The 55,533-nt window shown below is 71.2% G+C and carries 55 protein-coding genes and 1 pseudogene (2 of these 56 running past the window's edge); 26 read left to right on the top strand and 30 right to left on the bottom strand.

The features are described from left to right. A protein-coding gene (locus AB0D93_RS15440; protein ID WP_362119082.1) for an ATP-dependent 6-phosphofructokinase crosses the window boundary here: on the bottom strand, positions 1 to 491 show its 5' end (the start). It extends 535 nt beyond the left edge of the window; 491 of the gene's 1,026 nt are visible here — the first part of the coding sequence; its start codon is at positions 489 to 491; its stop codon lies beyond the left edge, outside the window. A 178-nt stretch (positions 492 to 669) separates the two neighbouring features. Between AB0D93_RS15440 and pta the strand changes: the two genes are divergently transcribed. From pta to pyk, 3 genes are all read left to right on the top strand, one after another. Then, on the top strand, positions 670 to 2,745 hold the full coding sequence (gene pta / locus AB0D93_RS15435) for a phosphate acetyltransferase (RefSeq protein WP_362119079.1): 2,076 nt from the start codon (positions 670 to 672) through the stop codon (positions 2,743 to 2,745). A 23-nt stretch (positions 2,746 to 2,768) separates the two neighbouring features. Beyond that, entirely contained in the window at positions 2,769 to 3,977 is a 1,209-nt protein-coding gene (locus AB0D93_RS15430) for an acetate kinase (protein ID WP_362119076.1), read from the top strand. Between the two features lie 84 nt (positions 3,978 to 4,061). Further along, positions 4,062 to 5,489, top strand: a complete 1,428-nt coding sequence (gene pyk, locus AB0D93_RS15425) for a pyruvate kinase (protein ID WP_362119073.1) — start codon at positions 4,062 to 4,064, stop codon at positions 5,487 to 5,489. Positions 5,490 to 5,586: 97 nt separating this feature from the next. On the opposite strand, the gene AB0D93_RS15420 is transcribed toward pyk, so the two are convergent. The 4 genes from AB0D93_RS15420 to AB0D93_RS15405 all read right to left on the bottom strand — a co-directional run bounded on the left by AB0D93_RS15420 (position 5,587) and on the right by AB0D93_RS15405 (position 9,865). Beyond that, on the bottom strand, positions 5,587 to 6,972 hold the full coding sequence (locus AB0D93_RS15420) for a hypothetical protein (RefSeq protein ID WP_362119070.1): 1,386 nt from the start codon (positions 6,970 to 6,972) through the stop codon (positions 5,587 to 5,589). Beyond that, positions 6,962 to 7,516 (bottom strand): DUF6114 domain-containing protein, encoded by a 555-nt coding sequence (locus tag AB0D93_RS15415; RefSeq protein WP_362119067.1) that lies wholly within the window; start codon positions 7,514 to 7,516, stop codon positions 6,962 to 6,964. Before AB0D93_RS15415 ends, AB0D93_RS15420 begins: the two co-directional genes overlap by 11 nt. A gap of 117 nt (positions 7,517 to 7,633) precedes the next feature. Continuing rightward, entirely contained in the window at positions 7,634 to 8,272 is a 639-nt protein-coding gene (locus AB0D93_RS15410; protein ID WP_362119064.1) for a DUF6230 family protein, read from the bottom strand. A 624-nt stretch (positions 8,273 to 8,896) separates the two neighbouring features. Beyond that, entirely contained in the window at positions 8,897 to 9,865 is a 969-nt protein-coding gene (locus AB0D93_RS15405) for a tetratricopeptide repeat protein (RefSeq protein ID WP_362119061.1), read from the bottom strand. Between the two features lie 211 nt (positions 9,866 to 10,076). On the opposite strand from AB0D93_RS15405, the gene AB0D93_RS15400 reads away from it, so the two are divergent. Further along, positions 10,077 to 10,703 (top strand): TetR/AcrR family transcriptional regulator, encoded by a 627-nt coding sequence (locus AB0D93_RS15400; RefSeq protein ID WP_362119058.1) that lies wholly within the window; start codon positions 10,077 to 10,079, stop codon positions 10,701 to 10,703. 163 nt (positions 10,704 to 10,866) lie between these two features. Here AB0D93_RS15400 and AB0D93_RS15395 read toward each other — a convergent pair whose 3' ends face one another. From AB0D93_RS15395 to AB0D93_RS15380, 4 genes are all read right to left on the bottom strand, one after another. After that, entirely contained in the window at positions 10,867 to 12,567 is a 1,701-nt protein-coding gene (locus AB0D93_RS15395) for a methylmalonyl-CoA mutase family protein (RefSeq protein WP_362119055.1), read from the bottom strand. Between the two features lie 78 nt (positions 12,568 to 12,645). Then, entirely contained in the window at positions 12,646 to 12,984 is a 339-nt protein-coding gene (locus tag AB0D93_RS15390) for a DUF3817 domain-containing protein (protein ID WP_362119052.1), read from the bottom strand. 43 nt (positions 12,985 to 13,027) lie between these two features. Continuing rightward, positions 13,028 to 13,537, bottom strand: coding sequence for a MarR family transcriptional regulator (locus AB0D93_RS15385; protein WP_362119049.1), 510 nt, complete (start codon positions 13,535 to 13,537; stop codon positions 13,028 to 13,030). A gap of 11 nt (positions 13,538 to 13,548) precedes the next feature. Continuing rightward, positions 13,549 to 14,787 carry an MFS transporter gene (locus AB0D93_RS15380; RefSeq protein ID WP_362119046.1) on the bottom strand — a complete coding sequence of 413 codons (1,239 nt, stop codon included), beginning with the start codon at positions 14,785 to 14,787 and terminating at the stop codon, positions 13,549 to 13,551. 74 nt (positions 14,788 to 14,861) lie between these two features. On the opposite strand from AB0D93_RS15380, the gene AB0D93_RS15375 reads away from it, so the two are divergent. Next, the gene (locus tag AB0D93_RS15375) at positions 14,862 to 15,848 is read left to right on the top strand and encodes a DUF5937 family protein (RefSeq protein ID WP_362119043.1); all 987 of its coding nucleotides are present in this window, start codon (positions 14,862 to 14,864) and stop codon (positions 15,846 to 15,848) included. On the opposite strand, the gene AB0D93_RS15370 is transcribed toward AB0D93_RS15375, so the two are convergent. From AB0D93_RS15370 to AB0D93_RS15360, 3 genes are all read right to left on the bottom strand, one after another. Beyond that, positions 15,845 to 16,612 (bottom strand): hypothetical protein, encoded by a 768-nt coding sequence (locus AB0D93_RS15370; RefSeq protein WP_362119040.1) that lies wholly within the window; start codon positions 16,610 to 16,612, stop codon positions 15,845 to 15,847. The genes AB0D93_RS15375 and AB0D93_RS15370 overlap by 4 nt on opposite strands. Before the next feature lie 111 nt (positions 16,613 to 16,723). After that, positions 16,724 to 17,017 carry an MTH1187 family thiamine-binding protein gene (locus AB0D93_RS15365; RefSeq protein ID WP_362119037.1) on the bottom strand — a complete coding sequence of 98 codons (294 nt, stop codon included), beginning with the start codon at positions 17,015 to 17,017 and terminating at the stop codon, positions 16,724 to 16,726. Then, complete coding sequence (locus AB0D93_RS15360; protein ID WP_362119034.1) at positions 17,014 to 17,358, bottom strand: DUF3817 domain-containing protein; 345 nt, start codon at positions 17,356 to 17,358, stop codon at positions 17,014 to 17,016. The genes AB0D93_RS15365 and AB0D93_RS15360 overlap by 4 nt, the downstream gene beginning before the upstream one ends. 160 nt (positions 17,359 to 17,518) lie before the next feature. On the opposite strand from AB0D93_RS15360, the gene AB0D93_RS15355 reads away from it, so the two are divergent. The 4 genes from AB0D93_RS15355 (at position 17,519) to AB0D93_RS15340 (ending at position 20,188) form a co-directional block, all read left to right on the top strand. Continuing rightward, positions 17,519 to 18,151, top strand: a complete 633-nt coding sequence (locus AB0D93_RS15355) for an AIM24 family protein (RefSeq protein WP_351800234.1) — start codon at positions 17,519 to 17,521, stop codon at positions 18,149 to 18,151. A 2-nt stretch (positions 18,152 to 18,153) separates the two neighbouring features. Then, a complete protein-coding gene (locus AB0D93_RS15350) occupies positions 18,154 to 18,804 on the top strand; it encodes an AIM24 family protein (protein WP_362119030.1) in 651 nt (216 codons plus the stop codon). Further along, on the top strand, positions 18,801 to 19,619 hold the full coding sequence (locus tag AB0D93_RS15345; RefSeq protein ID WP_362119027.1) for an AIM24 family protein: 819 nt from the start codon (positions 18,801 to 18,803) through the stop codon (positions 19,617 to 19,619). Before AB0D93_RS15350 ends, AB0D93_RS15345 begins: the two co-directional genes overlap by 4 nt. Before the next feature lie 92 nt (positions 19,620 to 19,711). After that, positions 19,712 to 20,188, top strand: a complete 477-nt coding sequence (locus AB0D93_RS15340) for a MarR family transcriptional regulator (RefSeq protein ID WP_362119024.1) — start codon at positions 19,712 to 19,714, stop codon at positions 20,186 to 20,188. Between the two features lie 432 nt (positions 20,189 to 20,620). Here AB0D93_RS15340 and meaB read toward each other — a convergent pair whose 3' ends face one another. Beyond that, positions 20,621 to 21,577: a methylmalonyl Co-A mutase-associated GTPase MeaB gene (gene meaB, locus AB0D93_RS15335; protein WP_362119020.1), complete on the bottom strand. Its 957-nt coding sequence runs from the start codon at positions 21,575 to 21,577 to the stop codon at positions 20,621 to 20,623. A gap of 39 nt (positions 21,578 to 21,616) precedes the next feature. After that, positions 21,617 to 22,816 (bottom strand): acetyl-CoA C-acetyltransferase, encoded by a 1,200-nt coding sequence (locus AB0D93_RS15330; RefSeq protein ID WP_362119017.1) that lies wholly within the window; start codon positions 22,814 to 22,816, stop codon positions 21,617 to 21,619. A 148-nt stretch (positions 22,817 to 22,964) separates the two neighbouring features. On the opposite strand from AB0D93_RS15330, the gene mce reads away from it, so the two are divergent. From mce to AB0D93_RS15285, 9 genes and pseudogenes are all read left to right on the top strand, one after another. Next, positions 22,965 to 23,405 (top strand): methylmalonyl-CoA epimerase, encoded by a 441-nt coding sequence (gene mce / locus AB0D93_RS15325; protein WP_362119014.1) that lies wholly within the window; start codon positions 22,965 to 22,967, stop codon positions 23,403 to 23,405. A 206-nt stretch (positions 23,406 to 23,611) separates the two neighbouring features. Further along, positions 23,612 to 27,493, top strand: a complete 3,882-nt coding sequence (gene scy / locus AB0D93_RS15320) for a polarized growth protein Scy (RefSeq protein ID WP_362119011.1) — start codon at positions 23,612 to 23,614, stop codon at positions 27,491 to 27,493. A gap of 182 nt (positions 27,494 to 27,675) precedes the next feature. Beyond that, positions 27,676 to 28,611 carry a cellulose-binding protein gene (locus tag AB0D93_RS15315; protein WP_362119008.1) on the top strand — a complete coding sequence of 312 codons (936 nt, stop codon included), beginning with the start codon at positions 27,676 to 27,678 and terminating at the stop codon, positions 28,609 to 28,611. Positions 28,612 to 28,736: 125 nt separating this feature from the next. After that, on the top strand, positions 28,737 to 29,696 hold the full coding sequence (locus AB0D93_RS15310; protein ID WP_362119005.1) for an ATP-binding cassette domain-containing protein: 960 nt from the start codon (positions 28,737 to 28,739) through the stop codon (positions 29,694 to 29,696). Then, a complete protein-coding gene (locus AB0D93_RS15305) occupies positions 29,693 to 30,463 on the top strand; it encodes an ABC transporter permease (RefSeq protein ID WP_362119002.1) in 771 nt (256 codons plus the stop codon). The genes AB0D93_RS15310 and AB0D93_RS15305 overlap by 4 nt, the downstream gene beginning before the upstream one ends. Before the next feature lie 101 nt (positions 30,464 to 30,564). Beyond that, the gene (locus AB0D93_RS15300; protein WP_362118999.1) at positions 30,565 to 31,836 is read left to right on the top strand and encodes an ABC transporter ATP-binding protein; all 1,272 of its coding nucleotides are present in this window, start codon (positions 30,565 to 30,567) and stop codon (positions 31,834 to 31,836) included. Further along, a complete protein-coding gene (locus AB0D93_RS15295; protein ID WP_362118996.1) occupies positions 31,833 to 32,720 on the top strand; it encodes an ABC transporter permease in 888 nt (295 codons plus the stop codon). Before AB0D93_RS15300 ends, AB0D93_RS15295 begins: the two co-directional genes overlap by 4 nt. Before the next feature lie 385 nt (positions 32,721 to 33,105). Continuing rightward, positions 33,106 to 33,327, top strand: coding sequence for a hypothetical protein (locus AB0D93_RS15290; RefSeq protein ID WP_362118993.1), 222 nt, complete (start codon positions 33,106 to 33,108; stop codon positions 33,325 to 33,327). Then, positions 33,288 to 33,590, top strand: a pseudogene (locus AB0D93_RS15285) (RICIN domain-containing protein); the annotation flags it as partial. The gene AB0D93_RS15290 and the pseudogene AB0D93_RS15285, both read left to right, overlap by 40 nt. A gap of 22 nt (positions 33,591 to 33,612) precedes the next feature. On the opposite strand, the gene AB0D93_RS15280 reads toward AB0D93_RS15285, so the two are convergent. Continuing rightward, positions 33,613 to 33,945 (bottom strand): ATP/GTP-binding protein, encoded by a 333-nt coding sequence (locus tag AB0D93_RS15280; RefSeq protein ID WP_362118990.1) that lies wholly within the window; start codon positions 33,943 to 33,945, stop codon positions 33,613 to 33,615. A 222-nt stretch (positions 33,946 to 34,167) separates the two neighbouring features. Here AB0D93_RS15280 and AB0D93_RS15275 point away from each other — a divergent pair, with 222 nt between their 5' ends. Further along, positions 34,168 to 35,196: an LLM class flavin-dependent oxidoreductase gene (locus AB0D93_RS15275; protein ID WP_362118987.1), complete on the top strand. Its 1,029-nt coding sequence runs from the start codon at positions 34,168 to 34,170 to the stop codon at positions 35,194 to 35,196. A gap of 116 nt (positions 35,197 to 35,312) precedes the next feature. On the opposite strand, the gene AB0D93_RS15270 is transcribed toward AB0D93_RS15275, so the two are convergent. Continuing rightward, entirely contained in the window at positions 35,313 to 35,705 is a 393-nt protein-coding gene (locus AB0D93_RS15270) for an SCO5389 family protein (protein WP_059252626.1), read from the bottom strand. Positions 35,706 to 35,981: 276 nt separating this feature from the next. Here AB0D93_RS15270 and nucS point away from each other — a divergent pair, with 276 nt between their 5' ends. Further along, positions 35,982 to 36,653 (top strand): endonuclease NucS, encoded by a 672-nt coding sequence (gene nucS, locus AB0D93_RS15265; protein WP_362118983.1) that lies wholly within the window; start codon positions 35,982 to 35,984, stop codon positions 36,651 to 36,653. A gap of 30 nt (positions 36,654 to 36,683) precedes the next feature. Here the strand turns inward: nucS and AB0D93_RS15260 are convergent, their stop codons facing one another. From AB0D93_RS15260 to AB0D93_RS15245, 4 genes are all read right to left on the bottom strand, one after another. After that, positions 36,684 to 39,119, bottom strand: coding sequence for an ATP-binding protein (locus AB0D93_RS15260; protein WP_362118980.1), 2,436 nt, complete (start codon positions 39,117 to 39,119; stop codon positions 36,684 to 36,686). A 294-nt stretch (positions 39,120 to 39,413) separates the two neighbouring features. Continuing rightward, complete coding sequence (locus tag AB0D93_RS15255; protein WP_100828269.1) at positions 39,414 to 39,737, bottom strand: STAS domain-containing protein; 324 nt, start codon at positions 39,735 to 39,737, stop codon at positions 39,414 to 39,416. Between the two features lie 177 nt (positions 39,738 to 39,914). Then, a complete protein-coding gene (locus AB0D93_RS15250; RefSeq protein ID WP_362118977.1) occupies positions 39,915 to 40,763 on the bottom strand; it encodes a 3-hydroxyacyl-CoA dehydrogenase family protein in 849 nt (282 codons plus the stop codon). A gap of 156 nt (positions 40,764 to 40,919) precedes the next feature. Next, on the bottom strand, positions 40,920 to 41,561 hold the full coding sequence (locus AB0D93_RS15245; protein ID WP_362118974.1) for a TetR/AcrR family transcriptional regulator: 642 nt from the start codon (positions 41,559 to 41,561) through the stop codon (positions 40,920 to 40,922). 96 nt (positions 41,562 to 41,657) lie between these two features. Here AB0D93_RS15245 and AB0D93_RS15240 point away from each other — a divergent pair, with 96 nt between their 5' ends. The 3 genes from AB0D93_RS15240 to AB0D93_RS15230 are packed head-to-tail and all read left to right on the top strand — an operon-like array spanning position 41,658 to position 43,801. Then, a complete protein-coding gene (locus tag AB0D93_RS15240; protein ID WP_362118971.1) occupies positions 41,658 to 42,443 on the top strand; it encodes an ATP-binding cassette domain-containing protein in 786 nt (261 codons plus the stop codon). Positions 42,444 to 42,465: 22 nt separating this feature from the next. Beyond that, positions 42,466 to 43,215: an ABC transporter permease gene (locus AB0D93_RS15235; protein ID WP_362118967.1), complete on the top strand. Its 750-nt coding sequence runs from the start codon at positions 42,466 to 42,468 to the stop codon at positions 43,213 to 43,215. 13 nt (positions 43,216 to 43,228) lie between these two features. Beyond that, entirely contained in the window at positions 43,229 to 43,801 is a 573-nt protein-coding gene (locus AB0D93_RS15230; RefSeq protein WP_362118964.1) for a cob(I)yrinic acid a,c-diamide adenosyltransferase, read from the top strand. Between the two features lie 27 nt (positions 43,802 to 43,828). Here the strand turns inward: AB0D93_RS15230 and AB0D93_RS15225 are convergent, their stop codons facing one another. From AB0D93_RS15225 to AB0D93_RS15205, 5 genes are all read right to left on the bottom strand, one after another. Next, complete coding sequence (locus tag AB0D93_RS15225) at positions 43,829 to 44,050, bottom strand: hypothetical protein (RefSeq protein WP_362118961.1); 222 nt, start codon at positions 44,048 to 44,050, stop codon at positions 43,829 to 43,831. Continuing rightward, a complete protein-coding gene (locus tag AB0D93_RS15220; RefSeq protein WP_362118958.1) occupies positions 44,050 to 44,451 on the bottom strand; it encodes a hypothetical protein in 402 nt (133 codons plus the stop codon). The genes AB0D93_RS15225 and AB0D93_RS15220 overlap by 1 nt, the downstream gene beginning before the upstream one ends. 55 nt (positions 44,452 to 44,506) lie before the next feature. After that, the gene (locus AB0D93_RS15215) at positions 44,507 to 45,970 is read right to left on the bottom strand and encodes a HAMP domain-containing sensor histidine kinase (RefSeq protein WP_362118955.1); all 1,464 of its coding nucleotides are present in this window, start codon (positions 45,968 to 45,970) and stop codon (positions 44,507 to 44,509) included. Next, on the bottom strand, positions 45,967 to 46,671 hold the full coding sequence (locus tag AB0D93_RS15210) for a response regulator transcription factor (protein ID WP_362118952.1): 705 nt from the start codon (positions 46,669 to 46,671) through the stop codon (positions 45,967 to 45,969). Before AB0D93_RS15210 ends, AB0D93_RS15215 begins: the two co-directional genes overlap by 4 nt. A gap of 94 nt (positions 46,672 to 46,765) precedes the next feature. Continuing rightward, positions 46,766 to 47,335 (bottom strand): hypothetical protein, encoded by a 570-nt coding sequence (locus AB0D93_RS15205; RefSeq protein WP_362118949.1) that lies wholly within the window; start codon positions 47,333 to 47,335, stop codon positions 46,766 to 46,768. A 151-nt stretch (positions 47,336 to 47,486) separates the two neighbouring features. Between AB0D93_RS15205 and AB0D93_RS15200 the strand changes: the two genes are divergently transcribed. The 3 genes from AB0D93_RS15200 to AB0D93_RS15190 all read left to right on the top strand — a co-directional run bounded on the left by AB0D93_RS15200 (position 47,487) and on the right by AB0D93_RS15190 (position 51,262). Then, entirely contained in the window at positions 47,487 to 48,659 is a 1,173-nt protein-coding gene (locus tag AB0D93_RS15200) for a histidine kinase (RefSeq protein WP_362118946.1), read from the top strand. After that, positions 48,656 to 49,306, top strand: coding sequence for a response regulator transcription factor (locus AB0D93_RS15195; protein ID WP_362118943.1), 651 nt, complete (start codon positions 48,656 to 48,658; stop codon positions 49,304 to 49,306). Before AB0D93_RS15200 ends, AB0D93_RS15195 begins: the two co-directional genes overlap by 4 nt. Positions 49,307 to 49,441: 135 nt before the next feature. Continuing rightward, positions 49,442 to 51,262 carry a glycoside hydrolase family 18 chitinase gene (locus AB0D93_RS15190; RefSeq protein ID WP_362118940.1) on the top strand — a complete coding sequence of 607 codons (1,821 nt, stop codon included), beginning with the start codon at positions 49,442 to 49,444 and terminating at the stop codon, positions 51,260 to 51,262. Between the two features lie 65 nt (positions 51,263 to 51,327). Here AB0D93_RS15190 and AB0D93_RS15185 read toward each other — a convergent pair whose 3' ends face one another. The 5 genes from AB0D93_RS15185 to atpA all read right to left on the bottom strand — a co-directional run. Next, the gene (locus tag AB0D93_RS15185; protein WP_351215662.1) at positions 51,328 to 51,774 is read right to left on the bottom strand and encodes a DUF2550 domain-containing protein; all 447 of its coding nucleotides are present in this window, start codon (positions 51,772 to 51,774) and stop codon (positions 51,328 to 51,330) included. 148 nt (positions 51,775 to 51,922) lie between these two features. After that, entirely contained in the window at positions 51,923 to 52,297 is a 375-nt protein-coding gene (locus tag AB0D93_RS15180) for a F0F1 ATP synthase subunit epsilon (RefSeq protein WP_361255905.1), read from the bottom strand. A 115-nt stretch (positions 52,298 to 52,412) separates the two neighbouring features. After that, positions 52,413 to 53,849, bottom strand: coding sequence for a F0F1 ATP synthase subunit beta (gene atpD, locus AB0D93_RS15175; RefSeq protein ID WP_362118935.1), 1,437 nt, complete (start codon positions 53,847 to 53,849; stop codon positions 52,413 to 52,415). After that, a complete protein-coding gene (locus AB0D93_RS15170; protein ID WP_362118932.1) occupies positions 53,849 to 54,766 on the bottom strand; it encodes a F0F1 ATP synthase subunit gamma in 918 nt (305 codons plus the stop codon). Before AB0D93_RS15170 ends, atpD begins: the two co-directional genes overlap by 1 nt. Positions 54,767 to 54,787: 21 nt before the next feature. Next, positions 54,788 to 55,533, bottom strand: partial view of a F0F1 ATP synthase subunit alpha gene (gene atpA, locus AB0D93_RS15165; protein ID WP_362118929.1) — the end only. The gene runs 847 nt beyond the window's last position; the window shows 746 of its 1,593 coding nt (coding positions 848-1,593); its start codon lies beyond the right edge, outside the window; it ends in the stop codon at positions 54,788 to 54,790.

The raw sequence follows: 55,533 nt of genomic DNA, 5'->3' as shown, positions 1-55,533 counted from the left end.
ATCACCCGCTGGTGGGACTCGGCGGTCGTCTTCAGGCGGTCCATCGCCTCGGTGGCGACGCCGACCGCCGTGTCGAAGCCGAAGGTGCGGTCGGTGGAGGAGATGTCGTTGTCGATGGTCTTGGGCACGCCGACGACCGGCAGACCCGCATCGGAGAGCATGCGGGCCGCGGTCAGCGTGCCCTCGCCGCCGATCGGGATCAGCGCGTCGATGCCGAACTCCTCGACCATGTCGGCGGCCCCCTCGCAGGCCTCGCGCAGCCGGTCGCGCTCCAGCCGGGAGGAGCCGAGGATGGTGCCGCCGCGGGCCAGGATGCCGCTGACCCCGTCCAGGTCCAAGGTGCGGTAGTGCCGGTCGAGCAGACCCCGGTAGCCGTCCTCGAAGCCGATGACCTCGTCGCCGTACTGCGCCACCGCCCGGTGCACGACCGAACGGATCACGGCGTTCAGGCCGGGGCAGTCGCCGCCTGCGGTGAGAACTCCGATGCGCATCGTGCTGTGTCTCCTGCTCGCTGTCGGTACCGGTGAGCCGCTATCGATTGTTTCACGTCCTCCGGCGCCATGAGGAACTTGACGGGCGCCTTATCCGGCACCGGGGGTATTGTCAAGAGGGTTCTGCTCACCTCGGTGGGCGATTTTTGTGCGACGGACGAGACGGAAAGGTGCGCACGTGACGCGCAGCGTGTACGTGACGGGGATCGACCGCGGTGACGGCCGCCAGGTCGTGGAGCTGGGGGTCATGGAGCTCCTGACGCGGCAGGTCGACCGGGTGGGCGTGTTCCGTCCGCTCGTGCACGACGGCCCCGACCGGCTGTTCGAGCTGCTGCGGGCGCGGTACCGCCTCGCGCAGGACCCGGCGACCGTCTACGGCATGGACTACCACGAGGCGTCCGCGCTCCAGGCCGAGCAGGGCACCGACGAACTGGTCTCCGCGCTGGTCGACCGCTTCCACCTGGTGGCACGCGACTACGACGTCGTGCTCGTCCTCGGCACCGACTTCGCCGACACCCAGCTGCCCGACGAGCTCTCTCTGAACGCCCGCCTCGCCAACGAGTTCGGCGCCTCCGTGATCCCGGTGGTCGGCGGCCGCAGGCAGACCGCCGAGTCCGTGCTCGCCGAGACGCGCAACGCCTACCGGGCCTACGACGGCCTGGGCTGCGACGTGCTGGCGATGGTCACCAACCGGGTGGGCCGCGAGGACCGCGACGAGATCGCCGAGCGGCTCGCGAACCGGCTGCCGGTGCCCTGCTACGTCGTACCCGACGAACCCGCGCTGTCCGCGCCGACCGTCTCCCAGATCGCCCACGCCCTCGACGCGAAGGTCCTGCTCGGCGACGACTCGGGTCTCGCCCGGGACGCGCTGGACTTCGTCTTCGGCGGCGCCATGCTGCCCAACCTCCTCGGCGCCCTGACCCCCGGCTGCATGGTCGTCACCCCGGGCGACCGCGCCGACCTGGTCGTCGGCTCGCTGGCCGCGCACAGCGCCGGGACCCCGCCGATAGCCGGCGTCCTGCTCACCCTGAACGAGGTGCCGAGCCACGAGATCCTCACCCTCGCCGCCCGCCTCGCCCCGGGCACGCCGGTACTCTCGGTGACCGGCAACAGCTTCCCCACCGCCGAGCGGCTCTTCTCCCTGGAGGGCAAAATGACCGCGGCCACTCCGCGCAAGGCGGAGACCGCGCTCGGTCTGTTCGAGCGGTACGCCGACACCGCCGACCTGGCCCGCCGGGTCTCGGCGCCGAGCAGCGGCCGGGTCACCCCGATGATGTTCGAGCACAAGCTGCTGGAGCAGGCGCGCTCCGACAGGCGCCGGGTCGTGCTGCCGGAGGGCACCGAGGAGCGGGTGCTGCACGCGGCCGAGGTGCTGCTGCGCCGGGGCGTGTGCGACCTGACCCTGCTCGGCCCGGTCGACCTGATCCGCAAGAAGGCCGCCGACCTCGGCATCGACCTCGGCGACACCCAGCTGATCGACCCGGCCACCTCCGAACTGCGCGACACCTTCGCCGAGCAGTACGCGCTGCTGCGCGCCCACAAGGGCGTCACCGTCGAACTGGCCTACGACGTCGTCTCGGACGTCAACTACTTCGGCACCCTGATGGTCCAGGAGGGCCTGGCCGACGGCATGGTGTCCGGCTCGGTGCACTCCACGGCGGCCACCATCCGGCCCGCTTTCGAGATCATCAAGACCCGGCCCGAGTCGTCGATCGTCTCGTCCGTCTTCTTCATGTGCCTGGCCGACAAGGTGCTGGTCTACGGCGACTGCGCGGTCAACCCGGACCCGAACGCCGAGCAGCTCGCCGACATCGCCGTCCAGTCCGCCGGTACGGCGGCGCGGTTCGGCGTGGAGCCGAGGATCGCGATGCTGTCGTACTCCACCGGGACCTCCGGCTCGGGCGCCGACGTCGACAAGGTGCGCGAGGCCACCGAGCTGGCCCGCTCGCGCCGGCCGGACCTGAAGATCGAGGGGCCGATCCAGTACGACGCCGCCGTGGAGCCGTCCGTCGCCGCGACCAAGCTGCCCGGATCGGAGGTCGCCGGGCAGGCCAGCGTGCTGATCTTCCCCGACCTCAACACCGGCAACAACACCTACAAGGCCGTGCAGCGCTCGGCCGGCGCGATCGCCGTCGGACCGGTCCTGCAGGGTCTGCGCAAGCCGGTCAACGACCTGTCCCGGGGCGCGCTCGTCCAGGACATCGTGAACACCGTCGCCATCACGGCGATCCAGGCCCAGACGCCCGCCAACTGAGCACAGAGAGCATCGAAACCACCGTGACCGCGTCCCGTGTCCTCGTCCTCAACTCCGGCTCCTCGTCGGTGAAGTACCAGCTCCTCGACATGCGCGACGAGAGCCGGCTCGCCGTCGGCCTGGTGGAGCGCATCGGCGAGCAGACCTCCCGGTTCCAGCACACCTGCCTCACCACCGGCGACACCCGCGAGCACTCCGGGCCGATCGCCGACCACGACGCCGCGCTCAAGGCGGTCGCCGAGGAGCTGACCCGGGACGGCCTCGGCCTCGACTCGCCGGAACTGGCCGCGATCGGACACCGGGTGGTGCACGGCGGGATGTTCTTCACCGAGCCGACCGTGATCGACGACGCGGTGCTCGCCGAGATCGAGCGGCTGATCCCGGTCGCCCCGCTGCACAACCCGGCCAACCTCACCGGCATCCGCACCGCCCGGGCGCTGCGCCCGGACCTGCCCCAGGTCGCCGTCTTCGACACCGCCTTCCACACGACGATGCCGGAGTCGGCGGCGCGCTACGCGATCGACCCGAAGATCGCCGACCGGCACCGCATCCGCCGCTACGGCTTCCACGGCACCTCGCACGCGTACGTGTCCCGGGAGACGGCACGGCTGCTCGGCAAGGACCCGTCCGAGGTCAACGTGATCGTGCTGCACCTGGGCAACGGCGCCTCGGCGTCGGCGGTGGCGAAGGGCCGGTGCGTGGACACCTCCATGGGGCTGACGCCTTTGGAGGGGCTCGTGATGGGTACGCGCTCCGGTGATCTGGATCCGGCCGTCATCTTCCATTTGGCCCGGGTTGGGGATATGTCCATGGACGAGATCGACACTCTTCTCAACAAGAGGAGCGGTCTGTTCGGTCTGTGCGGGGACAACGACATGCGGGAGATCCGCCGCCGGATCGACGAGGGCGACGAAGAGGCCGCTCTCGCGTTCGACATTTACATTCACCGGCTCAAGAAGTACATCGGCGCCTATTACGCCGTGCTCGGGAACGTGGACGCGGTGGCGTTCACGGCCGGGGTCGGCGAGAACGCGGCGCCCGTACGCGAGGCGGCGATCGCGGGCCTGGAGGGGCTGGGCCTGGCCGTCGACCCGGAGCGGAACGCGGTGCGCTCCGGGGAGCCGCGGATGATCTCGCCGCAGGGCGCCCGGGTGGCGGTGACCGTGGTGCCGACGGATGAAGAACTGGAGATCGCGACCCAGACCTACGCACTGGTCGGAAAGAACAACTGAATAGCACCTGAGCGGTGTGGCACTCATTTGTATCTTCCGCCAGACGGAATATTCCGTAGCGAAACAAACCGATAGGATCGCCCCATGCGCCGTTCGAAAATCGTCTGTACTCTCGGCCCCGCGGTCGACTCCCACGAGATGCTCGTCGCCATGATCGAGGCGGGCATGAATGTGGCCCGGTTCAACTTCAGCCACGGCTCCCACGCCGAGCACCAGGCGCGGTACGACCGCGTCCGCGCCGCGTCCAAGGAGACCGGCCGGGCCATCGGCGTCCTCGCCGACCTGCAGGGCCCGAAGATCCGCCTGGAGACCTTCGCGGAGGGTCCGGTCGAGCTCGAGCGCGGTGACGAGTTCGTCATCACGACCGAGGACGTACCGGGCGACAAGCACATCTGCGGTACGACGTACAAGGGGCTGCCGGGCGACGTCTCGCGCGGCGACCAGGTCCTGATCAACGACGGCAACGTCGAGCTGAAGGTCCTGGACGTCGAGGGCCCGCGGGTGAAGACGATCGTCATCGAGGGCGGCGTCGTCTCCGACCACAAGGGCATCAACCTGCCCGGCGCGGCCGTCAACGTGCCCGCGCTGAGCGAGAAGGACATCGAGGACCTGCGCTTCGCCCTCCGCATGGGCTGCGACCTGGTCGCGCTGTCCTTCGTCCGGGACGCCAAGGACATCCACGACGTGCACCGCGTCATGGACGAGGAGGGCCGCCGGGTCCCGGTCGTCGCCAAGGTGGAGAAGCCGCAGGCGGTGGAGAACATGGAGGACGTCGTGATGGCGTTCGACGGTGTGATGGTCGCGCGTGGCGACCTCGCCGTCGAGTACCCGCTCGAGAAGGTCCCCATGGTGCAGAAGCGCCTGATCGAGCTGTGCCGGCGCAACGCCAAGCCGGTGATCGTGGCGACCCAGATGATGGAGTCGATGATCACCAACTCCCGCCCGACCCGCGCCGAGGCCTCCGACGTGGCCAACGCGATCCTGGACGGCGCGGACGCGGTCATGCTGTCGGCCGAGTCCAGCGTGGGCGCCTACCCGGTCGAGACGGTCAAGACCATGTCGAAGATCGTCACCGCGGCCGAGCAGGAGCTGCTCTCCAAGGGCCTGCAGCCGCTGGTGCCGGGCAAGAAGCCGCGCACGCAGGGTGGCTCGGTCGCGCGTGCCGCGTGCGAGATCGCCGACTTCCTCGGCGGCCGGGGCCTGATCGCCTTCACCCAGTCCGGTGACACCGCGCGCCGGCTCTCCCGCTACCGCGCGAGCCAGCCCATCATCGCCTTCACCACGGACGAGTCCACCCGCAACCAGCTCACCCTCAGCTGGGGCGTGGAGTCGCACATCGTCCCGTTCGTGAACACCACGGACGAGATGGTCGACCTGGTCGACCAGGAGATCGCCAAGCTGAGCCGCTTCGACGCCGGCGACACGGTCATCATCACCGCCGGCTCGCCCCCCGGCGTCCCCGGCACCACCAACATGCTCCGCGTCCACCACCTGGGCGGGCAGGCCAACTGACGAGCCCCACAAGGGCCTTGTACGGCACTGAGGGCGCCCCCTGGAACAGGGGGCGCCCTCAGCTGTGTGCGGCTCCCGAACGGGCTTGCAGGACCGGTCAGTCGGTCGTGTACACGTGCATGCCGGGCACGTGCAGGTTGCCGCCGAACTGCGCCGCCTGGACCACCTTCACGTTGGTGAAGTAGATCAGCGGGAGGTTCAGCGGGGGCGGGCTGTCGGGCGTGAACGTCATCGGGATCAGACCGAAGAGGTTGCCCGAGATGCTCTGGGTGTACATCGTCGTGGAGCCGCCCCGGATGGTGGAGGTCGAGCCCTTGGACGCCTGCACGTGGTAGGTCTTGCCCGAGAGCTTGTCGTTCACCGTCTGGTGCAGGTCGCCGATGTCCGTGCCGTCGGAGATGACGTACTTCAGCACCTTCTTGGTGGTGCCGGAGGCCGTCTTCACCTCGACGATGCCCTGGTAGTCGGCGCCCTTGAGCAGCAGCGAGCTGGCGCTGAGGTACCAGGGGTCGTCCGCCACCGGCACCTTGTTGTCGACGCCGCTCTCGTCGGTCGTGGCCGCGGGACAGTTCCCGGCCGACGCAGCGGAGCTCGCGGACGGGCTCGGCGTGACCGATCCGGCCGCGTCCGTGACCGTCTTGGTGGCGTCCCCGGCCGTCTTGGACACCGTGTCGGTGGTCTTCTTCACCGTGTCCCCGACCGTCTTGGTGGTCTTGGAGACGGTGTCGTTGACCGTGTCGGTGAGCTTGGAACCGGACGACGACGCGTCCGGCTTCGCGGAGTCCGACGTGGACGGCGCGCTCGAGGACGCGCTCGCCGACGGGGTGGCGGACGGCGTCGGACTCGCGGAGGAGGTCCCGGAGTCCTTGCCGATGCCGAGCACGCCGCCGAGCGTGTCGCCGATGGTGTCCAGCAGACCGCCGCTGCTCTTGGACGCCGACGGGCTGGGCGTGGCCGAAGCGCTGCCCGAGTCCGACGACGAACCCGACGAGCCCGAGCCCGAGTCCGAGCCGGAGCCGGACGTCGCGGTCGGCTGGGGCGTGGCCTTGTCACCGGAACCTGAATCCGGCGAAGAGGTCTTGCCCGAGTCGCCGGACGTCGTGTCCTTGGCGTCGGCGCTCGCCGAGGGAGACGGTGTGGCCTTGTCGGCGGACTTGCTCTCCGAGGCGGAGGGCGACGGCGAGGACGAGGGGTCCTTGGAGGAGTCCAGCGCCTTGACGCAGTCCTTGTACTCGTCGGCCGTCAGGCTCTTGGACGTGGTGGACGGGGACGGGCTGCTGCCGTTGCCGGCCGCGAGGGCCAGCGTGGACGTGAAGCCCATGCCCATCAGCACCGCCGTCGGCATCGCCACGGAGGCTATCGCCTTGCCGGCCGGCATGTGGAACCTGGTGAACAGCGGCTTTCTGGGGGCCGCGTGGCGGGCCCCGGTTCTCACCCGGGACCCCTCCACATCGGTCCCGCGGGCCACCTCGTCAGCCGGCACTGTGCCTCCCGTTCGCCCCGTTGGCCGGGCTCGTTCCTGACAGGTCGTTCTCCCCGAACACGTCCGTGCCCTGCTGGGGCAGCTTCGCGGTCTGCGGGGCGTCACCCTCGCCCGGCGCCGCCTCGGCCGGCGGCTGCGGCTGCGGCGACGCGCCCGGCGCCCAGGCCACGGCCATCGCCCCGCCGATGAGGGCGAAGAGGAAGCCCAGGATGAAGCCGCCGAAGTTGGAGACGGGGATGGACACCAGCGCGAGCAGGATCGCGGCGACTCCGGCGAAGACCCGTACGTGCTTCTGGAACCAGAGGCTGATGCCCAGGACGACGAGCAGCACACCGATGATCAGGGATCCGGCTCCCGCGGTGGTCGACATCGCCAGCGTCAGGTGACCGACCTGCAGGTGGGCGTACGGGAAGTACATGATCGGAAAGCCGCCGAGCAAGACGAACAGACCAGCCCAGAACGGACGCGTGCCCCGCCAGGCGCGGAACTGCTGCCTCCGGCGGGTGAACTGGCCGGATGCGACGGCAGGGGTCTCGGCGCTCATGGAAAACAGCTCCCTGGTGCGGTGTTGCTGTGGTGGTGAAGTGTGCCGCGTGTGAAGACGCGGCCGGAGAGGGGACGGGCGGGGGCGCCATCGGCTCCCCCGCCCGTCAGTGAGTGCTTAGTAGCACTCCGCGCCACTCGTCGACAGCGACATGTGCAGCCCGCTCAGCTTGAAGGTACCGGCAGTGGTCGCCCACGCCGTCTGCTTCACGCCGACCAGCGTGGCCGAGTCAGCCTGCTGGGCGAAGCCGTACGGGTTGGCCTGCTCGCTGCCACCCTTCATGCCCGGACCCTTGTCGGCGTCCTTGGCGGCCACACCGATGTCGATGTTGTTGAAGGTCGCGTCGGCGTTGAGGTCGGCGACGTCGATGTAGATCCGGTCGGCCTCGACCTTGTCGTGCCCCGCCCCACCGGCCCGCAGGATCAGGCTGACCTTGCCGAAGATCGGCACGTCGGGCGTGACCACGGACTGGCACAGGTTGGTGATCTCGGCGTGCTGGAACGCCGAGACGGCCACCGGGTGGATCGTCTTCTTGCCGTCCAGCGTGTAGCCGTTGTCGATGGCGCCGTACTGCTCGAAGCCCTTGCCGTCGAGCTCGTCGGCCGTCACCTTGAACGACTGACCGGACACGCTGAACGAAGCGGCGAGAGCGCCCTGCGCGAGGGCGACACCTATACACGCCGTGGCGGCCACGCTGGGCACCATGACCACAGCGAACCGCTTCCATCTGGTCCCGCCACGCACCTGGGACTCCATATTTCCTCCTTCTCGGACGTACATCTCCTGGCCCGGACTCGCCACCAGTCGGCGGCTCAGTCAGGCAGGGATGGGAGAAGTGCTACGTCCTCGGGAAGGAGAGCGCCCGCACTCGGAGGCGCGAACCGCGCCCGAATCACCGGCGATCACCCCCGAGCGACAACCACTGGTCGCGCCTGACACGCATCACGCACAACCTTGCTGGACAGGCTTCGCCGGGTGGGCGAAGACCCCCCTGCCCAAGAGCCGGCGCCACTGCCGCCGGCTCTGCCCGGTGGGGACCCAGAGTCTCCCGTGACCCGACCGGCTGCCGGGGTGCGGGAATGGACCGAGCGTCGCCGATCGTGGTGCATTCTCGGCCCGGGCACAAGGGGGTTCGTTACTGGCTAGTAACGGCCGGATAACCGGAGGACGACCGACCGGTCTCGGAGCGCGACGCTGGGTGGCGATCCTGGGCAGAGCAAAGCCGTTGATCCCTGGACAAAACCAGACAGACCAACGGCTTCGACTTACTCCGAGTAACAGTTCCGCCGATTACCAAGATTTGGTAAAGCGCGGCCACCGTGACGACTCGTCGGCAAACCTTTCACCCCGGCATCACAAGCCGTGGCGTTTAGCGACTGGTCAGAACAAGGCCCGCGCGAGCGCCCTTCGCGCCCCCACCACACGCGGATCGTCGGGCCCCACGACCTCGAACAACTCCAGCAGCCGCAGGCGCACCGTGTCCCGGTCGTCACCGAACGTGCGCTGCACGGTCTCGATCAGCCGGCCGAAGGCGTCCTCCACGTGGCCGCCCACCAGATCCAGGTCGGCGGCGGCGATCTGCGCGTTCACGTCCTTGGGCTTCTCGGCGGCCTCCTGGCGCACCTTCTGCGCATCGAAGCCCTGCACCCGCTGCAGCAACTCGGCCTGCGCGAGGCCCAGCTTGGCCTCGGGGTGGGCCGGGTCGTCGGCCAGCACGTTCTTGTAGGCCTGCACGGCCCCGGGCAGGTCGCCGGCGTCCAGGGCCTCGGCGGCGGCGTTCAGCAGGGCGTCGTACGGGCCCTCCTGGAGCCCTTCGGCCACCTGACCCGGCCGCGCGTCCGGGTCGACGGTCAGGCCGGTGATGCCGAACCGCTGCTCCGCGACCTCCACCAGCTGGTCCAGCGTCTGCCGGATCTGCTGCTCGGCGGCCGCGCCCTGGAACAGCGGCAGCGCCTGGCCCGCGACGACGGCGAACACCGCCGGGATGCCCTGCACCCCGAACTGCTGCATCAGCATCTGGTTGGCGTCGACGTCGATCTTGGCGAGGAGGAAGCGCCCGTCGTACTCGACGGCCAGTCGCTCCAGGACCGGGCTCAGCTGCTTGCAGGGCTGGCACCACTCGGCCCAGAAGTCGATGACGACGGGGACTTCGGCGGACCGCTGCAGGACATCGCGCTCGAAGCCCGCCTCATCGACGTCGATGACGAGATCGGCCGGGGCGACGGCCCCCGTGCCGCCCTGCCGGGCGGCTTCGGCGCGCGTCTGTTCGGCCTTGGCCTTGGCCTCCTGGGCCGCCTTCACCGCGGCGAGGTCGACGACGCCGCTCATGGACATGTTCCGTGGCTGCATGCGTCTATCCTCCCCCGTTACCGCGTCGAAATGAAAAAGCCGGGTGTACGGGCGCCGGGTCCCCACCCGCGCCCCCGTGGTCGCCGCTCGTGTACGTCCGTCACGAGCTTTCGCTACGACTCGTAGCGTAATGCCATGCGGACCCCGCGCGACACCACACCCCGGTGATCTCCCTCACGACCGCACAGTTCCCGCCGGTTATGGTCAGGGGATGCAGAGCCGCACTCCCGCCAGCCGTACCGGGCGCCCGCGCAGCGCCGCCGCGGACGCCGCGATCCTGGCCGCGACCCGGCAGGCGCTGGTGGAACTGGGCTGGTCCAAGCTCACGCTGGGAGACGTGGCGACCCGCGCCGGGGTCGCGAAGACGACGCTGTACCGCCGGTGGGCCGGCAAGAACGAACTGGTCGTGGACGCCGTGGCGGAGCTCTTCGACGAGCTCGAACTCCCCGACCGCGGCAGCCTGGACGCCGACATCGAGGGCGTGGTCCTGCAGTTCGCGGCGATCCTGGCCCGCCCGGAGGCGAAGAGCGGCCTGATGGCCGTGGTCGCCGAGGCCACCCGCGACGACGCCCTGCGCGAGCGGATCCGCGCCTCCATCGTGGAGCGTCAGATGCGGCTGGTTCTGGAGGGCCGCGCGCGGGCCCAGTGCCGCGGCGAGCTCCCCCCGGAACCCGACCCGGAGGAGTCCGCCCGCACGGTGGACCTGATCTTCGACGTGGTGGCGGGTGCGGTGGTCCACCGCACCCTGGTCAGCGGCAAGCCGGCCGACGAGGAGTGGGTGCGCAGCTTCACACGGGTCCTGCTGCTGGGCCTCACGGGCTCGGCGGGCCGAGCGTGATCGCCCGCCGGGACTCCGGGACCCCGCTCCGGTCGGCGCCGGCCGGCCCGTGTCACCCCCGCGGGCCGGCCTGGGCCGGCGCCGACACGGGCCGGCCTCCCCAACGGCAGGCCGGCCGCGCCTGGTAGGTCACGGTCGCCGCACCCCTGTGCGGCCGCCGCGGTCAGAAGCCGGCCGGCTCCGTGTACACCCCCCACTCGTCCCGCAGCACCCCGCAGATCTCGCCCAGCGTGGCCTCGGCGCGGACGGCGTCCAGCATCGGGCCGATCATGTTGGAGCCGTCGCGGGCGGCGGCCAGCATGCCCTCCAGCGCCGTCCGCACCGCGCCGTCGTCCCGTCCGGCCTTGCGCTCGCCGAGCACCCGGACCTGCTCCCGCTCCACCTCGTGGCTGACCCGCAGGATCTCCAGGTCGCCGGTGACCGAGCCGGTGTTGACGTTGACGCCGACGACCTTCTTGTCGCCCTTCTCCAGGGCCTGCTGGTAGCGGAAGGCGGACTCGGCGATCTCGCCGGTGAACCAGCCGTCCTCGATCCCGCGCAGGATCCCGGAGGTGATCGGACCGATCGGGTGCCGTCCGTCCGGATGCGCCCTCAGGCCCCGCTCCTTGATCTGCTCGAAGATCTTCTCCGCGTCCGCCTCGATCCGGTCCGTCAGCTGCTCGATGTACCAGGAACCGCCCAGCGGGTCGGCCACGTTGGCGACCCCGGTCTCCTCCATCAGCACCTGCTGGGTGCGCAGCGCGATCTCCGCGGCCTGCTCACTGGGCAGCGCGAGGGTCTCGTCCAGGGCGTTGGTGTGCAGCGAGTTGGTCCCGCCGAGAACGGCCGCCAGCGCCTCCACGGCCGTACGGACGACGTTGTTGTACGGCTGCTGGGCGGTCAGCGAGACACCGGCGGTCTGCGTGTGGAAGCGCAGCCACTGGGCCTTCTCGCTCTTCGCGCCATACACGTCACGCATCCAACGCGCCCAGATGCGGCGCGCCGCGCGGAACTTGGCGATCTCCTCGAAGAAGTCGACGTGCGCGTCGAAGAAGAAGGACAGCCCGGGCGCGAACACGTCCACGTCCAGGCCGCGGCTGAGCCCGAGTTCTACGTACCCGAAGCCGTCGGCGAGCGTGTACGCCAGCTCCTGCGCGGCCGTCGCGCCCGCTTCACGGATGTGGTAGCCGGAGACCGAGAGCGGCTTGTAGGCCGGGATGCCGGCGCTGGTGTACTCCATCAGGTCGCCGATCAGGCGCAGATGGGGCTCGGGCTGGAAGAGCCACTCCTTCTGCGCGATGTACTCCTTGAATATGTCGGTCTGCAGCGTGCCGTTGAGGACCGACGGGTCCACGCCCTGCCGCTCGGCGGCGACCAGGTACATGCAGAAGACGGGTACGGCGGGACCGCTGATGGTCATGGAGGTGGTCACGTCGCCGAGCGGGATGTCCTTGAACAGGACCTCCATGTCGGCGGCGGAGTCGATGGCGACACCGCAGTGCCCGACCTCGCCGAGCGAGCGGGGATCGTCGGAGTCGCGTCCCATCAGCGTCGGCATGTCGAAGGCGACGGACAGGCCTCCGCCGCCCGCGGCCAGGATCATCTTGTAGCGCTCGTTGGTCTGCTCGGCGTTGCCGAACCCGGCGAACTGCCGGATCGTCCAGGTGCGCCCGCGGTAGCCGGTCGGATGGAGCCCGCGCGTGAAGGGGTACTCCCCCGGCCACCCGATCCGCTCGAATCCCTGGTAGGTGTCGCCCGGTCGGGGCCCGTACACCGGCTCCACGGGATCGCCGGAGAGCGTGGTGAAGTCAGCGTCGCGCTTGCGTGCGGCGTCGTAGCGGGCCTGCCAGCGGCGGCGGCCCTCCTCGATGGCGTGAGCGTCCATACCATCGAATTTACTAGGACGTCCTAGTAAATGTCGATGGCTGACCGCCGCACGCTGTCCGTACGGCGGTGAAGTGCGTTACGCCTTGGCGACGGCGGGGGCCGGGTCGGCGACCTTGGCCTCCAGCTCGCGGCTGATCCTCCGCTCGACGAAGAAGGCGGCCGTGGGAATCGTCCCCGCGAGCAGCACCCACAGCTGCTTGCCGATCGGCATCTTCGTCTTCGAGCCCAGGTCGAAGGCGACGACGAGGTAGACGACGTACAGCCAGCCGTGGGCGATGGCGACGACCTCGGTGACGGCCGCGGCACCGTCGATGTGGAGCCCGTACTTCGCGATCATGCTCAGGCACAGCAGCACCAGCAGGACACCGGTGGTGTAGGCCATGACGCGGTAGCGGGTCAGCACGCTCTTTTTCATGCCATCGAGCGTAACCACCCGTTCCGGGAGATCTTGGCCCGGGTCACTCCTCGTCGAAATCGTGTGCCGCGATGCGCAGCGGACGGAACATCGCGAAGATCTCCGCGCACTCCTCCGCGTCGTACACCCCGAGCCCGAAGTCCATGGCCATCAGGTCGCGGGTGGCCGCGTCGACCACCTCGCGGCCCTTGTCGGTGATGACGGCCAGGGTGCCGCGCCCGTCGTTGGGATTGGGCCGCTTGGCCACCAGCCCCGACTTCACCAGCCGGTCCACGGTGTTCGTGACCGAGGTGGGATGCACCATCAGCCGCTCGCCGATCTTGGACATGGGCAGCTCGCCGGCCTTGGAGAAGGTGAGCAGCACCAGCGCCTCGTACCGCGCGAACGTCAGTCCGTACGGCTTGACCACCGCGTCCACCTCGGCGAGCAGGATCTGCTGCGCCCGCATGATCGAGGTGATCGCGGCCATGGACGGCACGTTTCCCCAGCGCTGCTTCCAGAGCTCGTCCGCACGGGCGATGGGGTCGAAGGGAAGACTGAGTGGCTTCGGCACGGCATCAGACCCTACCGGCCGGTCATATTCCGGGCAGCCCCGTCTCGGCCTTCGGTCGCCCGGGCCGCCACGGCCAGTCCGCAGCAGCACAGCACGCCCACCGCGCCGGCCCCGGCGACGGCCGTGCGCACCCCCGCCGTCTGCGCCGCCACCCCGGCCAGCGCCATGCCGGCACCTTGGACGGTCATCAGCCCGGCGCTCAGCACGGTCATGGCCCGCCCGCGCAGCTCCTCCGGCACGGCCCGCACGAACCACTGGTCCAGGCCCAGGGTGTACGCGGAACCGGCCCCGGACAGCAGCAGGAGCAGCAGGGACGCGCCGAGCCCGGGGCGCAGGGCGTAGCCGAGGTACGGCAGCAGGGTGAGACAGAGCAGGGGCAGCGCGACGCGCTCGCGGGCCACCGGCCCCAGCCGGGCCCCGGCGAACAGCTCCCCGGCCACCGTGCCGACGGGCAGGGCGCACATCAGCAGGCCGAGCCCCGTGGAGCCGCTGCCCAGTTTCGCGGCGTACGGCGCCGCCAGCGCCTCGGGGACGACGGAGAACGCCGCCGGGATCCAGAACACGAGCAGCAGGACGCGCACACGGCGGTCGGCGAACAGCGTGCGCGGGCCCGGCGGGGCGTGCGTGCCGGTGCGCGGGCGGGCGGGGCGGTGCCGGGTGCCGTGGCGCAGCAGCGTGGCGGAGGCGAGGAAGGTGGCGACGGTGATCAGCAGGGCATGGCGCGGGGTGACGGCGGTCAGCAGCAGACCGCCGAGGCCGTAGCCGACGAGCAGGGCGCTCTGGGCGACGATGCGCAGCAGGGAGCGGCCGAGCACGAACAGGTCGCCGTCGCCGAGGACGTCGGCCAGCGTGGCCATGCGGGTGCCGGCGAACACCGGGGAGACGACGGCGAGCGCGCAGCGCAGGGCGAGCAGCAGGCCGATGCCGGTGCCCGGGACGGTCATCAGGGCCACACAGCCCGCGCACACCAGGTCGCAGGTGACGAGCACCCGCCGGGCGGGGAAGCGGTCGGCGGCCGGCGCGAGGAGGGCGCCGCCGACGGCGTACGGCAGAAAGCCCAGCGCGAAGGTGAGCGCGCTCAGCAGGGGCGAGCGGGTGAGGTCGTAGACGAGGACGGACAGCGCGATCTCGCTGACGATCACGCCGAGCATGGACAGCACATGGGCGGCGAAGACGGCCCGGAACTCGGGCACGGCGAGGACGCGGCCGTAGCCGGCGGGTGCCGGGGCCGCCTGAGGTGGTGCGGACATGCCGGGCAGCGTGCCCGGAACCGGACGGGAAGCCGTAGAGTTTCGGCTCCAGCCGAATCTTCGAGGGGGTGGGCATGCCGTCGCGGCTGCACTTCGGCGACGACGACTTCCTGCGCTGCCGGTTCGCGATCTCGCCGCTGTGGGAGACGCAGGAGGCGGTACGCACGCTGAAGCGGCCCGACCGGCACGCCTACCAGGCGCCCTGGCTGCGGCGGATCCGGGAGGCGGCGGCCGGCCTCGACCTGACCCCACTGTGGCTGCTGATGCCCCGGCGCGGGCACTCCCCGGACTGGCTGGGCGCGCCGCCGATCGGACCGGCCGCCACGTTCGAGGAGGAGATCGCGGCCGTGCGGGCGTCCGACCCGGAAGCGGCCCGTGCGGACACCGCCCACTCGCTGGCCTGCACCCCGGGTGCGCTCGACTCGCCGCGGGGCCGGGCCTGGCTCGCGGACCCGGCGCGGATGGTCGCGGAGCTGGCGGACGCCGTGGAGGAGGCCTGGCGGGTGCTCATCGAGCCGGACTGGCCCCGGCTGCGGGCCCTGCTGGAGGCGGACGTCGCCTTCCACTCCCGGCGGCTGGCCGAGGTCGGCCTCGGCACGCTGCTCCCCGAGCTGGACACCCGCCTGTCCTGGGACGGCCGCACGCTGACGCTCGCACTGCACACCGAGTACGTCCGCGACCTCGACGGGCAGGGCCTCGTCCTGATGCCGAGCGTCTTCTCGTGGCCCGACGTGATCACCGGTTTCGAGCCCCCGTGGCAGCCGACGCTGGTCTACCCGGCCCGGGGGATCGCCGGTCTGTGGACGGAGCCGGGCGCCCGCACCCCGGACTCGCTGGTACGACTGCTGGGCCGCAACCGGGCCGAGGTGCTGACGGCGCTGGACGAACCGGCGACCACCACGGCCCTGGCCCACCGACTGGGCCTCGCCGCGTCCTCGGTCTCGTCCCACCTGACGGTCCTGCGCGACGCGGGCCTGCTGGCGGCGCGCCGGTACGGCCACCAGGTGCTGTACGAACGGACCCCGCTGGGCATGGCGCTGACAGCGGGACAGCACAGCTAGAGAGGCGCGGGGAGCCCGTACGCCTCGAGCCTGCGCAGCACCCGGGGCGTACGCGCCTGAGTGACCGGCGCCCGCAGGCACCGCCGGGCGGCGGGCGTCCCCGCGAGCGGCGACTTGAGGACCGCGAGCGAGCCGGCGACCACCAGTACCAGCGGACACAGATAGGCCACGGTGTCCGCGAAGGACCCGAAGAGCCGCAGAACCGACTGGAGACCCAGCCCGGTCAGGCACACCGTGAGGACGACCGCGCGGACCGCCAGCTCGACGAGCCAGTTGACCAGGGCCCGCTCGGGTGTGATCCCCCGCTCCAGCCACAGCCGGAGCCGGTCGAAGGACCACCCCGTCGCCCAGCCCGTCAACGGCCGCAATACCAGGCGGTCCGCGAGCGCCCCGAACGGGCCCCCGCGGGCGCGGTACTCGTACCCGGTGAGCAGGCGCACGCCGTGCGCGTCGGGCACGTAACGCCAGTAGGCGCTCGCGTCGGCGACCGGGGAGAGGGGGTGCGAGGAGGAGAAGCGCAGGGCACAGACCCGGGTGCCGTCGGGCCGGTCCCGCTCGCCGGCCGCGACGCCGGTGCCGGGCACGGTGAGGAACGGCAGCACGCGCCAGGTGCAGCGGAAGCGCCGCGGCTCGCCCGGCGTGGCCGGCAGGGGCTCGATCGTGCTGAAGCGGAGGTCCCAGCGCAGACGCGTGACGGGGTCCTGGGTGCGCGCCCACAGCTCGTCGAGGTCGGCGCCTATGTGTGTCTCTCGGTAGAGACCCATGATGTTCCCCCAGGCCAGAACGTGATAAGAGCGATCGCTCGGTTGATCAGGAGGGGAAAGTACACCGCCTTGAGCGACCGCCCCAAAGCGGCCGCCCCGGGGACGGCCCGGCTAGCGCGCCAGGTGCCGTTCGACGGTCTCGACCTTGGAGGTGAGTCCGTCGGTCACGCCGGGGCGGATGTCGGCCTTGAGGACCAGCGAGACGCGCGGGGCCCGCTCCTCCACGGCGGCGACGGCACGCTTGACGACGTCCATGACCTCGTCCCAGTCGCCCTCGACGGACGTGAACATGGCGTCGGTGCGGTTGGGCAGGCCCGACTCGCGGACCACGCGGACGGCGTCGGCGACGTACTCCCCCACGTCGTCGCCGACGCCGAGGGGTGTCACGGAGAAGGCGACGATCACGCGTTCACGACCCCTTCCTTGCGGGCGCGGGCCGCGATGAGCTCGTCCTCGGCGGCGCGCTTCAGCTTGCGCTCGGCGAAGAAGCCGCCGGTGGGCAGCACGGACAGCACGAAGTACAGCAGGCCGGTCTTCAGCGGCCACTTGGTGCGGTTCCAGGCGTCCGCCCAGAAGATCACGTAGAGGATGAACAGGACCCCGTGGATCGCGCCCATGACGGGGACCGCGTTGAAGTCCGTGGTCCGCTTCAGCACCGAGCAGACGAGCAGGATCAGGAAGGACACGGCTTCCGGGGCCGAGACCAGGCGGAGGCGGCGGAGGGCGGTGGCGGTCTTGATGTCCACGGGTCACCTTCGGTGGGAGAGACGTCCACGGTTTGTGAACGCAAGCACAAACGTCCGCCCATTGTGGCAAACGGCGGGCCTGGGGGTCCGCTCAGGGTCGGTGTCCACCCACGGGCTCTGTTCCCTCCACCCGTGGCGCCGCTACTTTCGCTGCGTGGCGATGTTCCGACTTCAGGGCAGCAAGGTGCTCGCCGTCGACATGACCGGGGACGCCGTGAAGGCGAAGAACGGCTCGATGGTCGCGTACGACGGGCAGATGAGCTTCAAGAAGCTGAGCGGTGGCGGCGAGGGACTGCGCGGGATGGTGACCCGGCGGCTCACCGGCGAGCAGATGACGGTGATGGAGGTGAAGGGGCACGGCACGTGCTGGTTCGCGGACCGGGCCTCGGAGATCAACCTGGTCGGCCTCCAGGGCGACAAGCTCTACGTGGAGTCCAGCAATCTGCTCGCGACCGACGCGGGGCTCAGAACGGGCACGACGTTCACCGGGCTGCGCGGTGCCTCACAGGGCAACGGGCTGTTCACGACGACCGTCGAGGGGCACGGACAGGCGGCGATCATGTCCGACGGGCCGGCGGTCGTGCTCCGGGTCAGCCCGCAGTACCCGCTGATCGTCGACCCGGGTGCCTACATCGCCCACCAGGGTGATGTCCGGCAGTCCTTCCAGTCGGGCGTGACGTTCCGCACGTTCTTCGGGGAGGGCGGCGGCGAGGCGTTCCAGATCCGCTTCGAGGGTGACGGGCTGGTGTACGTGCAGCCGAGCGAGCGGAACACGATCGCGGGGGATCTGTAGACATGGCGTTCCGGGAGATCAACTCCAAGATGGTCGAGGCGACCGTGCTGCCCGGGCAGCGGCTGTTCAGTCAGCGCGGCGCCATGCTGGCCTACAAGGGGGACGTGTCCTTCACGCCCAGCGTCCAGGGCGGCCAGGGCGGTCTGATGTCCATGATCGGGCGCCGGGTGACGGGCGAGGCCACGCCCCTGATGACCGTCGAGGGCAGCGGCACGGTCTTCTTCGGGCACGGCGGCCACCACGTGCACGTCATCCAGCTCACCGGCGACACCCTGTACGTCGAGGCCGACCGGCTGCTCGCCTTCGAGGGCACGCTCCGGCAGGGCACGATGTTCATGGGCTCGCAGGGCGGGGTGATGGGCCTGGTCCGGGGCCAGGTCACCGGCCAGGGGCTGTTCACCACGACCCTCCAGGGGCAGGGCTCGGTCGCCGTGATGGCGCACGGCGGCGTCTTCGAGATCCCGATCACCCCCCAGCGCCCGGTGCACGTCGACCCACAGGCCTACGTCGCCCACCACGGCGAGGTCCGCAACAAGCTGTCCACGGCGCTCGGCTGGCGCGAGATGGTGGGCCGCGGCTCCGGCGAGGCCTTCCAGCTGGAGCTGAGCGGCGACGGCACGGTGTACGTCCAGGCGTCGGAGGAGAAGCTGTGAGCGCGTACGGAACTCCGGGTGCCGGACCGGCCGGGCCGGTCGTGTACGACCCGATGACGCTGCCCGCCGACGACAACGTGAACAAGTACACGTTCTGTGTCGAGCTCAAGAGCGGGCAGTGGTTCCTGCAGAAGGGGAAGATGATCGCCTACTACGGGGCGATCGAGTTCAACGGCATCGGGCACGGCCGACTCGACCGAATTGTCCGCACGTCGTTCCATTCGCCACTGCACGCGAGCGACTGGGTCGTGGCGGCCGGCTCGGGCAAGATGCTCCTCGCCGACCGGGCCTTCGACGTCAACTCGTATGACCTGGACGACGGGAACTTGACCATTCGCGCGGGCAATCTGCTCGCTTTTCAGCCAAGTCTCGCGCTCAAGCAGTCGATCGTGCCGGGTTTTCTGACCCTTATCGGAACCGGAAAGTTCGTGGCCGCATCTAACGGTCCGGTGGTGTTCATGGAACCTCCGATCCGGGTCGACCCGCAGGCGCTCGTCGGGTGGGCCGACTGCCCGTCGCCGTGCCATCACTACGACCATGGCTATCTGACGGGTGTACTGGGCGGTCTACGTGCGATGACGGGCCTCGGCGGGGTGTCCGGGGAGGAGCACCAGTTCGAGTTCGTGGGCGCCGGGACGGTCCTGCTGCAGTCGTCGGAGACCCTCGTGGACGAGAGGGCGACGGGGGTCGTTCCGTCCGAACCGGGGGTGCCCGGAGGTGGCGGAGCGGCACCGGGCGGACACGGTCCGCAACCGTCGGGTGCACCGCGCCTTCCCGGACAGCTGGGGGACCTCCAGCGTCGCTTCGGGCTGTGAGCGGTAGTCTGCGGAGTGTGACGTCGAACGCGTGCGCACAGTCACACCACCCGAAGTAGTTCGTCATTCAACTTCTTAGGTAGACTTCATTCATGGAGACCGAGACGGCCACGCGCTGGCTGACCGATGCGGAGCAGTGCGCCTGGCGCACCCACCTGGAGGTCAACAGGCTGTTGACGTACCAGCTGGAGAAGGATCTGCAGCCGTTCGGCCTGACTATGAACGACTACGAGATCCTCGTGAACCTGTCCGAGTCAGAAGACGTACGCATGCGGATGAGCGACCTCGCCTCCGCCACTTTGCAGTCCAAGAGCCGGCTGTCGCACCAGATCACGCGGATGGAGAACGCGAACCTGGTACGGCGCGAGAACTGCGAGTCCGACCGTCGGGGACTGTACGCCGTGCTGACCGAGCACGGCATGGAGACGATGAAGAAGGTGGCACCCCACCATGTCGCGTCCGTGCGGCGGCACTTCATCGACCTGCTGTCGCCGGAGGCCCTGACGGAACTGGACAAGGCGCTCAAGCCGATCGCCGAGCACCTCAGGGGGCAGCGGGGGCGTCCCTGACGGCGGCTGAGCAGTCCGGGGTGCTGTAGCTGGGTGGGGGTGGGTCGCACGGCCCGGCGCCGACAGGGTGCCGCTGCGCCCGTCCCCCGCCGAGCGAAGCCCACGGAACCGCAGCCCCAGAAGGGCAGGGGCCACGCGCGGCCCAGGGGCACAGGGGCCACGCACGCCCCGGAGACGCAGGACCCACTCACGCCCCGGAGACGCAGGGGCCCACCCACGCCCCGGAGACGCAGGGGCCATCCACGCCCCAGAGACCAGGCCCCACCCACGCGCCAGAGACGCCATGGGCCCACCCACGCGCCAGAGACGCCATGGGCCCACCACGCCCCGAAGACGCAGGGCCCACCCACGCGCCAGAGACGCAGGGGCCATCCACACCCCGAAGACGCAGGGCCCACCCACCGGCCCGCCAACCCGTGAGGGCCGGGTGGGTCAGCCCTGGGTCAGACCCGCCACCAGCTCGTCCGCCGCGCGGTACGGGTCCAGTTCGCCCGCGACGATGCGTTCCGCGAGTGCGCTGAGGCGGCGGTCGCCGTGCAGGTCGCCGATGCGTTCCCGCAGGGCCGTGACGGCGATGGTCTCGACCTCGCGGGCCGCGCGGGCCCTGCGGCGCTCGGCGAGCACGCCGCGCTCCTCCATCCACGCGCGGTGCTTCTCCAGGGCCTCCACGACCTCGTCGACGCCCTCGGCGCGGGCCGCGACCGTCTTCACGATCGGCGGGCGCCAGTCGCCGGGGCCGCGGGACTCGCCGAGGCCCAGCATGTGGTTCAGCTCGCGGGCCGTGGCGTCCGCGCCGTCCCGGTCGGCCTTGTTGACGACGTACACGTCGCCGATCTCCAGGATGCCCGCCTTCGCGGCCTGGATGCCGTCGCCCATGCCGGGGGCCAGCAGGACGACGGAGGTGTCGGCCTGGGAGGCGATCTCCACCTCCGACTGCCCGACGCCGACCGTCTCGACCAGGATCACGTCGCAGCCGGCCGCGTCGAGGACGCGGATCGCCTGGGGCGCCGCCCAGGCGAGGCCGCCCAGGTGGCCCCGGGTGGCCATCGAGCGGATGTAGACGCCCGGGTCGGAGGCGTGATCCGACATGCGGACGCGGTCACCGAGCAGGGCGCCGCCCGAGAAGGGGGACGACGGGTCGACGGCCAGGACGCCGACCCGCTTGCCCTGTTTGCGATAGGCACTGACGAGCGCCGACGTGGAAGTCGACTTGCCGACACCCGGTGAGCCCGTCAGACCCACCACATAGGCGTTCCCGGTCAGCGGGGCCAGCGCCGCCATGACCTCCCTGAGCTGCGGGGACGCCCCCTCCACAAGGGAGATCAGCCGGGCCACGGCCCGCGGCCGGCCTTCCCTGGCCAGGGCCACCAGAGAGGAGACGTCCTGCATCAAACAGCTCCGTTCACTTCAGCGACGTACAGAGAGAACTCAGGCCTTCGGTACCCGCACGATCAGCGCGTCACCCTGGCCGCCACCACCGCACAGCGCGGCCGCGCCGACACCGCCACCACGCCGCTTGAGCTCGAGCGCCAGGTGGAGCACGAGCCGGGCGCCGGACATGCCGATCGGGTGGCCCAGCGCGATGGCGCCGCCGTTGACGTTCACCTTTTCCGTGGACACGCCGAGGTCCTTCATTGACTGCACGGCGACCGCGGCGAAGGCCTCGTTGATCTCGATGAGGTCGAGGTCGGAGACCTCCAGGCCCTCCTTCTTGAGGGCGTGCAGGATGGCGTTGGACGGCTGGGACTGCAGGGAGCTGTCCGGCCCGGCCACATTGCCGTGCGCGCCGATCTCGGCGAGCCAGGTCAGGCCCAGCTCCTCGGCCTTCGCCTTGCTCATCACGACCACGGCGGCCGCACCGTCCGAGATCTGGGAGCTCGTGCCCGCCGTGATCGTGCCGTCCTTGGCGAACGCCGGGCGCAGCTTGCCCAGGGACTCCGCGGTGGTGTCGCCGCGGATGCCCTCGTCCTTGCTGAACAGCACCGGGTCGCCCTTGCGCTGCGGGATCTCGACGGGGGTGATCTCGGCCTCGAACAGGCCGTTCTTCTGCGCGGCGGCGGCCCGCTGGTGGGACAGGGCGGCGATCTCGTCCTGCTCGGGGCGGGCGATGCCGAGGCGGGTGTTGTGCTTCTCGGTGGACTCGCCCATCGGGATGTTCGCCCACGGGTCGGTCAGGCCGTCGTGGGCCATCGCGTCGAGCATCTCGATCGCGCCGTACTTGAAGCCCTCACGGGACTTCGGCAGCAGGTGCGGGGCGTTGGTCATGGACTCCTGGCCGCCCGCCACGACGATGTCGAACTCGCCGGCGCGGATCAGCTGGTCGGCCAGGGCGATGGCGTCGAGGCCGGAGAGACACACCTTGTTGATGGTGAGCGCCGGGACGTTCATCGGAATGCCGGCCTTGACGGCCGCCTGCCGGGCCGGGATCTGGCCGGCGCCGGCCTGGAGCACCTGGCCCATGATCACGTACTGCACCTGGTCGCCGCCGATCCCCGCACGGTCGAGGGCGGCCTTGATCGCGAAGCCGCCCAGGTCGGCCCCGGAGAAGGACTTGAGGGAGCCCAGAAGTCGTCCCATGGGCGTGCGCGCGCCCGCGACGATCACAGAGCTGGTCGTTCCAGAAGGCATGAGCTGCGATCCCCTTACCGGCCTGCACAGCCGAGGAGTGAACGAGGGTTTACTTCGAATGTACTGATGGCACTCCGTGCCGTCATCGGGCCGTCGGTGTGATCGCGCGCACGTTGCGTAACCACGCGAGGAGCGCTGCACTGATTCCATGCTGACGCGAATCGACCACATCGGGATCGCCTGCCACGACCTCGACGCGACCGTCGAGTTCTACCAGTCCACCTACGGCTTCGAGGTGTTCCACACCGAGGTCAACGAGGAGCAGGGCGTGCGCGAGGCCATGCTCAAGATCAACGAGACCTCGGACGGCGGCGCCTCCTACCTCCAACTGCTGGAGCCGACCCGCGAGGACTCCGCGGTCGGCAAGTGGCTGGCCAAGAACGGGGAGGGCGTCCACCACATCGCCTTCGGCACGGCGGACGTCGACGCCGACTCCGAGGAGATCCGGGGCAAGGGCGTACGCGTGCTGTACGACGAGCCCCGACGCGGTTCCATGGGGTCGCGGATCACCTTCCTGCACCCCAAGGATTGCCATGGCGTCCTCACGGAACTGGTCACTTCGGCCCCTGTTGAGTCGCCCGAGCACTGACCCCCGTACATAAGGGCCGGTAGGGTTGGGGGCGGTCGTCCCCGAAAGCGGGGGGCGGCCGTGCCGGGGTCCGGGTTTCGGGGGACGAGCGTCGGGGCAGCAGCCCGTGCTCCGCCGTTGATCTGACACCATTCCCCGGGGGCCCCGTTCGGCGGATGGACGGAGCTCGCAGGAGAAGCTGACCAGGGGACGGATGGGACCGCGCAGTGCGGGGCTACGAGAGCCAGGAGCGAGAGCCGGCGGCTGACGTCGACCACCTCTCTCGGTTCGAGGCCGAGATGAAGCGGCTGAGGACCGAGCGGGAAAAGGCGATCCAGCACGCCGAGGACCTCGGCTACCAGGTCGAGGTGCTGCGCGCCAAGCTGCACGAGGCGCGCCGCACCCTGATGACCCGGCCCGCCTTCGACGGCGGTGACATCGGCTATCAGGCCGAGCAGTTGCTCCGCAATGCCCAGATGCAGGCCGACCAGCTGCGCCAGGACGCCGAGCGGATGGCCACGGAGGCCCGCGCGCAGACCCAGCGCATCCTGCAGGAGCACGCCGAGCAGGCCGCCCGGCTCCAGGCGGAGCTGCACCAGGAGGCGGTGACCCGGCGCCAGCAGCTCGACCAGGAGCTGGCCGAGCGCCGCGCCACCGTCGAATCGCACGTCAACGAGAACGTGGCCTGGGCGGAGCAGCTGCGCGCCCGCACCGAGCAGCAGGCCCGCCGGCTGCTGGACGAGTCCCGCGCCGAGGCCGACCAGGCGATGGCCGCCGCCCGTGCCGAGGCCGAGCGGCTGACCCGGGAGGCCCGCGAGCGGCTGCAGAACGACGCCGAGGAGGCCCGCGCCGAGGCCGAGCAGATCCTGCGCCGCGCCCGCACGGACGCCGAGCGGCTGCTGAACGCCGCCTCCACCCAGGCCCAGGAGGCCACCGACCACGCCGAGCAGCTGCGCACCAGCACGGCCAGCGAGTCGGACGCCGCCCGCCGGCAGGCGGCCGAGCTGAGCCGGGCCGCCGAGGAGCGGATGACGGCGGCCGAGGAGGCGCTGCGCAAGGCGCAGGCCGAGGCCGAGAAGCTGGTCACGGAGGCCGAGCAGGCCGCCACCAAGACGCTGGCGAGCGCCGAGGCCGCGAACGAGACGCGGACGCGCACCGCGAAGGAGCAGGTCGCCCGGCTGGTCGAGGAGGCCACCAAGGAGGCCGAGCAGACCAGGTCCGAGGCCGAGCAGCTGGTCGCGGACGCCCGCGCCGAGGCCGAGAAGATCGTCGCCGAGGCGTCCGAGAAGGCCCGCACGCTCACCGCCGAGGAGAGCGCCACCCAGCTGTCCAAGGCGGCCAAGACCGCCGAGGACGTGCTCAACAAGGCGTCCGAGGAGGCCAAGCGGACCACCAAGGCCGCCGCCGAGGAGGCCGAGCGGATCCGCACCGAGGCGGAGGCCGAGGCGGACCGGCTGCGCGCCGAGGCGCACGACATCGCCGAGCAGCTCAAGGGCGCGGCGAAGGACGACACCAAGGAGTACCGCGCCAAGACGGTCGAGCTGCAGGAGGAGGCGCGCCGCCTGCGCGGCGAGGCCGAGCAGCTGCGCGCCGACGCGGTCGCCGAGGGCGAGTCGATCCGCGCGGAGGCCCGCCGGGAGGCGGTCGCGCAGATCGAGGAGGCGGCCAGGTCCGCCGAGGAGCTGCTGGCCAAGGCGAAGGCGGACGCCGACGAGCTGCGGCAGACCGCGACCACCGACAGCGAGAAGGTCCGCACCGAGGCCATCGAGCGGGCCACCGGCCTGCGCCGGCAGGCCGAGGAGACCCTGGACCGCGCCCGCAAGGAGGCCGAGCGGCTGCGCGCCGAGGCCGAGGAGCAGGCCGAGACGGCCCGGGCGGACGCCGAGACCGCCGCGCGCGAACTGCGCGAGGAGACCGAGCGCGCCGTCGAGGCCCGCCGCGCCGAGGCCGCCGAGGAGCTGACGCGGCTGCAGACCGAGGCGCAGGAGCGGCTCGCGTCGGCCGAACAGGCACTGATCGACGCCCGTGAGGACGCCGCCCGGATCCGCCGCGAGGCCGGCGAGGAGACCGAGCGGCTGCGCGCCGAGGCGGCGGAACGCATCCGCAGCCTCCAGGAGCAGGCCGAGGCCGAGGCCGACCGGCTGCGCACCGAGGCCGCGTCCGACGCGTCCGCCTCCCGTGCCGAGGGCGAGGCCGTCGCCGTACGGCTGCGTTCCGAGGCCGCCGCCGAGGCCGAGCGGCTGAAGGCGGAGGCGCAGGACACCGCCGACCGGGTGCGCGCGGAGGCGCAGGCCGCCGCCGAGCGGCTGGGCACGGAGGCGTCCGAGACGCTGGCCGCCGCGCAGGAGGAGGCGGTCCGGCGCCGCCGCGAGGCCGAGGAGACCCTCGGTGCCGCGCGGGCCGAGGCCGACCAGGAGCGTGAGCGGGCCCGCGAGCAGAGCGAGGAACTGCTGGCCTCCGCCCGCAAGCGGGTGGAGGAGGCGCAGACCGAGGCGGTCCGGCTGGTCGAGGAGGCCGACCGGCGCGCCACCGAGATGGTCTCCGCCGCCGAGCAGCACGCCCAGCAGGTGCGGGACTCCGTCGTCGGCCTGCACGAGCAGGCGCAGGAGGAGATCACCGGCCTGCGTTCGGCCGCCGAGCACGCGGCGGACCGTACGCGGCGGGAGGCCGAGGAGGAGGCGGACCGGGTCCGTGCCGACGCCTACGCCGAGCGGGAGCGGGCGAGCGAGGACTCCTCACGGATCCGCCGCGAGGCGAACGAGGAGGCGGAGGCCGCCAAGGCGCTGGCCGAGCGTACGGTCGCGGAGGCGATCGCCGAGGCCGAGCGGCTGCGCGCGGACACCTCCGAGTACGCCCAGCGGGTGCGCACGGAGGCCTCGGACGCGCTGGCCGAGGCGGACCAGGCGGCCGCCCGTACCCGGGCGGACGCCCGCGAGGACGCCAACCGGATCCGTTCGGACGCGGCGACCCAGGCGGACACCCTCATCACCGAGGCCCGTAACGAGGCCGAGCGGCTGCAGACCGAGACGATCGCGGAGGCCGAGCGGCTGCAGTCGGAGACGGTCGCCGAGGCGGACCGGGTGCGCGCGGAGGCCCTGGCGGCCGCCGAGCAGCTCATCGGGGAGGCCACCGGCGAGGCCGAGCGGCTGCGCGCCGAGGCCGCCGACACCGTCGGATCGGCCCAGCAGCACGCCGAGCGGGTGCGGGCGGACGCCGAGCGGCTCAAGGCGGAGGCGGAGGCCGAGGCCGAGCGGCTCGTCGGCTCCGCGCGCGAGGAGGCCGAGCGGACGCTGGACGAAGCCCGCAAGGACGCCAACAAGCGGCGCTCGGAGGCGGCCGAGCAGGTCGACACGCTCATCACCGAGACCACGGCCGAGGTCGACAAGCTGCTCGGCGAGGCGCAGGAGCAGGCGCTGAAGACCACCGCGGACGCCGAGTCGCAGGCCGACACGATGGTCGGCGCGGCCCGCAGCGAGGCCGAGCGGATCGTCTCCGAGGCGACCGTCGAGGGCAACTCCCTGGTGGAGAAGTCCCGTACGGACGCCGACGAACTGCTGGTCGGTGCCCGCCGGGACGCGACCGCGATCAGGGAGCGCGCGGAGGAGCTGCGCGACCGCATCACCGCCGAGATCGAGGAACTGCACGAGCGGGCCCGCCGCGAGGCCGCCGAGACCATGAAGTCGACCGGCGACCGCTGCGACGCGCTGATCAAGGCCGCCGAGGAGCAGCTGGAGAAGGCGGAGGCGAAGGCCAAGGAGCTGGTGTCGGAGGCGAACTCCGAGGCGGGCAAGGTGCGCATCGCCGCGGTCAAGAAGGCGGAGGGGCTGCTCAAGGAGGCCGAGCAGAAGAAGGCCAGCCTCGTCAAGGAGGCCGAGGAGCTCAAGGCCGAGGCGATCCGCGAGGCCCGGCGCACGGTCGAGGAGGGCAAGCGGGAGCTGGAGATCCTGGTGCGCCGGCGCGAGGACATCAACGCCGAGATCTCCCGGGTCCAGGACGTCCTGGAGGCGCTGGAGTCCTTCGAGGCCCCGGCTGCGGGCAAGGACGGCGGTGTCAAGGCCGGCGCGACGGTGGGCGCCCCCCGATCGGGTGGCAAGCCGTCAGACGGCTAGTGTGAGCGAGGCGTTCCGGTATCGTCTGGGGGCTTTGCCCGACTCCTTGGCAAGCGGTCCGCCGGGCAGCCACTCAAAAGAGGTCCCATTCTCCAGATCAAAACCGTATCCGCTCGATGACACACCGCTTCGGCCCCTAGGATTCCCCTTATCACCTCACCGGTCTCATTGACAGGAACCCCATGAGCGACACTTCCCCCTACGGCTTCGAGCTTGTGCGGCGTGGGTACGACCGCGCTCAGGTGGACGAACGTATCTCCAAGCTCGTCTCCGACCGTGACAGCGCTCTCGCCCGCATCACCGCCCTGGAGAAGCGCATCGAGGAGCTGCACCTCGAAACGCAGAACGCCCAGGCCCAGGTCACCGACGCCGAGCCGTCGTACGCGGGTCTCGGCGCGCGGGTCGAGAAGATCCTGCGGCTGGCCGAGGAAGAGGCCAAGGAACTGCGTGAGGAGGCCCGGCGGGCGGCCGAACAGCACCGCGACCTCGCCGAGTCGGCGGCCCAGCAGGTCCGCAACGACGCCGAGGCGTACGCCGCGGAGCGCAAGTCCAAGGCCGAGGACGAGGGCGTCCGGATCGTCGAGAAGTCGAAGGCCGACGCCGCCCAGCTGCGCGCCGAGGCGCAGAAGGACGCGCAGTCCAAGCGCGAGGAGGCGGACGCCCTCTTCGAGGAGACCCGCGCCAAGGCCGCGCAGGCCGCCGCCGACTTCGAGACGAACCTCGCCAAGCGCCGCGAGCAGTCCGAGCGCGACCTGGCCTCGCGTCAGCAGAAGGCCGAGAAGCGGCTGGCGGAGATCGAGCACCGCGCCGAGCAGCTGCGCCTGGAGGCCGAGAAGCTGCGCACGGACGCCGAGCGCCGCGCCCGCCAGACGGTGGAGACGGCCCAGCGCCAGGCCGAGGACATCGTGGCCGACGCCAATGCCAAGGCGGACCGCATCCGTTCGGAATCCGAGCGCGAGCTGGCGGCGCTCACCAACCGTCGCGACAGCATCAACGCCCAGCTGACGAACGTCCGCGAGATGCTCGCCACGCTGACCGGCGCGGCGGTGGCCGCCGCCGGCGCGCCGGGGGACGAAGAGCCCATTTCTCGTGGGGTGCCGGCGCAGCAGTCCCGGTAACCGCGGTGGTGGGGGAACCGCGGGCCGGACGTGGCCGGCCGCGCGGTTCCCGCGCCCCTGCGGGCGCTTTCGGAGCCCTCGGCCTTCAGGTGGCAGGGGGCTTCGTGCCGTTTTAGCGTGACCGCATGATCGAGCTGGCGGGCCTGACCAAGCGGTACGGCGAGAAGGTGGCGGTGGACGGACTCACCTTCGCGGTCGGACCCGGCATCGTCACCGGCTTCCTCGGCCCCAACGGGGCGGGCAAGTCCACCACCATGCGGATGATCCTCGGGCTCGACCATCCCACCGCGGGCGACGTCCGTATCGACGGCCGGCACTACGCCCAGCTCAAGGACCCGCTGACGTACATCGGCGCGCTGCTGGACGCCAAGGCCGTGCACGGCGGGCGCAGTGCCTACAACCACCTGCTGTGTCTCGCGCAGAGCAACGGGATCCCGGAGACCCGGGTGGCTCAGGTGCTGGACACCGTCGGGCTCACCTCCGTGGCGCGGAAGAAGGCCAAGGGGTTCTCGTACGGCATGGGGCAGCGGCTCGGGATCGCCGCGGCGCTGCTCGGTGACCCGCGGATCCTGATGTTCGACGAGCCGGTGAACGGGCTGGACCCGGAGGGCATCCACTGGATCCGGAGCCTGATGAAATCGCTGGCCGCGCAGGGCCGCACGGTGTTCGTCTCCAGTCACCTGATGAGCGAGATGGCGCTGACCGCCGACCACCTGGTGGTCATCGGGCAGGGCCGGCTGCTCGCGGACACCTCCATGGCCGGCTTCATCCGGGAGAACGCGCGGTCGTACGTGCGGATCCGGTCCCCGGAGCGGGAGCGGCTGCTCGATGTGCTGCACGCGGACGGGACCACCGTCGTGGAGGCGGGCGGCGGCGCGCTGGAGGTGGACGGCGGCGAGGCGGAGCGGATCGGTGAGCTCGCGGCGCGGCACGGGATCGTGCTGCACGAGCTCAGCCCGCAGCAGGCCTCGCTGGAGGAGGCGTTCATGCGGCTGACGGCCCAGTCGGTGGAGTACCACGCGCATGCCGGCCCGGAGCCCGCCCCGCGGGACTGGGGCGCCGGCTGGAGGGGGCCCGGGCGATGACGGCCGTGCAGGTCATCCGGTCCGAGTGGACCAAGATCCGGTCGGTGGCATCCACGGTGTGGACGCTGTCGCTGGCCGTGGTCCTCACCATCGCCGTCGGCATGCTCATCTCCGCGCTGTCACGGAGCCAGTTCGACTCGATGCCGGTGCGGGACCGGCTGGCCTTCGATCCGACCTACGTCAGTTTCGCGGGCATGAGCCTGGGGCAGCTCGCCATGATCGTGTTCGGGGTGCTCGTCGTCTCGAACGAGTACAGCACCGGCATGATCCGGGTCTCGCTGGCCGCCGTGCCGCAGCGCGCCACCTTCCTGTTCAGCAAGATCGCGGTGGCCGGCGCGCTCGCCCTGCTGGTCGGCATGTGCACGAGCTTCGTCGCGTTCTTCCTCGGCCAGGCGATGCTCGGCCCCCACCGGGCGGGGATCGGTGACCCGGGAGTGCTGCGCGCGGTGCTCGGAGGGGGGCTGTACATGACGCTGATCGCTGTGTTCTCCATGGGCGTCGCCGCCATGCTGCGCTCGCCGATGCTCTCGCTCGGCATCCTGATGCCGTTCTTCTTCCTGGTCTCCAACATCCTCGGCAACGTGGACGCGACGAAGAAGATCGGCCGGTTCCTGCCGGACCAGGCGGGCAGCCGGATCATGCAGGTGGTGCCGGGAATCGGCGACGACAGGCCGTACGGGCCCTGGGGCGGGCTCGGGATCATGGTGCTGTGGGTGATCGCCGCGCTCGCGGGCGGTTACGCAGTGCTCAAGAGCCGGGACGCATAGCTTTACTTCCTCTTGGGCGGAACCGTCAGCGCCCCGATATCCTCCTAACCCTTACGGGGGCGTGTGCCCCGCTGTCCTGAACCTTTCGATGGGTGCGGAGCATGATCGAGGCTGTCGGCCTGACCAAGCGCTACGGCGACAAGACCGCCGTGTACAACCTTTCCTTCCAGGTGCGGCCGGGTGCCGTCACCGGCTTCCTCGGGCCGAACGGCTCCGGCAAGTCGACGACGATGCGGATGATCCTCGGACTGGACAACCCGACGTCCGGTTCGGTGAGCATCGGCGGCTACCCGTACCGCAAGCTGCCCAACGCCCCCCGCCAGGTCGGCGCGCTGCTCGACGCGAAGGCCGTGCACGGCGGCCGGAGCGCCCGCAACCACCTGCTGAGCCTCGCCCAGCTGTCGGGCATCCCGGCCCGGCGCGTGGACGAGGTGCTCGGGGTGGTCGGCCTGCAGGACGTGGCACGCAAGCGCTCCAAGGGCTTCTCGCTCGGCATGGGCCAGCGCCTCGGCATCGCCGCCGCGCTGCTCGGCGACCCGCAGGTGCTGCTGTTCGACGAGCCGGTCAACGGCCTCGACCCCGAGGGCATCCTCTGGGTCCGCAACCTGATGAAGGCGCTCGCGGCCGAGGGTCGTACGGTCTTCGTCTCCTCGCACCTGATGAGCGAGATGGCGCTGACCGCCGACCACCTCATCGTCATCGGGCGCGGCCAGCTGCTCGCCGACATGAGCGTGAAGGACTTCATCTCCGCCAACTCCGCCGACTTCGCCCGGGTGCGCACCCCGGACAGCGAACCCCACCTGCGCGAGAAGCTCAGCACCACACTCACCGAGGCGGGCGGCCATGTGCTGCCGGAGCAGGACGGCGCGCTGCGCGTGACCGGGCTGCCGCTGCCCCGGATCAGCGACCTGGCGCACGACGCGGGCGTCCGGCTGTGGGAGCTGTCGCCGCACCAGGCCTCGCTGGAGGAGGCGTACATGCGGATGACGCAGGGCGCCGTGGACTACCGCTCGACCGTCGACCAGAAGGCGGGCCTGCAGCAGCCGCTGCCGCCGGGCGCGCAGCCGCCCATGCCGGTGCCCGGCCAGGGCCAGCCCGGCTGGTACGCCCCGCCGCCGCCCCAGCAGGGCGGGCAGCCGTTCGCGATGCCGCAGGCGCCCGCGGGGCCGTACGGCGGCGCGCAGCAGGGCGCTTACGGCGCTCCCGGTGCCGGCGCCCCCAACCCGTACGCCCAGCAGGCCGCCCCGCAGCCCCCGCAGGCGCAGCCGGCCGTCCCGGCGCCGCAGGACCAGCCGCCGGCCCCGCCGGTCGCCTCCACGCCCGCGCCCGCCCCCGCCCCCGCCGACCTGACCAAGCCCGAGGACGCCCGATGAGCACCCACCAGCCCCCGATGCCGCAGGCCCCGGCCGCCGTGCCCGACTGGCAGGCGGCGCCCGGCGGGTCGTACCCCGGTTACACCTCGCCCATCCCGGTCGTGCGCACCCACCTCGGGCACGCGCTGGCCTCCGAGTGGACGAAGATCAAGTCGGTGCGGTCGACGATGTGGACGCTCGGCGTGTTCGTGCTGCTCGTCCTCGGCATCGGCCTGCTGTCCGGCTCAGTGGTCAGCTCCAACTCCGGGTCGGAGAGCCTGTCGGACCAGAACCCGCTCCAGTTCGGCTTCTTCGGCCTGCTCCTCGGCAGCATGTGCATCATCACGCTCGGCGTGCTGACCACGGCCTCGGAGTACGGCACCGGCATGATCCGCACGACGATGACCGCGTGCCCGAGCCGGGCCCGGGTGCTCGGCGCCAAGTCGATCGTGTTCTTCGTCGTCGCCTTCGTCGTCACCCTGGCCGCGTCCGGCTTCGTGGCGATGGTCCACGCCTCCATGCTGGACGGCGTGGGCGGCGCCCGTACGCCCTCCACGGACGACTGGCTCAAGGCAACCGTCGGCGTCAGCCTCTACATCGCCCTGCTCGGGCTGTTCTCGCTGCTCATCGGCTCGGTCATCCGGCACTCCGCGGGCGCCATCACCATCATGATCGGCGCGGTGCTGGCCCCGCTGGTGATCGCGCTGTTCATGGCCTCGCAGTCGCTGTCCAAGATCCGCGAATGGCTGCTGGAGTACTCCATCCCGAGCCAGATGAGCTGCTTCTACGACAACTCCCTCAGCAGCTCCGGCCCCACCGGCTGGGACCCGCTGTGGATCATGCTGGGCCTGACGGCCGCGGCGTTCGCCGGCGCCTGGGCGCTGCTGCAGAAGCGGGACGTCTGAGCCTGGACGTCCACCGAACACGGGCCTCCCGGGCGCCGCGGATCAACCGGTCCGCGTGCCGCCGACGGGAGGCCCTCGTGTCTCACCGCCGTACCCGACGACACCCCGAAAGGCGACGACAAGACCCTCAAGGCCGTCGACGACGCCGGCAACCCCCTCTACGGCAAGGACCCCGACCCGGCCGGGACCATCCAGCAGGAGTGGAACCGGGCGCTCGCCGAGCACGACGCCTTCCAGTGGATGCACGGCGGCCCCGCCACGAACGGCGGCGCCGGCGACGCACGCCTCTTCCTCTCCTCCGGCGGCTTCCCGCACACCGCCCCGCAGCCGGGTACGCCGGAGTACCGCATCGCGGTGGAGGACGTGAAGTCCCGGTTCCCGGCATGTGGTTGGCCCGCTCGACCCGGACGACGTGCTGGGCGACATCACCTCCACCGCGGCCGACGAGTGGCAACAGGAGGTCTCCTCCCAGGACGCCCAGCGCAACCAGATCCTGGACGCGAACAAGACCGCCGTCGACGCACTCACCAAGGGTGCGAAGGCGCTCAGCGAGATGCTGGGGCACTCCTGGATCGCCGACCACCTGACGCTCTGGCAGGACTACTGATCTCCGGCGGATCGGCTGGATCGGCGACAGCCCGACGGTCATCGAAGTGCACGCCTCGAAAGACAAGTGCCCTCGACGTCCAGGGCGGGAAGAAGGACAACGGCACGCCCGTCCAGGCCTACACCTGCAACGGCTCGGCAGCCCAGCAGTGGGTGCTCTACGACAGCGACGACAACCTGCTCCTGCGCAACGTCAACTCCATGAAGTGCCTCGATGTGCGGAGCGGCAACAACGCCAACGGCACGAAGAACCAGATCTGGTCATGCAACAACTCCCCCGCGCACGCTAGAACCTCGGCGCGTTACGGGACCGCGGCACCCTCGTGGTGCGGCGGTCCTTCGCGTTCCAGCAGGCCTTGTGCCAGTGGCGGCGGTCGTCGACGCCCGCGTGTTCCGGCCAGGCCACCACGTGCGGGACCCCGGAGGGGATCAACTGGTCGCAGCCCGGACAGCGGTAGGTCTTGCCCTCGGCGCTCGCCCCGGCGACATGGCGTACGCTCCACTCCTCGCCCTGCCAGGTCTCGGTCGACTGCCAGCCGCCGTACCGGCCGGCGCGGTCCTCCTCGGCGCTCCGGCCCGACGATCCGGCTGCCTTCGGTCGGTTGCGACGCGGGGACACGGGACACCTCTCGGGGCTATACAGAAAGCACGGGCTGCATCCAGCCTACGCGCCGCCGAGCGGGGTACGCGTACGGAACCAAACCGTACAAGTCCCCCTCCGGGACAGCGATTCTGCAGACAATCCGCAAATCTCTCCGCCAGGCCGTGTCCTGGGCACGTGTCGGACGGTTATGCCGGGTGGGGGAGCTCCGTGTCGGGGCCGAGGAAGCAGGAAGACGCGATGTACGTAGGAAGCTTTGTGCTGGGCGCCCAGTTCCCGGGCCAGGGTCCCGGGGAGGCCCTGCACCGGGCGGTCCGCTCGGCCGAGGTCGCCGAGGCGGCCGGCCTGGACGCCGTATGGCTGGCCGAGCACCACTTCGTGCCGTACGGCACATGCCCGTCCGCGGTCACCCTGGCCGCCTTACTGCTCGGCCGCACCCGCCGCATCCGCGTCGGCACAGCGGTCAGCGTACTGCCCACCGCTCACCCGGTCGCCCTCGGCGAACAGGCCGCGCTGCTGCACCTGACGAGCGGCGGACGGTTCACGCTGGGCGTGGGCCGCGGGGGGCCCTGGGTGGACCTGGAGGTGTTCGGCGCGGGCCTGGAGGCCTACGAACACGGGTTCCCGGAGTCGCTCGATCTGCTGCTGCGCTGGCTGCGCGAGCCGTCGGTGTCGGCGTCCGGCGAGCGGTACCGGTTCCGCGAGGTGCCGGTCGTGCCCCGCCCGTCGGAGGCGCTGACGGAGACCCCGGGACCCGAGGTCGTCGTCGCCTGCACCTCCCCGGCGAGCGTACGGCTGGCCGCCGAGCGCGGGCTGCCGATGCTGCTCGGCATGCACGTCGGGGACGAGGAAAAGGCCGAGATGGTCGCCCTGTGGCGGCGCTGTGCCCGCGCTGCCGGGCGGCCGGCCGAGGAGATCGCGGGCGCCGCGCACGTCTCGGCCGGGGTGTGCCAGCTCGCCGACCGGCGCACGGATGCGGCGGAGACCCTCATGAAGGCGATGCCGGGCTGGCTGAAGCACGGCCTGGAGGCGCATGTGACGGTCGACAACCGGCAGCGCGCCATGCGCGACCCGTACGCCTACACCGAACTGCTCTGCGGCCTGCACCCCGTAGGCACCCCGCGGCTGGCCGCCGACCGGCTCGCGGCCACCTCGGAGCGCACCGGCATCTCCCGCTTCGCCCTCCTCGTGGAGGGCTCGGGCGATCTCGCCGCGACGGAGGAGAACCTACGACGGCTGGGCGCCGAGGTGCTGCCCCAGCTGCGCTGAGCGCCCACCGACCCGTCGGCCGCCTGGAGGGCTTGCCGCCCCAGCACCGAATGCACCTCCCGCGGGTGGAGCGGCAAGCAAGCGGCTCACGTCCGTCGTCGTACCGGGGCTGCCCGTCAGCAGTCCCGAAACTCCGGCGACTGGTTCAGCAACTGGCTGCGTACCGACGTGAAGCGGGCCAGCGTCTCGTCCACCGAGGCGTCGAGCGGGAACACCGCCACCCGGTGGCAGTTCTGGAAGGCCAGCCGCACACCGAAGTGCCGCTGCAGGGCGCCGCGGATGGCGTCACTCGCGAGCGCACGCAGCAGCTGTCCGCGTGCCTGCTCGTCCGGCGGGGGCGTCTGGTTGTCGGCGAACGGTCCGCCGTCGACCTTCAGCTGGGCCACCAGGGAGCTGATCATCTCCCATGCGTAGGGCAGGGAGGTCCGGACGCAGTCGACGAATGCTGCTTCGTCGACCTCGCCTCGCTCGGCCTGTTCGAGTAGGGCCGGTGAGACGTCGAGCGACATGGGTTCTCCTCTCGCACCCCCGCGGAGCAGGGGTTGCCGGACAGATAAGGGAGTTCGCGATATCGAACACGCTCAGTACACATGCGGCGACCTCCCGTTTACTACGGTAGGCAACGGTCGGTGACCACACCAGCAGATTGCGTATATGGAACGGTCCCGTTACGGGCACAATCGGCCAGGGATGAACAAGAGTTTCCAGGGACAATTGGGACGATCGATCGGGAGCGGGGCGGGCGGATCGCGCGCACCGACGGGCGTCGAGTAGCGTTGCCGACCATGCGTCTCGTCATTGCCCGGTGCTCGGTCGACTACGCCGGCCGGCTCACCGCCCACCTGCCCTCGGCGCCCCGCCTGATCCTGGTCAAGGCGGACGGCAGCGTCTCCATCCACGCCGACGACCGGGCCTACAAGCCCCTCAACTGGATGTCGCCGCCCTGCACGCTGAAGGAGGGCGCGGGCGAGGACGAGGGCGTGTGGACGGTCGTCAACAAAGCGGGCGAGAAACTGATCATCACGATGGAGGAGATCCTCCACGACTCCTCGCACGAACTCGGCGTGGACCCCGGTCTGATCAAGGACGGCGTGGAAGCACACCTTCAGGAACTGCTCGCCGACCGCATCGAGACACTCGGCGACGGGTACACGCTGATCCGCCGCGAGTACATGACAGCGATCGGGCCGGTGGACATCCTGTGCCGGGACGCGGACGGCCGGACGGTCGCGGTCGAGATCAAGCGCCGGGGCGAGATCGACGGCGTGGAGCAACTCACCCGCTACCTGGAGCTGTTGAACCGCGACCCGCACCTGGCCCCGGTCCGCGGCGTGTTCGCCGCCCAGGAGATCAAGCCCCAGGCCCGCGTCCTCGCCACCGACCGCGGCATCAACTGCCAGATCCTCGACTACGACGCCCTGCGCGGCATCGAGGACGACAAGCTGCGCCTGTTCTGACGGGCTCCCCCGCCGCGCCGCTCCCCCGTGTCACATCACGGTGCCGGAGGACTGCGACGCGCTCTGCGAACCCGACGCGCTCCCCGACGTCTGCGGTGTCGTCGGGCCGCTCGCCGAGTCGGTAGTGGACGGGGTCGTGGTGCCCGTCGGGGTCGGAGTGGGCGTCGGTGTGGGCGTGCCGGTGGGGGGCGTCGAGGTCGGCGTGCCACTCGGGGAGGTCGACTTCGTCGGCGTCGGTGAACCCGGCTTGGTCGTGTGCGACTTGGACGGCGTCGGCGACGTGCCCCCGCCGCCCGTGCCCTTGGTGCCGCTCGGGCCGGCCGACGGCGTCGTGGCCGGCCGTGAGGACGTCGGGTCGTCCGTCGTGCCGTCGGGACCCGGGGCCGTGGGACGGGTGGCCGTCGGCAGCGAGCCGGAGCCCGTCCCCGGGTCCTTCTTCGGGTCCGCGCCGAGGCTGCCGTCGTCCGTGCCCTGGCTCGCCGACGGGTTGACGTCGACCTTGCTCGCCGGGTTCTTGTCGGCGTTCTCGTTGGACGTCATGCCGAGCGTCACGACCGTGCCGAGCACGGCGGCGAGCAGCGCCCCGGAGCCGACCGCCACCAGGTTGCGGCGGGCCAGCCGCCGGAAGGCCCCGCCACTCGACGTGGCGGCCGGGAGCCGCCGGGTGACCAGGGGGTCGCCGAGCGGCACGTACGGCGGCGGCGCCGACTCCTCGTGCCGTATCTCCGGCGGCTCCTCCCCCGCGGTCAGCGCGAACCCGGGCACCTCGCCCGAGCGGTCGGCGACCAGCGCGAGCGCCCGGCGCCCGGCGACGGTGCCCCGCTTGTCGGCGAGCGCGCCGCGCAGCCCGATGGACGCCTCCAGCTCGGCGCGGGCCCGGTCGAGCTGGCCCAGGCAGAGCGCGAGGACACCCAACTCGTGGTGGAAATAGGCTTGTTCGTGCACCTCACCGGCCAGCCGGGAGGCCTCCGTGCCGGAGCGCAGGGCCCGTTCCCAGGCACTCCAGTGCAGCCCGGCGGCGAACGCGGGCGCGGCCGTACGGGCGAGCCGCACCGCGCAGTTCGTCTCCCCTTCGGCGGACGGCGCCGTCTGCGGGACGATCGCGGCGATCGCGGCCAGGAGCGCGTCGGCCTCCGCGCACACCCGCTCGGGGGTGACCGACGGATGCCCGGCCCACCAGGCGTAGTGCTCGGCGGCGGTCTGCGCCTGCGCCTGGGCGTCGTCGGCGTAACCGGCGGCCTCCAGCTGGGTCTGCACCCCCGCCGCGAGGCGGTAGCGGGCGCCGACCGGGGAGACCAGCCCGCAGGCGGCCAGTTCACCGAGGGCGGCGTCGGCGTGGGTGTCGCCGATCAGCGCCGGCAGATGCGCCTGGTGCGGCACCTCACCGCCGAGGGCGACGGCGAAGCGCAGGGTGGCACGGGCGGAGGCGCTGAGCCGGGAGGCGAGCAGCGGGGCGGGTGCCGCGGCCTCGCCGAGCGAGGGCAGCGGTACGTCCTCCTCCAGCTCCGCCGGGGGCAGGTCCACCGGCGGCCGTACGTCCTCGAAGACGCCGTACTCGTCCACCGCCCCGGCGCCGGCCCGCAATGCGTCGCGCTGCCGGAGCAGGGCGCCCGCCTGGACGAACCGCAGCGGCAGCCCCTCGGACTCGAACCACAGGTCGCCCGCCCAGTTGGCCTCCTCCTCGGTGAGGACACGGCCGACCGTCCGCTCCAGGATCTCCACCCCGCCGGCGCGGTCCAGGCCGCTGAGGAAGACCTCCTCGACCGCGGACTCGGCGGAGGGCGCGGGCACCTCGGGGGTGGCGCCGATCAGGAACGCGCACTCCGGGGTGGCGTCCAGCAGCTCGTCGAGCGCGGCACCGCCGAACTCGATGTCGTCCAGGACGACGACCGCGCCGATCTCGCCGACGAGCGCGCGCAGTTCGTCCGGTTCCGGACGCTGGTCCGGGGCGTCGTGGACGGCGTGGAAGAGGTCGTGCAGGACGTCGGTGGTGGTGCGGTGGAAGCCGGTGAGCCGGACCACGCCGTCGGGGGCGAGGTCCAGGCAGTCCTCGGCGACGAGGTCGAGCAGAGCGGTGCGGCCGGACCCGCCGGGACCGGTGAGCCGGACCGAACGGCCGCGGGCCAGCAGCCGGACCAGGCGCTCGCGTTCGTCCTGGCGCTCCAGCAGGGAGACCGGCGGCTGGGCGGGGCCGGGCGGCACGGGCGGGCGGGCGGCCCGCTCGGCCTGGGCGCGCTCGGTCGCGGTGCGCTTGCGGGGCCGCTCCGGACGCAGGGCCGGCGGGCAGGGTTCTATCTCGCTGCCGTCGACGGGGTTGACGGTCAGCAGCAGGTCGCCGGAGAAGAGCTGCGCCGTGCGGGCGAGCGCGGGCGTACTCTGACCGAAGTCGGAAGTGAGGGATTCCCGGGGCGGACGGCGGCTGTGCGCCTGGCCGTGCTCCTCGGGTCCCGGGTTGATCGGGTCCATAGGTCCAAGCCCCCCAAAAGCGTCGTGTGCCCGTGATTCCGGCCCCTCCCGGCCTCGTCGCACACCGCGCTGTCGCTTCTGGTCCGGGCCCGCTCGGTCGAGGGTTGCGAGGTAGCGGGCGACCGAACCCTAAACCTTCGCTCAGTATCTCCGACAGGGCGGGGTGCCGTACGGTCCGAGACATCACAGTCCGGTGAGGATTGCCCCCCACGTGCGCTTCGGTGGCTGCGCCCGGGTCACCCCGTCGCCCCTTTCCCACCCGCTCGCCACGCCCGCGCCCGGCCGCCCGGCGGATCACACCCGGGGCAGCGACTCCACCCCGATGCCGCCCTCGATGGCGAGGATGCGGTGCAGCCGGGTGGCCACCAGCAGGCGCTGCATCTGCAGCGGGACACCGCGCAGCACCAGACGGCGACCGCAGCGGCCGGCCCGCCGATGGGCACCCATGATCACCCCGAGTCCGGTGGCGTCCCATGAGTCCAGTTCGGACAGGTCGAGCACCAGGTCGCCGACTCCGGTGTCGACGGCCGAGTGCAGGGCCGTACGGGCGTCCGCCGCGCTGCGGACGTCGAGGCGGCCCCCGACGACCAGCTCGGCATGGTCGCCCCTGATGTGCATATGCGCTCCCCGTTGAGTGCGGTTGGCGTACTCGGTGACGATGGTGACGATGCTGTGCACCGTCTGACTGCGTGAGTGCTGGTGCGGTTGCTGCTTGTAAGCGAACCGATACCGAATTCACCCCGGGGGGTGATGTTCCCGGGGTGAATGTCCGGCGTATGCGCGTACGGGTGGATCTCAGTACTTGTAGAAGCCCTGCCCGCTCTTGCGGCCGATGTCACCGGCGTCCACCATCCGGCGCATCAGCTCCGGCGGGGCGAACTTCTCGTCCTGGGACTCGGTGTAGATGTTGCCGGTGGCGTGCAGCAGGATGTCCACGCCGGTCAGGTCGGCGGTGGCGAGCGGGCCCATGGCGTGGCCGAAGCCCAGCTTGCAGGCGAGGTCGATGTCCTCGGCGGTGGCGACCCCGGACTCGTAGAGCTTGGTCGCCTCCACCACGAGGGCGGAGATGAGCCGGGTGGTCACGAAGCCGGCCACGTCGCGGTTGACGACGATGCAGGTCTTGCCGACGGACTCGGCGAACTCCCGCGCGGTGGCGAGGGTTTCGTCGCTGGTCTTGTAGCCGCGGACCAGCTCGACGAGCTGCATCATCGGCACCGGCGAGAAGAAGTGGACGCCCACGACCCGCTCGGGGTGCTCGGTGGCCGCCGCGATCTTGGTGATCGGGATGGCGGAGGTGTTGGAGGCGAGCACGGCGTCCGGGCGCACGATCTTGTCGAGCGCGCGGAAGATCTCGTGCTTGACCTCCAGCTTCTCGAAGACCGCCTCGACCACGACGTCGGCGTCGGCGGCGGCGTCCAGGTCGGTGGTCGCGGTGATGCGGGCCAGGGAGGCGTCGGCGTCGTGCGCCTCCATCTTCCCCTTGCTCACGAACTTGTCGTACGAGGCCTTGATGCCGTCGGTGCCACGCTTCAGCGCCTCGTCGGTGACGTCACGGAGAACGACGTCCCAGCCCGCCTGTGCGGCGACCTGAGCGATCCCGGACCCCATGAGACCGGCCCCGATGACAGCGAGCTTCCGTGCCACTGACGACTCCCTCGAATGCGCTCCAAGTCTGCTTCTCCGGCGGACCATAGCGGTCCGGAGGCGCTGTGTGAGCGGTTAGTAACGCGTGTCACGGTCTCAGAGGGTGAGACGCCGGTCACTTCTCGAATTTCTCCCGCTTTCGCGCCGGTTGGCGCTTCAGCCGGCCCGGCGGACGGCGTAGTTCAGGACGCGCTCGCCCAACAGGTCCTCGATGTCGTCGAGGAGGACGAGTACCTCTCGGGACACTTCGCGCGGTTCGCGGCCCTTGACCATCTCGCGCCCGATGACCGCGATGACCGTACTGTGGATCCACCCGATCTGACCCGCCATCAGGTTCGGCAGCTCGTCGCGCTCCGGTGCTCCGGTCTCCTCGCGCAGCGCCTGCTCCAGGTTGGCCTGGACCTCCTGGGCGAGGGCCCAGAGACGGGAGCGCAGGGCCGGGGCCTCCTCGACGACCTTCATGAAGGCGGCGTACCCGGACAGCAGGCCGACCCGCGGAGACACCGCCTCGACCTCCTCGCGAAGCTCCCGCAGGACCGCGGCGGCGGCGGACTCGCCCTCGGAACGGCCCCGGACCCAGCGGGCGAGGCGATCGACCATGCCGGCGGAGCGGTCGAAGAAGAGGTCTTCCTTGGCGGGGAAGTAGTTGTAGACGGTGTTGACCGAGACGTTGGCCGCGTCGGCGATCTCCGCGACCGTGACCGCGTCGAAGCCGCGCTCGACGAACAGCCCCGTGGCGACATCCGAGATGTACTGCCTGGTCTGCCGCTTCTTCCGCTCCCTGAGCCCCTCTGCCATGCCCGCATCCTAACTTCGCTGGAGCGCATGGAAACTTGGCTCCACTGAAAACTTGGGGACGTTGCAAAATTTCAGGAACTCTGTTTTTCTGGGCGCATGGCAGCAGTCATCAGCGCGGCGGGTCTCGCCCGCACTTTCCAGACCAAGGCCGGCCCCGTGGAGGCGGTGCGTGGCATCGACCTCGCCGCGCGGGAGGGCGAGATCCTCGGCTTCCTCGGGCCCAACGGCGCCGGCAAGACGACCACCCTGCGGATGCTCACCACCCTGCTGAAGCCGACCGGCGGCGCGGCCACCGTCGCCGGGCACGACCTGGCGACGGATCCGGTGGGGGTGCGCGCGGTGAGCGGGTACGTCGCCCAGTCCGGCGGGGTCGATCCGCAGACGAGCGTGCGGGAGGAGCTCGTCACCCAGGGGCGGATGTACCGCCTGGCGAAGAGCGAGGCAGTCGCGCGTGCGGAGGAGCTGGCGCGGGAACTGGGCCTCACCGAGTTCCTCGACCGCAAGGCCGGCGCGCTCTCCGGCGGGCAGCGGCGCCGGCTGGACATCGCGATGGCGCTCACGCACCGGCCGAAGGTGCTGTTCCTGGACGAACCGACGACCGGCCTGGACCCGGGCAGCCGCGCCGACCTGTGGGACCTGGTCCGGCGGCTGCGCGACGAGCACGGCACCACCGTCTTCCTGACCACCCATTACCTGGACGAGGCCGACGCCCTCGCCGACCGTCTGGTGATCGTCGACCGGGGCGCCGTCGCCGCCGAGGGCACGCCGAGCGCGCTGAAGCTGCGGCACGGCGGCTCGATCGACGCGACCCTCCAGGACACGTTCCTCGCCATCACCGGCCGCGGGCCCGCCCCGGCCGACCCCGCCCCCGTCGCCGTATAGGCCGTAGAGGACCCACACAGAGATGCTTCTTCACGACACCGCCCTCGTCTACGGCCGCTATCTGCGCCAGTCCCTCCGCTCCCGCTTCGCGCTGCTCTTCGGCGTGCTCACGCCCCTGCTCCATCTGCTCTTCTTCGGACCCCTGCTCACCCACCTCCCGCTCGGCGGCACCGGCAGCTCCTGGCAGGTGCTGGTCCCCGGACTGCTGCTCCAACTCGGCCTGTTCGGCGCGCTGTTCGCCGGGTTCACGGTGATCGTGGAGAAGGGGCAGGGAGTGGTGGAGCGGATGCGGGTGACGCCCGTCAGCCGGCTCGCCCTGCTCCTCGGCCGGGTGCTGCGTGACGCCACGGTCTTCGTCTTCCAGGCGGTGCTGCTGGTGCTGGCCGCGCTCGTGATGGGCCTGCGCGCACCGCTCGCCGGCGTGCTGATCGGCTTCGCGTTCGTCGCCCTGCTCACGCTCGCGCTGGCCTCGCTGTCGTACGCGCTCGGGATGAAGGTCCGCACCCCGCAGGAGTTCGGCCCGCTGATCAACATGGTGTCGATGCCGTCGATGCTGCTGTCCGGCCTGATGCTCCCGATGACCCTCGCGCCCGCGTGGCTGAACGTGCTGTCGCACTTCGTCCCGTTCCGCTATCTGGTGGACGCGGTGCGCGACGCGTACGTCGGCCACTACACCAGTGCGCACATGCTCCACGGAGTCCTCGTCGCCGTCGGCTTCGCGGCGCTGACCGTGACGGTGGGCACACGAGTGTTCCGGACGGCCGGGGCGTAACTACGCTGGCCGTATGGTCAATCTGACGCGCATCTACACCAGGACCGGCGACAAGGGCACCACCGCCCTCGGTGACATGAGCCGGGTCGCCAAGACCGACCTCCGGATCTCGGCCTACGCCGACGCCAACGAGGCCAACGCGGTGATCGGCACCGCGATCGCGCTGGGCGGCCTGGACGCGGAGGTCGTCAAGGTCCTCGTGCGCGTCCAGAACGACCTGTTCGACGTGGGCGCGGACCTGTCGACACCGGTGGTGGAGAACCCCGGGTTCCCGCCGCTGCGGGTGGAGCAGTTCTACATCGACAAGCTGGAGGCGGACTGCGACCGCTTCAACGAACAGCTGGAGAAGCTCCGCTCCTTCATCCTGCCCGGCGGCACCCCGGGCGCGGCCCTGCTGCACCAGGCCTGCACGGTCGTACGCCGGGCCGAGCGCTCCACCTGGGCGGCCCTGGAGGCCCACGGCGACACGATGAACCCGCTCACCGCGACCTATCTCAACCGGCTGTCCGACCTGCTGTTCATTCTGGCGCGGGTGGCGAACAAGGAGGTCGGGGACGTGCTGTGGGTGCCTGGTGGGGAGCGCTGAGCGGCCCCCACCGGGCACCCCGTCCGGTCAGCGGTCGGCGCCGCTCGCCGCGTCCCGGTCGGCCGCGGCGGCCGCGGACTCGGCCGCGTCCACCTTCTTCTGCATCTGCGCGTATCCGGAGGGCGTGCCGGAGGCCGGCGGTGCCTTCGGGGACGCCGCGTCGTGGTGGGCGCAGCCCGCGGTGAGCGCCACCAGCAGGGCGACCGCGGGCAGGGCCAGCGCCCGCGCCGCGGCCCGCCGTGCCCGCATCAGCTCGCCGCCTTCCCGCCGGAGTTGTCCTGGCACCAGGTCCGGACGTCGTTCAGGTCCTTCTGGCGCTGCTTCAGGTTGGTGACCAGGGACTCGCGGAAGTCCAGCCGGTCCTTGAGGTAGGTGGCGATCTGGGTGTGGCCCGCCTTCTCGGCGTTCTCCACGCGCTGCTGCAGGCGGGCGATCGAGCCACGGGTGCCGGGCCCGGCGTCCAGCCGCTTCAGGGCCCGCTGGATCCGGCGGTCGATCTTCGGTACCCGCTTGCACAGCGCGTGCGCGCCGTCACCGGTGGGCCCGTGCGCGGGCGTGCTGTCGGCCGAGGCCACTCCGGTGGTGCCCGCGAGTACTGCCGCCACGGCACATCCGGCGAGCAGGGTGCGCGTACGTCGACGTGCGTTCATCGGTGTCTCCGTTCCCTTCCCGGACGAGCCGGTCGTCCGTCCGTCGCGACGGAGGCTAGGCAGGGTCTTTGGGGAAACTCTGTGACCGGTTTGCCCCGACCGTGCCGATCAGCCAGTCCCGTCGGCCGGGCAGGGCGCCGCCGTCCCGGGGCAGCCGTACCTCGAAGCGCGCGCCGGTGCCGTCCGGGCCGTCGGTCACGGTGACGCTCCCCCGGTGCAGTGCCGCCTGCTGGGCGACCAGGGTGAGGCCGAGCCCGGAGCCGGCGCTGTCCGGGCCGCACCGGAAGCGTTCGAAGACCCGGGCGCGGGCGTCGGCCGGTACGCCGGGCCCGTGGTCGTCGACCGTGATGACGACCTGCCCGGCGCTGCCGGTCACACCGACCCGCACCCGTGCCCGGCCCTCGGCGTCGCGGCCGTGGGCGAGGGCGTTGCCGAGCAGGTTGTCCAGCAGCAGCCGCAGTCCGGGTTCCCAGCCGTGCACGGTCAGTCCGGGTGCGGCGTCGAGGGTGAGATCGGCGTCCGGGGCGCGGCGCCGGGCCTCGGCCACGGCGGCGTCGGCGAGGTCGGACGGGTCGACCGGCCGGAACGCCTCCGCCTCCACCAGGTCCGCCCTCCCCAGGTCCCGCAGCATCACCAACAGGCCGAGCAGCCGGGCGTGTTCGCGGTGCAGGTCGGCCAGGACCTCGGCGCGCTCGGGCACCGGCAGGTCGGGGTGCTCGGTGAGGATGTCGAGGTTGGTGCCCATGCTCATCAGCGGGGTACGCAGTTCGTGTGCGGCCGCCGAGGAGAAGGAGCGGGCGGTGTCCAGGGCCTGGCCGGTGCGGGCGGCCTGTTCGTCGTAGCGGGCGAGGACGGTGCGCAGGGTGGCGGCCAGTTCGTCGGCCTCGCGTATCCCGGTGCGCTCCTCGGGCAGCCGGGTCGTGCTGGTGCGCGGGTCGAGGCCGGCGGTGCGGCGGGTGAGGCGGGTGAGGGGCGCGCTCGCCCGGGCGGCCAGGCCCCAGGCGAGCAGACCGGACAGGGGCGCCGCGAGCAGGGCGGTGAGGACCACCCGGTCGCGGACGAGCCGGACCTGGGTGCGGTCGGCGGTGTCCGGTGAGAAGAGCCACAGCGTGCCGGAGGCGGTGGCGGTCCGGACCGGCCGGGCCAGGGCCCGCCAACCGCGTCCGCCGACACGGACGGTGGCGAAGCCCGAGGACCGGTCGGGCAGGGTCACGGCGCCCGCGGGCTGGGGGCCGCCGCTGAAAGTGGTGTCCGTGCCGACGAGCCGTACGCCGACGTCGAGGGCGGAGCTGAACAGCTGCCGCTCCCGGGTGTCGGCGGCCTTCGGGCGGCCGCCCGCCGAGGCCCGCAGCAGCGCCCGTGCCTCGGGCGCGAGGGCCACCGCGCGTTGCCGTAGCTGCTGGTCCTCGGCCTGGTACAGGTCCCGCGCGACCAGGGCCAGCAGCAGCCCGCCGGCGGCCAGCACCAGCAGCGGGACGGTGCAGCCGACGGCGAGCGCGATCCGGGTGGAGAGCCTCACGGTGTGTCCCGCGGTTCCCTGAGCACGAAGCCGACGCCCCGGACCGTGTGGACCAGCCTGCCGCCCCCGTCCGCCTCCAGCTTGCGCCGCAGATAGCTGACGAAGGTGTCGACGGCGTCGGTGCGCACGTCGAAGTCGTAGCCCCACACCCTCTCCAGCAGCTGGTCGCGGGTGAGGACCAGGCCGGCGTTGCGGGCGAGGACCTCCAGGAGTTCGAACTCGCGCCGGGTGAGGTCGAGCGGCCTGCCGTCCCGCTCCGCGGTGCGCGCGTCCGGGTCGATCACCAGTCCCGCGACCCGCAGCGGCGCGGGGCCGGCCGGCGGGCGGCGGCGCAGCAGGGCGCGCAGCCGCAGCACCAGTTCCTGCAGGGCGAACGGCTTGACCAGGTAGTCGTCGCCGCCCGCCTGGAGCCCGGCGATCCGGTCGGCGGTCTCGTCCAGCGCGGAGAGCATCAGGACGGGCAGGTCGCGGCCCTCCTCGCGCAGCCGGGTGCACACCTCGATGCCGCTCATGCCGGGCATCGACACGTCGAGCACCAGCACGTCGGGGGGCGCGTCCCGGAGCGCCGCCAGTGCCGCGGGGCCGTCGGCGGCGGTCCGCACCGCGAAGCCGCTCAGTCTGAGTCCGCGCTCCAGCGACCGCCGGATCGCCGCGTCGTCGTCGACGACCAGTACCGCCCCGCTGCCCGCCGTGTCCGTCATACGCCCTCCTCGTCGCCGGGTCAGCGTACGACCCCGCACCGGGCGGGCGGCACGGCGGGCAAGGCGCTTTCCCGGGCCGGGGCGGCGGGGCGGCTCAGGGGCGCCGGTGGGCCTCGCGGGGGCGGTGGCCGCCGGGCTCCCGCTTCGGGAACACCGTGTAACCGGCGGCGATGACCACGTTGACGGCGAGGACCAGGAGCAGCCTCAGCTGCCAGGCCCGCAGCGGATCGGTGTCGCGGCTGCCGCCGACGTACCAGGCGGCGGCCTGGAGCAGCGCGAGACCGACCGCGCAGGCGAGGATCCAGCGGCCCGCCACCTTCCACTCGTGGACGGCGCGGGCCGTGCCGTACTTCGGGGGCCCGGCCGGGCGCGGGCCGCCGGAGAAGCGGTGGGCCACCCAGGCGTCCGCCCACTTGATGGTGGGGGGGCCGAGGCCGACCGTGAAGCCGATGTAGACGGCGGCCAGTCCGTGCCGCCAGTCGGGTGCGGCTCCGTTCTTGAGGTCGATCGCGGTCACGGCGAGGAGCACCAGCTCCAGCAGGGGCTCGCACAGCAGCAACACCACACTCGTGCGCCGCCGTTTCAGCAGGTAGCGCACGGACAGTCCGGCCGCCAGCAGCACCCAGAACGCCACTTCACAGGCGATGACCAGTGCGACGATCACGGTTCGCTCCCCTCGCTCACCCTCCCAGGCTCCCGTCGCCCGGGACGCGGATCGTCGTCGGCGGGGGCGAACCCGGCGTAAGCGAAAGTTGCAGTCCCGGACCGTGCCCGGGGACCACGCGGGCGGGCCGGGGGCCGTGTTGGATGGGGACATGACCTTCGCCCTCCCCCGCCCGCACCGCGACGACGTGCGCATCGCCGTGGGCGGGCTGTTCGGCGGGGTGTTGCTGTGGCTGTTCGGGATCCATCCGCGGGTGCCCTCGGACCCGCTCGTGCAGTGGGCGGCGCCCTGGGCGCCGTTGGTGCCGCTGGCGGTGACGGTCGCGTGCGAGCCGCTGCGCCGCACCCGGCCGCGCGTCGGTCTGCTGGTCGGCACGCTCGCCCTGACCCTGGACACGGTGACGCTGGGAAGCGTCGTCACGATCGTGCTGTACACCGACCTGATGTACGCGGCCGTCCTGTACGGCACCCCGTCCTCCGCCCGCCGCATCCCCTGGATCACCAGTCTTTTGACGGTGCTGGGCGGGGTCGTACCGGCCGCCCTCTGGCGCGATCCGCAGGCGCTGCTGATCGGTGTGGGCGTCGGTGTGGTGGCGTTCGCGCCGGCCGCGACCGGCTGGGTGGTGCGCAGTCACCGTGACGCCGCCGAGGCCGCCCGGCTGCGCGCCGAACAGACCGCGCTGCTCGCGGAGATGGACCGGGCCCAGGCGGTCACGGCCGAACGGGCGCGGATGGCCCGGGAGTTGCACGACATGGTGGCGGGCCACCTGTCCGCGATCGCCATCCACTCCACGGCCGCGCTGTCCCTGGACGATCCGCGGACCTCCCGGGACGCGCTGAGTGTGATCCGGGAGAACAGCGTGGCGGGGCTGGCCGAGATGCGGCGGCTGATCGGCATCCTGCGCGACAGCAGCGGTGACCTGGAGCCGTCCGCCACGCCGACGCTCGACGGCCTGGCCGCCCTGGTCGAGGGCGCCCGCGCCGCCGGTCTGGACGTCCGGATCGACGCGGGGCACGGCCGGGTGCCGGCGCCGGTGGAACTGGCCGCCTACCGGATCGTGCAGGAGTCGCTGACCAACGCGCTCAAGCACGCGGCGCCGGGGCCCGTCCGGGTCGCCCTGCGGCAGGCCGACGGCGCCCTGCGGGTGACGGTCACCAGCCCCTACCGGCCCGGAGACACCCCGCGTGCCCCGGGCTCGGGCTCCGGTCTCACCGGGATGCGGGAGCGGGCGACGCTACTCGGCGGCGGCTTCGCGGCCGGGCCCGAGGCCGGCGTGTGGACCGTACGCGCCAGTCTTCCGCTCACCGAAGGAGCCCCCGCGTGAACCGGCCCATCCAGGTGCTCGTCGCCGAGGACCAGTCCGCCGTCCGCGCCGGGCTCGTCCTGATCCTGCGCAGCGCGCCGGACATCGAGGTGGCCGGGGAGGCGGCGGACGGCGAGCGGGCGGTGGAGCTGGCCCGGGAACTGCGGCCGGACCTGGTGCTGATGGACGTGCAGATGCCGCGCCTTGACGGGGTGTCGGCGACCCGGCAGATCGTCGCGGAGCGCCTCGCGGACGTCCTCGTACTGACCACCTTCGATCTGGACGAGTACGTCTTCGGGGCGCTGCGGGCGGGGGCGGCCGGGTTTCTGCTGAAGAACACCGAGGCGCGGGATCTGCTGGAGGCGGTCAGGACGGTGGCGCGCGGGGAGGGGATCGTCGCGCCGGCCGTGACCCGGCGGCTGATCGCCGAGTTCGCGGCCGGTCCAGTGCGGACGACGAAGGCCGATCCGGCCGTGCTGGAGGGCCTGACCCGGCGCGAGCGGGAGGTGCTGTCCTGTGTCGGCCAGGGCCTGTCCAACGCCGAGATCGCCGAGCGGCTGCGGATGGCGGAGGGCACGGTGAAGACGCACGTCAGCCGACTGCTGGCCAAGCTGGGGCTGCGCAGCCGGGTCCAAGCGGCCGTCCTGGCAAAGGAGTTGGGTATCTAGCGGCCCGCGAGCAAATTGGTCCAGACCTATTGACCCGTGGTCCAGACCTTTCTACTCTCGCAGCACCGTGGGCGTGGAGGCTCAGTCATGCCCACGACACCCCACTCATATTCCTCCCTACCGAGGAGGCGCACCATGCGCTTCAGACACAGAGCCGCGGCAGGATTCGCGACCCTGCTGCTCCCCCTGGCCGGCCTCGTCGGACTCGCGAGCCCGGCCCAGGCCGCGACGAACGCGACGGCGAGCTTCACCAAGACCAGCGACTGGGGAACCGGCTTCGGCGGCCAGTGGACCATCAAGAACACCGGCAGTTCCAGCATCAGTTCCTGGACCGTCGAGTGGGACTTCCCCTCCGGCACGTCCGTCACCTCCGCCTGGGACGCGGACGTCACCAGCTCGGGCAACCACTGGACCGCCAAGAACAAGTCCTACAACGGCACCCTCGCCCCCGGCGCCTCGGTCTCCTTCGGCTTCAACGGCTCGGGCCCCGGCTCCCCGTCCAACTGCAAGCTGAACGGCGACAGTTGTGACGGTACGACGACTCCCGGCGACGCCGCTCCGAGCGCCCCCGGCACGCCCACCGCCTCCGGCATCACCGACACCTCGGCCAAGCTCTCCTGGAGCGCGGCCACCGACGACAAGGGCGTCAAGAACTACGACGTCCTGCGCGACGGCAAGGTGGTCGGCACCGTGACCACCACGTCGTACACGGACAGCGGCCTGACCGCCGGCACCGACTACTCCTACACCGTGCAGGCCCGGGACACCGCCGACCAGACCGGCCCGGTCAGCGGCGCGGTCAAGGTGCACACCACCGGCGGCACCACCACTCCCCCGACCACCGGCGACAAGGTCAGGCTCGGCTACTTCACCGAGTGGGGCATCTACGGCCGCAACTACAACGTCAAGAACCTCGTGACCTCCGGCTCGGCGGCGAAGATCACCCACATCAACTACGCCTTCGGCAACGTGACGAACGGCCAGTGCGCCATCGGCGACTCCTACGCCGACTACGACAAGGCCTTCACCGCCGACCAGTCGGTCAGCGGCGTCGCCGACACCTGGGACCAGCCGCTGCGCGGCAACTTCAACCAGCTGCGCGAGCTGAAGGCCAAGTACCCGAACCTCAAGGTGCTGTGGTCCTTCGGCGGCTGGACCTGGTCCGGCGGCTTCGCCCAGGCGGCCGCCAACCCGGCCGCGTTCGCCCAGTCCTGCTACAACCTGGTCGAGGACCCGCGCTGGGCCGACGTCTTCGACGGCATCGACATCGACTGGGAGTACCCGAACGCCTGCGGCCTGTCCTGCGACACCAGCGGGGCCGCGGCCTTCAAGAACGTGATGGCCGCGCTGCGCGCCAAGTTCGGCTCGAGCAAGCTGGTCACGGCCGCGGTCACCGCCGACGGCTCCTCCGGCGGCAAGATCGAGGCCGCGGACTACGCGGGCGCCGCGAGCTCCGTCGACTGGTACAACGTGATGTCGTACGACTTCTTCGGTGCCTGGGACGCCCAGGGCCCGACCGCCCCGCACTCCCCGCTCACCTCGTACTCCGGCATCCCGAAGGCGGGCTTCACCACCGCCGACGCGATCGCCAAGTACAAGTCCCTCGGCGTCCCCGCGTCCAAGCTGCTCATCGGCATCGGTTTCTACGGCCGCGGCTGGACCGGCGTCACCCAGGACGCCCCGGGCGGTACGGCCACGGGCCCGGCGGCCGGCACCTACGAGCAGGGCATCGAGGACTACAAGGTGCTCAAGACGTCTTGCCCGGTCACCGGCACGATCGCCGGCACGGCCTACGCGCACTGCGGCAGCAACTGGTGGTCCTACGACACCCCGTCGACCATCGCCGGCAAGATGAGCTGGGCCAAGTCCCAGGGCCTCGGCGGCGCCTTCTTCTGGGAGTTCAGCGGCGACACCAGCAACGGTGAGCTGGTGAACGCCATCAGCAGCAACCTGTAGGAACGAACTGCACCACACACACATTCACCCTTCCTCGGACTACGTCCGGGGGAGGGTGAATGTGGCTACGCCACATTCACCCTCTGACCGGGCGGGGCTGCCTCCAGCCACGCGAGGAATCCGGTCAGCGCGTCTTCGCTCATGGCGAGTTCGAGGCGCGTACCCCGATGGGTACAGGCGAGGACCACCGCGTCGGAGAGCAGCGCCAGTTCCTCCTCGCCCTCGGGCAGCCGGCGACCGGCCACCTCGATGGCGGCGCGCTCGAGCGTGCGGCGCGGGCGGAAGGCGTAGGAGAAGACGCGGTACCACTCGATGCGGTCGCCGTTGTAGCGGGCGACGCCGTAGGACCAGCCCTTGCCGCCCGCGTCCGGTTTCTCCGCCACGTCCCAGCGCAGGGAACAGTCGAACGTGCCGCCCGAGCGCTGGATCAGCCTGCGGCGCAGCCCGAACAGGAACAGTCCCACCACCACGAGCGCGACCACGATCCCGCACACAGTCAGAGCGAGGACCATCGGCACCGACCTCCTCGTCTCCTAGGAACTGCTTCTGTTACTGAGTAATGAAACGGAAAAAACACCCACATCTGCCTCAGCCGCGACCGGCACCGGATTGCTCCGGGCCGGCCGCGGCTGAGTGACGTCAACGTACCGCGCGACTGGGTCAGCGCGCCGTCGCAGCGCGCAGTCGGACATCCGCGCGGCGCTCGGCGGCGGCGTCGCCCTCCGCCTTCGCGCGCTCCAGCTCCCGCTCCGTGCGCTGGACATCGATCTCGTCCGACAGCTCGGCGATCTCGGCCAGCAGGGACAGCTTGTCGTCCGCGAACGAGATGAAACCGCCGTGCACCGCGGCGACGACCGTTCCGCCTTCACTCGTACGGATGGTCACCGGGCCCGACTCCAGCACACCGAGCAGCGGCTGGTGACCGGGCATGACGCCGATGTCGCCGGACGTGGTGCGCGCGACGACCAGGGTGGCCTCGCCGGACCAGACCTGGCGGTCGGCAGCGACCAGCTCGACGTGCAGCTCAGCAGCCAAGGGTGGCTCCTCGGGTCACCACCCGGCGGTTCTGCCGGGTGTTGGGGTCAATTCTAGTGGGCGTGGATGAGGGGGCGGGACGCACCCCGCCCCCTCACACGAACTCGGGCCGAGTTCAGGAGACGCCCAGCTCCTTGGCGTTGGCCTTGAGGTCCTCCAGGCCACCGCACATGAAGAACGCCTGCTCCGGGAAGTGGTCGAACTCGCCGTCGCAGATCGCGTTGAACGCCGCGATCGTCTCGTCCAGCGGGACGTCCGAACCGTCCACGCCGGTGAACTGCTTGGCGACGTGGGTGTTCTGGGACAGGAAGCGCTCCACACGACGGGCACGGTGGACGACGAGCTTGTCCTCCTCGCCGAGCTCGTCGATACCGAGGATCGCGATGATGTCCTGCAGGTCCTTGTACTTCTGCAGGATGTTCTTCACGCGCATCGCGGCGTTGTAGTGGTCCGCCGCGATGTACCGCGGGTCGAGGATGCGGGACGTCGAGTCCAGCGGGTCCACGGCCGGGTAGATGCCCTTCTCGGAGATCGGACGGGACAGAACCGTCGTCGCGTCGAGGTGGGCGAAGGTGGTCGCCGGGGCCGGGTCGGTCAGGTCGTCGGCGGGGACGTAGATCGCCTGCATCGAGGTGATCGAGTGACCGCGGGTCGACGTGATGCGCTCCTGGAGGAGACCCATCTCGTCGGCCAGGTTCGGCTGGTAACCCACCGCGGACGGCATACGGCCGAGCAGCGTGGAGACCTCGGAGCCGGCCTGCGTGAAGCGGAAGATGTTGTCGATGAAGAACAGCACGTCCTGCTTCTGCACGTCACGGAAGTACTCGGCCATGGTGAGGCCGGCCAGCGCGACGCGCAGACGGGTGCCCGGGGGCTCGTCCATCTGGCCGAAGACCAGGGCGGTCTTGTCGATGACGCCCGAGTCGGTCATCTCCTCGATGAGGTCGTTGCCCTCACGGGTGCGCTCACCGACACCGGCGAACACGGAGACACCGTCGTGGTTGTTGGCGACACGGTAGATCATCTCCTGGATGAGCACCGTCTTGCCGACGCCGGCGCCGCCGAACAGGCCGATCTTGCCGCCCTTGACGTACGGGGTGAGCAGGTCGATGACCTTGACGCCCGTCTCGAACATCTCGGTCTTGGACTCGAGCTCGTCGAAGTTCGGGGCCTTGCGGTGGATCGGCCAGCGCTCGCCCTCGTAGGACTCGTCGACGTTCAGCACCTCACCGAGGGTGTTGAACACCTTGCCCTTGGTGAAGTCGCCGACGGGGACGGAGATGGCCGCGCCCGTGTCGGTCACCGGGGCCTGGCGGACCAGACCGTCGGTGGGCTGCATGGAGATGGTGCGGACCAGGCCGTCACCCAGGTGCTGGGCGACCTCCAGGGTCAGCGTCTTCTTCTCGCCCGCGTTCGCCGGGTCGGCGACCTCGACGTGCAGGGCGTTGTAGATGTCCGGCATCGCGTCGACGGGGAACTCCACGTCGACGACCGGGCCGATGACCCGGGCGACGCGGCCCGTAGCCGTCGCGGTCTCAACAGTGGTGGTCATTATCGGTCACTCCCCGCGGTCGCGTCGGCCAGGGCGCTCGCGCCACCGACGATCTCGCTGATTTCCTGGGTGATTTCGGCCTGGCGGGCCGCGTTGGCAAGACGGGAGAGCGTGTTGATCAGCTCGCCCGCGTTGTCGGTGGCCGACTTCATCGCACGCCGCGTGGCGGCGTGCTTCGAGGCGGCCGACTGGAGCAGCGCGTTGTAGATGCGGCTCTCCACATAGCGCGGCAGCAGGGCGTCGAGGACGTCCTCCGCCGAGGGCTCGAAGTCGTACAGCGGGAGGATCTCGCCCTTGGGGGGAGCCTCCTCCGCGACCTCTTCGAGGCGCAGCGGCAGCAGCCGGGCGTCGAGCGCCGTCTGCGTCATCATCGAGACGAACTCGGTGAAGACGATGTGGAGTTCGTCCACACCACCCTCGGCCGTGTCCTTCTCGATCGCCTCGATCAGCGGCGCCGCGACCTTCTTGGCGTCCGCGTACGTCGGCTCGTCCGTGAAGCCCGTGAACGACTCCGTGACCTTGCGCTCACGGAAGTTGTAGTGGGCGACACCGCGCCGGCCGACGATGTACGTGTCGACCTGCTTGCCCTCGCACTCCAGGCGCTCGGTCAGCTGCTCCGCCGTCTTGATGGCGTTGGAGTTGAAGGCGCCGGCGAGGCCGCGGTCGCTCGTGAGGAGCAGGACAGCGGCACGGGTCGGGTTCTCCGCCTCCGTGGTGAGCGGGTGCTTGGTGTTCGAGCCGGTGCCGACCGCCGTGACCGCGCGCGTCAGCTCGGTCGCGTACGGCGTGGAGGCCGCCACCTTGCGCTGCGCCTTGACGACGCGCGAGGCGGCGATCATCTCCATCGCCTTCGTGATCTTCTTGGTCGCGCTGACGGATCGGATGCGACGCTTGTAGACCCGGAGCTGGGCTCCCATGAGTCAGGTCCCTTCCTTACGTCACTTGGCGGCAGCGGCAGGAACGTCCTCGCCGAGCAGCTTGCCGTCCGAGGTCTCGAACTGCTTCTTGAACTCGGCCACCGCGTCGTCGACCGCCTGGATGGTGTCGTCCGACATCTTCGCGCCCTCCTTGATGGAGGTCATCAGGCCCTGGTGCTTCCGGTGCAGGAAGTCGATCAGTTCCTTCTCGAAGCGGCGGATGTCGGCGACCGGCACGTCGTCCATACGGCCGTTGGTGCCGGCCCAGACGGAGACGACCTGGTCCTCGGTGGCCATCGGCTGGTACTGGTCCTGCTTCAGCAGCTCGACCATGCGCGAACCGCGCTCCAGCTGCGCCTTGGAGGCCGCGTCCAGGTCGGAACCGAAGGCGGCGAACGCCTCCAGCTCACGGAACTGGGCGAGGTCCACACGCAGACGGCCGGAGACCTGGCGCATCGCCTTGTGCTGGGCGGAACCACCGACTCGGGAGACGGAGATACCGACGTTCAGCGCGGGACGCTGACCGGCGTTGAACAGGTCCGACTCCAGGAAGCACTGGCCGTCGGTGATGGAGATGACGTTGGTCGGGATGAACGCCGAGACGTCGTTGGCCTTGGTCTCGACGATCGGCAGACCGGTCATCGAACCGGCACCCATGTCGTCGGAGAGCTTGGCGCAGCGCTCCAGCAGCCGGGAGTGCAGGTAGAAGACGTCACCCGGGTAGGCCTCACGGCCCGGCGGGCGGCGCAGCAGCAGCGACACGGCGC

Origin of the sequence: Streptomyces sp. NPDC048191, assembly GCF_040652655.1 — a bacterium.
GTDB lineage: Bacteria > Actinomycetota > Actinomycetes > Streptomycetales > Streptomycetaceae > Streptomyces.
This window is presented reverse-complemented; position numbering and strand designations above follow the sequence as displayed.

Excerpts from the sequence above, each read along its gene's own strand:
- pyk (WP_362119073.1), top strand. The coding sequence starts at position 4,062 with ATGCGCCGTTCGAAAATCGTCTGTACTCTCGGCCCCGCGGTCGACTCC.
- AB0D93_RS15315 (WP_362119008.1), top strand. The coding sequence starts at position 27,676 with ATGAGCGACACTTCCCCCTACGGCTTCGAGCTTGTGCGGCGTGGGTAC.
- AB0D93_RS15185 (WP_351215662.1), bottom strand. The coding sequence starts at position 51,774 with ATGGTCCTCGCTCTGACTGTGTGCGGGATCGTGGTCGCGCTCGTGGTG.
- AB0D93_RS15380 (WP_362119046.1), bottom strand. The coding sequence starts at position 14,787 with ATGTCCGCACCACCTCAGGCGGCCCCGGCACCCGCCGGCTACGGCCGC.
- AB0D93_RS15200 (WP_362118946.1), top strand. The coding sequence starts at position 47,487 with ATGACCTTCGCCCTCCCCCGCCCGCACCGCGACGACGTGCGCATCGCC.
- AB0D93_RS15395 (WP_362119055.1), bottom strand. The coding sequence starts at position 12,567 with ATGGACGCTCACGCCATCGAGGAGGGCCGCCGCCGCTGGCAGGCCCGC.
- mce (WP_362119014.1), top strand. The coding sequence starts at position 22,965 with ATGCTGACGCGAATCGACCACATCGGGATCGCCTGCCACGACCTCGAC.
- AB0D93_RS15340 (WP_362119024.1), top strand. The coding sequence starts at position 19,712 with ATGGAGACCGAGACGGCCACGCGCTGGCTGACCGATGCGGAGCAGTGC.
- atpD (WP_362118935.1), bottom strand. The coding sequence starts at position 53,849 with ATGACCACCACTGTTGAGACCGCGACGGCTACGGGCCGCGTCGCCCGG.
- AB0D93_RS15410 (WP_362119064.1), bottom strand. The coding sequence starts at position 8,272 with ATGGAGTCCCAGGTGCGTGGCGGGACCAGATGGAAGCGGTTCGCTGTG.
- AB0D93_RS15240 (WP_362118971.1), top strand. The coding sequence starts at position 41,658 with ATGGCAGCAGTCATCAGCGCGGCGGGTCTCGCCCGCACTTTCCAGACC.
- AB0D93_RS15170 (WP_362118932.1), bottom strand. The coding sequence starts at position 54,766 with ATGGGAGCCCAGCTCCGGGTCTACAAGCGTCGCATCCGATCCGTCAGC.
- AB0D93_RS15415 (WP_362119067.1), bottom strand. The coding sequence starts at position 7,516 with ATGAGCGCCGAGACCCCTGCCGTCGCATCCGGCCAGTTCACCCGCCGG.
- AB0D93_RS15350 (WP_362119030.1), top strand. The coding sequence starts at position 18,154 with ATGGCGTTCCGGGAGATCAACTCCAAGATGGTCGAGGCGACCGTGCTG.
- AB0D93_RS15270 (WP_059252626.1), bottom strand. The coding sequence starts at position 35,705 with ATGTCGCTCGACGTCTCACCGGCCCTACTCGAACAGGCCGAGCGAGGC.
- AB0D93_RS15305 (WP_362119002.1), top strand. The coding sequence starts at position 29,693 with ATGACGGCCGTGCAGGTCATCCGGTCCGAGTGGACCAAGATCCGGTCG.
- AB0D93_RS15220 (WP_362118958.1), bottom strand. The coding sequence starts at position 44,451 with ATGAACGCACGTCGACGTACGCGCACCCTGCTCGCCGGATGTGCCGTG.
- AB0D93_RS15245 (WP_362118974.1), bottom strand. The coding sequence starts at position 41,561 with ATGGCAGAGGGGCTCAGGGAGCGGAAGAAGCGGCAGACCAGGCAGTAC.
- AB0D93_RS15210 (WP_362118952.1), bottom strand. The coding sequence starts at position 46,671 with ATGACGGACACGGCGGGCAGCGGGGCGGTACTGGTCGTCGACGACGAC.
- AB0D93_RS15225 (WP_362118961.1), bottom strand. The coding sequence starts at position 44,050 with ATGCGGGCACGGCGGGCCGCGGCGCGGGCGCTGGCCCTGCCCGCGGTC.
- AB0D93_RS15295 (WP_362118996.1), top strand. The coding sequence starts at position 31,833 with ATGAGCACCCACCAGCCCCCGATGCCGCAGGCCCCGGCCGCCGTGCCC.
- AB0D93_RS15260 (WP_362118980.1), bottom strand. The coding sequence starts at position 39,119 with ATGGACCCGATCAACCCGGGACCCGAGGAGCACGGCCAGGCGCACAGC.
- AB0D93_RS15300 (WP_362118999.1), top strand. The coding sequence starts at position 30,565 with ATGATCGAGGCTGTCGGCCTGACCAAGCGCTACGGCGACAAGACCGCC.
- AB0D93_RS15405 (WP_362119061.1), bottom strand. The coding sequence starts at position 9,865 with ATGCAGCCACGGAACATGTCCATGAGCGGCGTCGTCGACCTCGCCGCG.
- AB0D93_RS15230 (WP_362118964.1), top strand. The coding sequence starts at position 43,229 with ATGGTCAATCTGACGCGCATCTACACCAGGACCGGCGACAAGGGCACC.
- AB0D93_RS15190 (WP_362118940.1), top strand. The coding sequence starts at position 49,442 with ATGCGCTTCAGACACAGAGCCGCGGCAGGATTCGCGACCCTGCTGCTC.
- AB0D93_RS15255 (WP_100828269.1), bottom strand. The coding sequence starts at position 39,737 with ATGCACATCAGGGGCGACCATGCCGAGCTGGTCGTCGGGGGCCGCCTC.
- AB0D93_RS15400 (WP_362119058.1), top strand. The coding sequence starts at position 10,077 with ATGCAGAGCCGCACTCCCGCCAGCCGTACCGGGCGCCCGCGCAGCGCC.
- AB0D93_RS15310 (WP_362119005.1), top strand. The coding sequence starts at position 28,737 with ATGATCGAGCTGGCGGGCCTGACCAAGCGGTACGGCGAGAAGGTGGCG.
- AB0D93_RS15275 (WP_362118987.1), top strand. The coding sequence starts at position 34,168 with ATGTACGTAGGAAGCTTTGTGCTGGGCGCCCAGTTCCCGGGCCAGGGT.
- AB0D93_RS15355 (WP_351800234.1), top strand. The coding sequence starts at position 17,519 with ATGTTCCGACTTCAGGGCAGCAAGGTGCTCGCCGTCGACATGACCGGG.
- nucS (WP_362118983.1), top strand. The coding sequence starts at position 35,982 with ATGCGTCTCGTCATTGCCCGGTGCTCGGTCGACTACGCCGGCCGGCTC.
- AB0D93_RS15330 (WP_362119017.1), bottom strand. The coding sequence starts at position 22,816 with ATGCCTTCTGGAACGACCAGCTCTGTGATCGTCGCGGGCGCGCGCACG.
- AB0D93_RS15370 (WP_362119040.1), bottom strand. The coding sequence starts at position 16,612 with ATGGGTCTCTACCGAGAGACACACATAGGCGCCGACCTCGACGAGCTG.
- AB0D93_RS15235 (WP_362118967.1), top strand. The coding sequence starts at position 42,466 with ATGCTTCTTCACGACACCGCCCTCGTCTACGGCCGCTATCTGCGCCAG.
- AB0D93_RS15390 (WP_362119052.1), bottom strand. The coding sequence starts at position 12,984 with ATGAAAAAGAGCGTGCTGACCCGCTACCGCGTCATGGCCTACACCACC.
- meaB (WP_362119020.1), bottom strand. The coding sequence starts at position 21,577 with ATGCAGGACGTCTCCTCTCTGGTGGCCCTGGCCAGGGAAGGCCGGCCG.
- AB0D93_RS15375 (WP_362119043.1), top strand. The coding sequence starts at position 14,862 with ATGCCGTCGCGGCTGCACTTCGGCGACGACGACTTCCTGCGCTGCCGG.